Below are 57,671 nucleotides of genomic sequence, written 5' to 3'. Positions count from 1 at the left end.
CTTATTCAAAGCCTTCACGGATTCCAGAATATGATTGCGTGACTGCGGATCAATGCCGACTGTGGGTTCATCCATAATAATCAAGCGCGGCCGGTGCATGATCGCACAGGCGATATTCAGCCGTCTTTTCATCCCTCCCGAGAAGGTGGACGGTTTATCCTTCGCCCGGTCGCTTAGGCCGGTGAACTCCAGCGCTTCCCACGTCCGCTCCTTCAGCAGCTGTCCGCGCAGCCCATAGAGTCTGCCGAAAAAGCTTACATTATCACTTGCCGTCATGTTCTCGTATAACGCCAGCTCCTGGGGCACAAGCCCGATACGTTTCTTCACCTCAAGCGGCCGCTCCCTTACGGACAGCCCGTCGATAATAATATCGCCGCTGTCGGCTTGAAGCAGCCCGCAGATCATGCTGATGGTCGTGCTTTTCCCGGCACCGTTCGGGCCGAGCAGGCCAAAGATTTCACCCTCCTGTATATTGAAATTCACGTGATCCACAATCAGCTTACCGTCATATCTCTTCACAACATCGCTAAGTACCGCAAGTACCATTGCTGCGCCCCCTTGTTCCTTCAATCTCATACTCTCATTGTACTGCAGGGCTGGGATAAGCGAAGGTACTAAAGGTCATGATCCGGAGGTGACGAAAGTCATCTCCTGAAGAGCAGCACTCTTATGCTAAGATGGATATACCTGAGAAGAATGTCGACACGGATTAGGGATATTTTATTTAAAAGGATGAGCTTACTTGACCAGAGAACTGATACTGCTGCGCTACAGCCTGCTTATAATCCCGGCGATCCTCTCGATTCAAGTCTATGAATTCGCCGACTATGACGGGTTCACTCTGCATTTCATGCTGCTGATGCTGCTGGTCATACTGGGTGCAAGGCCATCCAGATCTCTCGCCACACTGACCGAAGGCATGGAACTGATCCTCACCGCCTGGCTTTGTTATGAATACGGTCCGCTGATGGTTTTTCCGGCCTTGTCTGCGGTGATCTCCTATACCCGGCGGCAGCCCAAGAATACGGCTCTTACCTTCTTCTGTATTCATCTGGCCCTGTTGAATGCCGCGCTGCTTCATACTGCTCCGGCAGTGCTCGTGTTCACGAATCTTACCTTTCTGCTGTGTGCCGGCTTGAATCTGCTGCTGCTCCGGGCAGGGCGCGTGCGTACCGATACCTTATTCCTCTATGATGAGCTGCGCAAAAAGCATTTCGAGCTGGAAGAGGCCCGCGCTAGGCTGCTCCAGTTCACCTCACACATAGAGGTGGCCGCGCAGGCCGATGAACGGGTGCGGATTGCCCGCCAGCTGCATGACGACATCGGTCACCGGCTGATCCGGGTCAAGATGATGACTGAAGCGGCCATTCACACCCTTCCTGCCGCACCGGAATCGGGACTGCAGATGATGAACCAGATCCGGGACCAGCTCTCGGGCAGTATGGACGATATGCGTACTGCGCTGAAGCGGATTAACCATACTCCCCAGCTTGAAGGGGCGCATGCGCTGGACCGGCTGCTGGAAGAGGTGGGCCGCGATACCGGGATTGCCACCACCTATACGGTGCAAGGGATTCCTTATCCGCTCTATCCGAGCCTGCAGGTTGTGCTGTACACCAATGCCCGGGAGGCCATCACCAATGCACTGCGGCACGGTCAAGCCAGCTCCGTATGGGTGGAGGTCACCTATACGGAGCATGAGGTGCGGATGGAGACCGGCAATAACGGGAAGCTGCCGGAAGCAGACCCGCTGGGCCGTCTGCCGGGCAGCAGCGGGATGGGCCTGACGGGCATGAGCGAGCGCTGCGCCATGTTGGGCGGAACGCTGGAGCTTCGGCTGCAGCCGCAGTTCACGGTTATTACCCGGCTGCCGGTGTATCGGCAGCCGGAGGAAGCGCCGCGCTGAATGGAGATATACTCAAAGATAAGAGGTGCCGAAGCATGATTAGAGTATTGATTGTTGACGACGATTCTTTTATCCGCGAGAGCCTGAAGGTCTTAATCGGGCTGGATGCCGGTATCGAGGTCGCGGGAACCGCAGGGGATGGCCGGGAGGCTCTCTCCTTGCTGGGGGAGCCCGGCGGAGCGGATGTTGTACTCATGGACATCCGTATGCCGGGCTGTGACGGAGTGGAAGGTACACGGCTGATCAAAGAAGCTTATCCATCCGTGGCTGTACTGATGCTGACCACCTTCGATGATGACGAGTATATTATTGAGGCTCTGCGCGCCGGAGCCAGCGGATATCTGCTCAAGAACATCCCGCCGGACCGGATCATTCAAGGCATCAAGACTGTACATGAGGGCAATATGCTCATTCATCCCGAGATCGCCCGCAAGCTGGCGGGCTTCCTCCAACCGTCGGCGCGTCAGGAAGCTCCAGTGGCTCAGCCATTTGCTTCCTATGGACTGACCAAGTCTGAGCAGGCAGTGGTCACCTCCATCGCAGAGGGACTCACCAACAAGGAAATCGCCGCCAAGCTGTTCCTGAGCGAAGGCACCGTCAAAAACTATATCACCGACATCCTCAGCAAGCTCGGCGTACGCGACCGGACACAGATTGCGATTCTGTACCTGAAGAGTACGCAGGGGAATCATTAAGCCACGGAAATGCTATCTCTCGCCAATTCTGAGCGTTTCCTCTCACGGACCTCTTGTCTGGAGCCGCATTGTTACACATTTTACAGGATTCCTCTATAAATGTTACTGGCTATGGTACATTGTTGCATCATTTGCAGGAATTCCGGTGCTTAGTGCGATTCACCCCGTCCAAATGTGGTCGGTTTTTCGATTACATTCCAGGTACCTCACACCACTCCCTTAACAACTATAAATATAAGAGGCCCGTTCCACCTGAACTTAGTTCAGAAAGAACGGGCCTCTTTAACCTTCCGCGCCAGCAGTCACTGGGGAAACCAATTACGTTGGTAATCTACAGTCAGACACCTTCAGACACCAGCAGATTCCTGCTTGGCCTCTGCCGGCGGCGTCTTCTTCGCCCGGCCTAGCCGATCCGCCTGCACTCCCCGCTGCCGGATGCCTGTGCGCATCCCGATGATGCTGAAGATGCTGGACGGCTTCATCTCTGCGGTGATACCCCCGTCCGGGTCCGGCACCAGAATGATGCCGAGCTGATGATGGTCCCCGGCATAGATCGCACGCTGCAGATATTTGCTCTCGCCTTCGCGGTTCTGCACCTCCAGCTTGCAGAACGCGGGGTTCATGCGCAGCGCCTCATGCAGCTGCGCCGCGCTGGTCAACAGGACCCCGTTGACCTTCAGCAGGATCTCGCCGGGCAGGATGCCCAGTTCCTGCGCGGGGCTGCCCTGCAGCACGGCCAGCACCTTACGGCCGGCCGGGGGATGCACGAAGACGGGGCTAAGGCTGCGCTCCTCCAGAGCGCTGTACCAGCTTAACCCTTCGTGCAGCAGAATGGCCGCGAGCGCCGCGACAACCGTCAGCGGGCTCCATAGGTCCGCAAGCAGGCTGAGGCCGAGCAGGACGGCGCTGTAGATCAGCAGCCGTCCGAACGTCCGGGCCGCCTTGCGTCCGGGCAGCATGCCCTGGGTCATCTCGCTGAAGCCGATGATGACCGGCAGCGAGACCAGGCCGAGGCCCCCGCCCAGCAGCGGATGCCACGGCAGTTCACCGATTCCGCTGCCCGCGGGAATCAGCACGAACAGCGGCAGCGGCCAGAAGGCCTGCAGCTGGTAGCCGCCCACCACCTTGCCGCGCTTGCCGGCAAGGAACAGCGGCGTCGCCAGCCGGGGCCCCTGCCAGCGAGCCAGCAGCGCCTCGGCCACGTGAAGCAGCGCGGCCAGCGCCAGCAGTGCGGGGATATCCATCTCCCTCACGGCACCGGCAACCGTTCCGGCGGCTCCGCTCTGCAGCGTCTCCGGGAAGAACGACAGTACAAACTGCACAATTCCAAGCGCGCCTATGGCATACGCAAAGCATAAGTAACGCACCCGAAACAGCATTAAGACAAGGCTGACCACCCAGATACAGGCTACAGCCGTATAGGTCACCGAGACTCCCAGTGCAACTGCGGAAAGGGAGACAAGCAGCCCCATGAGGCCGCCAGTCCAGACGGTCCGCCAGGTTTCCGGTCCCCAGCTATGCAGCTTCACATGAATAAGCTTCCGCTCGAGGGCTACCTGTCTGCGGTAATATAGGGCAATAAATAGAATAGCGATATAGTAATAGGGCTGAATCAGCAGATGTAGGACTGCTGTACCTAAGCTGGTCAGCAGCTCCAGAAGTACATTCAACGGTTCGCACACTCCTTTTCATAGCCTAGAGGATAATTATAGCGCGAAGCATATACATTCTTATCTTTTAAAAGAAAAAAGAAGGCTGAAATCAGCCTTCTTACTTTTTCGACGCTGCAGCCTTGATTTCCTTCTGAATCTCTTCGATCCCCTTATTCCGCTGATTGTCATTCACCGGATCTTGGATGACCTTGATCAGCGCCAGTTCCAGCGCTTCCGCGGTCTTGGCGTCAATCGAGCCTGTCGACTTCAGCTTGGCTGCGCTCTGGAATTTCTTGACCGCTTCTTTGGTCCCGGCATCGAAGTAGCCGTCCTTGCGGCCCGGCTTGTAGCCTAGTCCATCCAGCATAGTCTGCGCACTTTTGACATCTGCACTGTTCATATTATATTGCAGCGTAACGCTCTTGTTAATCGGCGCCACCGAGAAGTAATCCGGTTGGGCTACGGCGATATCGGGCTTAATGCCCTTGCCGTGAATCCAGGTGCCGTCAGGCGTCAGCCACTTGGCAATCGTAATCTTCAGCAGGCTTCCGTCACCGAGTTGCTCCTCGAAGCTGGTCTGTACGGTTCCCTTGCCGAATGAATTCTCTCCGATCAGCTTGGCTCCGGCCGATTGCTGCAGGGCTCCGGCCATGATCTCCGAAGCGCTCGCGCTGCCTTTATTCATCAGCACGACTACCGGATACTTCTTGCTCGACCCCTTCGAGGTGCTGATCTCGCGCCGCTTGTTCTTATCCTCCACCTGCACGATGGCTTTGCCGGACGGTACGAACTGCTCGACCATCTCAATGACGACCGGCAGCACACCGCCCGGGTCATTGCGGACATCAATAACAAGTCCCTTCATGCCTTGCTTCTCCAGCTTCGTCAATTCTTCCTTGAACCGCTCCGAGGTGTTCTGTGAGAACTGCGTAACCTCGATCACACCAACATGCTCCTTCTCCATCTTCGCATAGACCGTCTCCAGTCTGACATCATCACGGGTGATGGCGAATTGCAGCGGCTCTGCTGTTCCGGTCCGCTGAACCTTCAGGGTCGCCTTGCTGCCCTTGGGACCGCGGATTTTGGCTACAGCTGCATTCAGCTCCAGCCCTTCCAGCGATTCACCGTTCACGGAGAGGATCACATCCTTGGCTTGTATGCCCGCCTTCTCTGCAGGTGAGCCCTTGATCGGGGAGACAACAACGACCTTGCCGTTGTCAGAGGAGACTTCAGCGCCAATCCCCGAGAAGGAGCCTTCGATGCTCTCCTCGAACCGCTGTGCCGTCTCCTTGCCCATGTAGTTGGAATACGGGTCGCCCAGTGCTTCCATCATTCCGTTGACCGCACCGTCAATCAGCTTCTCCCGGTCGACCTTCTCATAATAATTGCTCTCGATCAGGCTAAGAGCGGTACCCAGCTTCTTCGATTCCTTCTCCTGTAGTCCGGCAGTCTGCAGGACCGTCGCCAGCCCTTCACCTGCGGCTTGTCCGAATACCTGCACATAACCGGTCACGCCCAGGGTCAGCAGACTGCCGCACAGCAGTGCCGCGACGATCATAAAGGCCGCAGTGCTTTTCTTTAACATGATGTTCCCACCGTCCCTTCTTGTCCATCTTAACACCAGCATGGGCCCGTTCCATGAGAAACGGCATCTCTTCCAGTATATGCCGCAGCACGAAAATATATTTATCAGTTCAGCAAAAATTGGATTTTTCAGGCTCAGTCTGCTTACAGATAAGGCATAGGATTCACCGCTGTCCCATTGATCCGCACTTCAAAATGCAGATGCGGGCCGGTCGAACGTCCGGTAGACCCGGATTCGGCAATCTTCTGCCCGCGCTCCACCCGTTGTCCCTGGCTCACCTTGATACCGCCCTCGCGGATATGTCCGTACAGCGTCCATACCCCGCCGCCATGATCGATAATGACACAATAACCATAACCGCTGTACCACTGCGCAACCAGCACTGTACCGGAATCCGCTGCGTGAATACTCGTACCCTGCGGCACGGCAAAGTCCACACCGGTATGCAGCTTGCCGACTTCATGCGTCACCGGATGGGTCCGGTAGCCAAAAGGAGAGGAGATCCGCGCGTAGCCCACCGGCCGCAGATAAGGACCATCTCCACCGGAATATTCCTCTACGCTCGCAAAGGAGGAGCTGTCGCCGCCGGAAGACTTCGCGGCTTTCGCCTTCTCCGCCGCCTTGGCTGCGGCTAACGCCGCCCGGCGCTGCGCCTCAGCCTTCGCTGCAGCCGCTCTGCGCGCCGCTTCCTCCGCCTTAATCTTGTCCTTCTGCGCTTCCAGCACGGAGCGGCTGCTGGCCAGTTCTACCAGCTTGGCATCCTGTTCAGCAGAGATAACCTCCGAATTCTGAATCTCCTCATCATAATAAGCGATAAGCTCCTGCTTCTCCGCTTCCTTCTCCTTCAGCATACTGCGCTGGGCTTCCAGGTCGGTATACAGCTGCTTCGCCGTGGCATATTGCCCTTCCAGCTCCTGCTTCTTGGCAATCACCGTCTGCTTGTCCAGCTTATGCTGCACCAGCAGATCCTGATCCTGATCCACGATCATCTTCAGGGAATCGGCCCGGTCCAGGAAGTCGGAGAAGCTGGTCGAGGACAGCAGCACATCCAGATAGGAGACTGCGCCATCCGTGTACATCAGACGGACGCGGGATTCCAGCAGTTTTTCGCGGGAGGCAACGCGCGCCTCCGCCTCATCCAGCTCTGTTGCCGTCACGGTAAGCGACTTCTCCGTGCTGGCAATTTTGCCGGATATTGTGGTCATCTCGCCCTTCACCTGTGTAATCTGCCCCAGTACGTAGTCCAGGTTCAGCGTGGTCTTATTCCTATAATGCTTAGCCTCCTGGTTACGGGAGTCCGCCTTATCCTGCGCCGCCTTGGCCGCCTGGACCTCCTGCTGCAGCTGCTTCAGCTGCTTATCGATTTCGGCAACACTTGTTTTCTTCGCATATCCGTCAGAGGGCCCGAACATTGTGACAGCCAGCAATATTACGGCCATTCCGGCAGCAATCTTCTTCAACTTGCACTCTCCGTCCTTTGTTCAAATATAAGAATCATACAGGTTATACCTTCAAGAACTTGCGGATCGACACCGTGCTGCCCCATACGCCAATCAGTACCCCGAGGCCCACCAGCAGCCCGCATAGCAGCAACCAGATATTCTCAAATGGAATGAGTTGCAGCCCCAGCATCGGATCTCCCTTCACGGAAGACACCAGACTGCTATAACCGGCGTAGAGGGCACCCGAGGTTACCACTGAACCAATCAATCCAATCAGAGCACCTTCGATAAAGAAGGGCCAGCGGATGAAATAATTCGTAGCGCCCACGAGCTTCATAATGCCGATTTCCTTGCGGCGGGCCAGAATCGTTACCCGGATGGTATTCGAGATCAGGAACATCGACATCAGCGCCAGTCCCGCTACAAAAATAAACCCGATATTCCGTACCGCCTTGGTCACCTTGAATAAAGTCTCCACAGAGCCTTTACCGTAGTTCACCTTGTAGATTGGCTGCTCTTCATGCGTCTTGTTCAGTGCTTCTATCTTCTCCGCTACAAACGGAACTGTGGTCGGCTCAATGACTTCAACGAGCAGCTTGTCCGGCAGCGGATTATTGTCTTCATCGAATCCTTCCAGGAGCTCAGCGGCATCCGGCCCCATATCTTCACGGAATTCCTTCAAGCCCTGTTCTTTGGAGACGAACTCCACCTTGCTGACTTCCGGCATATTGCCGATTTCGTTTTCCAGCTTCTCCCGCATCTTCTGGTCCGTATTCAGCGTCAGATGCACATTGATCTGCACCTGGCTGTCTGCTTTGTCCGCAATTTGATTGACGTTGAGCACCAGCAGGATGAACACTCCGAGTACGAAGAGAGAGACAACGATGGAAGTGATGGACGCCACCGACATCCAGCCGTTGCGGAATACGTTTTTGAAGCCTTCCCGCAAATGCCGCAAGAAGGTTTTAAAACTCATAACCGTATTCCCCTCTCAATTGGTCTCTGACGATCGTTCCATTCTCAATCGCAAGCACCCGTTTGCGCATTTTGTTCACAATATCCCGGTTGTGGGTCGCCATAACGATCGTGGTGCCGCGAAAATTAATCTCATCCAGCAGCTGCATAATGCCCCATGAGGTCTCCGGGTCCAGATTGCCGGTAGGCTCGTCCGCAATAATAACGGCAGGGTTGTTGACAATAGCTCTGGCAATCGCGATCCGCTGCTGCTCTCCCCCTGAGAGCTGTGAGGGCTCACGCCCCGCCTTGCTGCGCAGTCCCACCAGATCGAGCACTTCATTCACACGCTTCTTGATAATCTTCTTCGGTGCCTCAATAACATCCATCGCAAAAGCCACATTCTCATACGCCGTCATCTTCGGCAGCAGCCGGAAATCCTGAAAGACCACACCGATATTGCGGCGCACATAAGGGATCTTACGGGGCTTCAGCTTGCCGATATTGAACCCGCCTACGGAGATCTGTCCTTTGGTTGGCGTTTCTTCTCTATAAATTAATTTCATGAACGTTGATTTACCTGCGCCGGACGGTCCGACAATGTAGACGAACTCATTGCGGTCGATTTTGACGGATATTCCTTGCAATGCATGGGTCCCGTTAGCATAGGTCTTCCATACATCCTGCATCTCAATCATTTTCTCACTTCCCGATTCTGACATCTTCCGCCGGGCTACTGGGCCGGGGGAGCTTCCATAAACTGCATGATTATCGCAGGCGTATCTATTGTAACAAATCCATAACCCCTTGAGTACCCGAAAGTTTTACCGAATCCTTACATATACATAAAAACATCAGGTTTTGCCCCATAGAAGGAGAGATTACTTATGAAAAAAATACACGCCGCTCTCATCGCGGGTTTCGGTCTGATGCTGGCCGGTTCGCTGGCTGCCGGAGGGCTTCATCTATACGGCAGCCAGCCTACCCTGCCCGCAAATACCGCTATCGCAGGCTGGGAGATTGGCGGAATGAACATCGCTGATGTAGCAGCCGGAATGGATGCAAGACTTCAGGCGCTGGAAGCTACTCCACTCATGCTGAAGGCAAAAAATAACGCCGGACGCAAGGTTACCCTTAAGCAGGCAGGTGTGACCTATGAAGCCGGGGATTTCCTCAAGGCGCTGAAAACGCTGACGGACGGCACGCTGATGGAGCGGGTACAAGCCCGGCGCAGCTGGTCCGGCAGCTGGAATATGGAGATTCAGCTGCAGACTGCGCAGCTCAGGAGTCTCTTGAATCCCGAGTGGGAAAAAGAATCCTTCGGCGTTCCGGTCGATGCGGTCCGGCAGATCACCGGAGATGACCGGGTCGTATATACGCCAGGCACATCCTCCTACGAGGTGGACTGGCAGGCGCTGGAGCTTGCGGTGCAGGCGGCAGTGCCCACCCGGTTAGCCGCTGACGGCACACTTCAGGATCAGCAAATTCAGCTGGAGGTTCCCCTTGCTGTCAAGCAGCCGAAGATCACGCTACAGGCGCTTAAGGATCAGGGCATCGACCGCAAAATCGTCCAGTTCAGCACCTCCCTCGGGGCCAGCGGCCCCGGGCGCAGCTTCAATGTAGAGGCCGCCGCCAAAGCCGTGAACGGCACGGTGCTGCCGCCGAATGCGGTTTTTGATTACGGAAAAGCGATCCAGAAGGCCCAGACCGAATACGGCTTCCGCGAAGCCCCGGTCATCGTGAACGGCAAGCTCCAGCCCGGTACCGGCGGGGGGATCTGCCAGGTCTCCAGCACCCTGTATAATGCCGCGCTGCGCTCTGGGCTGGAGATCGTAGAACGGCGCAACCACTCGCTTCCGGTCAGCTATCTACCGAAGGGGCAGGACGCCACTTTTGCCGAGGGGTATATCAATTTTCGCTTCCGCAACAACACCGGCAAATATCTGATCATCAAGTCCGAAGTCCAGGGGCGCACGCTGACCATCAAGCTGTTCGGCACGTTCCCGAAGAACGTCACCTATTCCATTGAATCCAGAACCGTCGAGGTGCTGCCCCCCACGGATAAATATGTGAGCGATAATTCGCTCCCCAAGGGCGGAACCCGGGTACTGCTTGCCGGAAAAACCGGCTATGTAGTTGAAACTTTCATTACCCGCCATGTGGATGGTACAGCGGTAGAGAGAAATCTGCTCTCCCGCGATACCTATTACGCCCAGAAACGTGTCATCGCCATCAACCGCGGCGGGATGAGCAAATCCGATCAACCTGAATCCCCGCGCAGACAGCTGGTCGAGGACGGAGTGAAGGCTCGGTAACGTCCGGTTCCCTGAAATGTATGAGCAAACAGAAACGGCTGTGCCCGCCTTGTGACAAGGTCGGCACAGCCGTTATTTTATGAAGCGCTAGACTGAGCCTGAAGCCGCTGCTTAGAAAAGAGTATCCGGCGACATGTCAATTCTCCAGTAGCCGCTCACCTTCTTCAGCTTCACTGTTACTACTTCGGAAGACCCGTTCGCTCCTTCCGCAGGTACAGTCAGCTCGAACACTGCCGCCTGTGCAGTCTTGGAGACCATCCGTGCAGTTGCTCTGGTGAAATCCAGCGAGTTGCCCAGATCGGAATTGACCTGTGCCATGCGGCCCTCATGCTCCAGGAACTGTGTCTGTGCATAGAAGGCGGCCGCATTATGCGTGAACCCCTTCTTGATATAGCTCATCAGCTGCTGCTTCGAGCTCAGATCGCTCGACAGATAGCGGTACTCCTGTGCTTTATAAGTGAACAACTCCGGGCTGAATACATTGCCTCCCCGGCTGGCATACGTATATAGCTTCTTGGCATGAACCACCAAGGGAACAACGCTCCGTTCAGTGAGATTGTTAATGGTAGCCGGCCCTTCCTTGCCCGGTGCAGACGCCGCAACCGTCCTTACGCCCTCAATACTTGCCACCGGTGAAGCCGCAAGCGCTCCGCCCCCTGCAGAGACAAGACCCAGTGATAATGCCAGTGAACCGATCATCCATTTTTTGTTCATCATGAACGCCTCCTCATATTCCTGTGTGGTAGTCCGAAGCCTGCCCCAGACTAAGCTGCTGCGATAAGTACTCTATACCTTACAATAGCCCGTAACCTGTAATACCCAAACCACCCCGGGGTATAAACGGGTAATGGGGGGAAAGCGTAAAAAAACTCTGCCTTCCGTGTAAATGGAGGGGCAGAGTTGGGGGGAGCGGGATAGGGTACAGCTTAATTACCAGACTTAGGTGCTGTCGCTTCAAAGTACGCGGTAAAAGACACATTAGCCGTTAGGATACTGCCTGGTTTCATCCGAGTAGGAAATTCGTAGGGTTGCTGGAAGGAGAAGGAATCTACGGTGAGCATTCTTGGTATAGCGTTCAACTGTTTTAGCCACTCATGAATCTCGCCATAGCCACCTTCTACGATAGCTGTCATTTTAATTTCCTGCAATCCTGTTACGGATGCTGATAATCCAGTCCATGTACCTGCTGTACTTGAATCCTGTAAGGAGAAGCCAATATCCTTCAATCTCGCATGCGAGCTGTCGCCAATGCTTTTGAGGTCATTAATCAAAGATTCGCTGCCATCACCAAGCGGAATCGCTGTCAGCTCCGTTTCTTCGTCTGGAGTAATGTTGCCGCCGGAGCTTTTGAGTTCATTGATCTTATTCTCCAAAATTGACTTTTCCCGCTCCAACTGGGTGAGCTGTGTATTCTGCGCCGACACATCACTGTTTACCGGACGAATAGCCAGCATATAGAAAATAAAAAGGAGCAGGAATAAAATCAAAATACCCATGACGATCTGTGAGCGGTATTTATTGATCTGTTCCACTGTTGTCCGAGTCTCCTTCCGTGACAGTCTGCGCATCTGCCGTTTGCTGCTCCGCAGCAGCAGGGGCCATCCCGACTCTGAACACTGCGGTGTACTTCATCAGATTGGATACACCGCCAGTCGTTATATCTGATGCTCCTTCCGACAATTTCTCAATAACCGCCTTCCGGGAGAATGACATCTCCCGCAGCGCTGATAAATAAGTTCCGCTATGCTCCATAGCTGTAAAATTCACAGTCAGCAGTAAGTCACCATGAAAAGCATAGCTGATCTCACGAATAACTGCAGCATAGGGAAGCTTCGCTTTCAGCTCATCGAGTACAGCGGCAGCATCCGCTCTGCTTGTGGACAGTGCTTCAATAATGGCAGTACGGTCAAGATTCCCGCTTCCAGTCCCACCCTTATTCAGACCGGTCAGTTCCAATTGCAGTATAGTATTTCGTTCCTGGATATTCTGAATTTGTATGCTCTGGTCCACGTAGTCGTTATGTACAGAAGCGTACAAAATCCCAGTTCCCACCGCAGCAAGCAACCATACTGCGGCAAGCGTTATGGCGACATACGGGAACACGATCGTCTCACGATCCTCGCGGGGCAACAGGTTGATACTGCGAATTTCAGGAGTGTGAAGTGCCGTTCCAGCAGCTACCCGATAATCGTTCAGGCTGAAATCCGGCTTGGCGCCTTCTGCGAACTGATCTACGGCAATGGGGGCTATGGCCAGCTCCGGCAAAGCGCCTAGCAACTCTTGCTGCAGCTGTCTTCGCATTTCGGGGGAACCTGTGATCAGCAACTCGGTAATCCTGGTAGTCCCATCATGCAAGCTGTACTGGTAAAAGCTCAACATCCGGGAAATTTCTGCTGTAATCTCCACTATCTGCTCCGATGACAAATAATCCTGTGAGGTTGCTGCAACCTCTGCTTCTGCCAGGAACGGTTGATCTTCAATAAAGTTCAACGGTTGCTGATGTGCCAGATCGATCAAATTTATAGTCCGCATAAACACCGGATTACCGTTGCGGAACATATAGATATCAAGCAGGGACTGCTCCAAATGGATCAGCATCGTCTCATTAAATGCATGCCCATAGCCTGCCACAATACTACGTGCAAGAGCTGTTGCCGATACCTCAACGCTTTTGATTTTTAAGCCGGCAGCTTCCAGTACATCCACGTAATCCTGGACGACCTTGCGCGGTGCAGCCAAAATAATCAGTTGGCTCTCATCTGTATCCTGTCCGGTAATCACGTAATCGTATACCGGGTTCTCAAACGGCAAATGTAGTCCGGTTTCAACCTCCAGCTTAACCAATTGTTCAATCTGCTTTTCGTTGGTGCTGGGAATCGTCATTTTTCGGATGATCATTTGTGAAGGAGGAATGGACAGACTAACCTTGCTTCCACGGAGCCCTTTGGTTTTGACCCATTGTTTTAACCGGTCGAGAAGGGCCTCACTATCAGCTACCTGGTTCTCCACAATCATTCCCGGCAACAGGGGGATAAAAGATTTTTTATGGATTTGTTTTGTTTTATTATTTTTAAAGCTGATATAACGAACTCCAGTCTGCTCGATAGAAATACCGGCGGCCTTGTTACCTATTCCAAACATGCTATAAAGTTCCTCCTAACGGATGAGCGCGAGATAACCGCTGATAAGATGTGAACCGTAAGAGAAAGCAATCAGTGAACCTGCAGCCAGCCAAGGTCCAAACGGGACCGGCTGCTTGCGTTGTATCTTGCCCAGCAATATTAATGTACCGCCCACCACAGTACCCAGCGCACAGGCGATCAGGAAAGCTAGAATTACATTGGGGAAGCCGACCACCCAGCCCAGCAGCGCAAACAGTTTCACGTCTCCCATACCCATACCCCCGAACAGGGCCAGCAGCAGTACAATAACACCACCAACAGCTCCACCCAGCAAGTGGGACCACAGCGGACCCTCTGAACAAGAGATCACCAGTACCAACAGCAGCGGCAGGAAAAACAACAAAACCTTGTTCGGGATCAGCATGTATCTCAGATCAGCCACCGTTACAATCACCGCGAGGCTGACGAGCACGAACCCGATAGCCCCTTTGCCAGTCAGGCCAAACTGCACATACACCCACAGAAACAAGAGCCCTGTTGCCGCTTCTCCCAACACATACAGCGGCGAAACCCTCGCCCCGCAGTGACGGCACCTGCCACTGGACAGCAGGTAGCTCAGCACCGGCATCAGGTCTCGTGCAGTAAGACTTGTCCCACAGCTTGTACAATGCGACGGCGGCCGCAGCAGCGACTCCCCCGCAGGCACCCTCAATGCCACTACATTATAGAATGAGCCCAGAATCAGGCCGATAAGCATGATGTATACTGCTATGAAGATTGTCATGAATCATCGATTCCTGTCTGGTGGATTTTAAAAAAGGAATCGGGAATTCCGATTCCTTAGGGGGGAATAATCTATATACGACTATATTATTTTTTTGATGTAAGTATTTGAGTTGCAGTAAACGTAACTGCAGGGCTACCTGTTGTACCAGCATGAGATGAAGTAGTTATTGAAACGCCTGTAAGCGCGCCATTAGTATAAGTAACCGCCCCACCTGTAATAGATTCTTTATTGCTTGGCAAATATATTGGATTTTCCAAGTATCCGGCATGAACTAAATCATTCGTTTTATCAGTATCACCATCATTGATAGTTACAGTTTCAAAAACACCATTTTTTTCAGCAGTAATATACAGTCTACTAGCATCATAAATTTGACGTGCTGTAGCGAGATCAGAATCCTCTTTTGATTTATTGATTATATTCCCAATCAAAGGAACCGCAATAACCGCAATAATCCCCAAAATCACAATAACCGCCAACAACTCAATCAACGTAAACCCTTTTTCCTCTTTAACCGCCTTGCCCAATCTCTTCCGAATCGCTTGTGCCAACATACCATTTCCCCCTTATAAATATATTAAATAATATGACCGATACTCCGTTATTCCTTAATCACTTGCATCCTTACTACTGCCATCGAAATGTACTTATCTTATCCCAGCTAGTTGAGGAGTCTGCTTACGCTTCCCCCGGTCCACCCGCTTAGCTTCACCCCTCTCAATCTATGCAAGGAGCACATGGCTCACATATTGCCGTAAAGACTGAACATCGGCAGCATAATCGCTGCGACAATTACGCCTACTACTCCAGCCAAGAAGGCAATCAGCAGCGGCTCGAGCAGGGACTTCAGACGGTCGACGGTATTCTCTACATCCATTTCGTAGAAATCCGCTACCTTAGATAACATCTGATCGAGCGCACCGGTCTCTTCCCCGATGGCGATCATCTGTGTAACCAGCGGCGGGAATACCCAGGCTTTCTTCAGCGGCTCCGAGAGCGGCTTGCCCTGTCTTAAGGAGTCCCCGGCACTGCGGATATAACCGCCGATCACCTTATTCCCAGCCACTTCTTCCAAGATGGACAGTGCCTGAAGAATCGGCACCGAGCTGGCATAGAGTGAAGCAAAAGTACGTGTGAACTGGGCAATCGAACCCTTTTGATTCAGCTTGCCAAACACCGGAACCTTAAGCTTGGCGTAATCAAGTGCATATGCGCCTTTTTCTGTTCGCTTGGCTATCTGAAAACCTGTCACAAGCAAGATAATGGCGAAGAACCAGATGTACCATTGCCCCTGTATACTCTTGCTGAGCGCGAGCACCATCTTAGTGATAGCCGGAAGCTCGGCATTCATCGATTCAAACATGGTTACAAACTGCGGCACAATCGCCCACAACAGGTATACAACTGCCGCAATAGCCATAACAGCAACTGTGACTGGATAGGTCAGCGCTGACTTGATTTTCTCAGTAGTGGTATGCCGTTTCTCAAAATATACAGCTAGCCGCTCAAGCGTCCCTTCCAGATCACCGGATTCTTCGCCGGCGCGGATCATGCTGACGAACAGCGGAGGAAATATCTTCTTATGCTCCTGAATCGACTGGGACAGCGAAATCCCGCGCAGCAGGCTGGAGTTGACATCATGAAGCGCTTTGCGCAGTGCTTTGCTCTCTGTCTGCTCTGCGAGAATACGGGTGGCATCTACAATGGATACTCCAGCCCGCATCAGTGTTGCAAATTGGCGGCAGTAAATGATGAAGTGGATCGTCTTCACCGGATTGCCGATATAGATCTCCGTCGACAGGAATGATGTTCTCTGCTCGGAGAGCGAGAACACTGTGAGCCCCCGCTTGCGCAGCTCGTCCATCGCCGTTGCCTTGTCTGAAGCCGTCAATTTCCCCTTGAGCTGCTTTCCGGCATTGGTTCTAACCTGATATTCAAACTGAGCCATCAGCTACTCACCTCCGCGAGATAACCTTTGACAGCCTCAGGCTGAATCAACCCCAGCTGCAATTGTTCACGGATGTTCATCTCCAGCGTATGCATACCGAGGGCGCGGCTGGTTTGCATCACATTCTTGAGCTGATGGGTTTTATCGGTCCGGATAAGATTGGCCACCGCCGGTGTATTAATCAGCAATTCAGTTGAACTCAGACGCCCTTTCCCTCCAGCTCGTGGAAACAAACGTTGGGAGAGCACAGCCAAGAGTACGGAGGCCAGCTGTGAGCGGATCTGTCCTTGCTGATGACCCGGAAACGTGTCGATAATCCGGTCTATCGTCTGCGGCGCATCGGTTGTATGCAGAGTGGCCATCACAAGATGACCTGTCTCTGCTGCGGTAACGGCAGCCGAGATAGTCTCCAGATCCCGCATTTCACCTACCAGAATTACATCCGGATCTTGGCGGAGAGCTGCCCTAAGCCCGCTGGCGAAGCTTCCTGTATCGCTGCCCACCTCACGCTGATCGATCAGGCAGGTTCCGTGCGTATGCAGAAATTCGATCGGATCTTCAAGCGTAACAATATGTTTACTGGCTGTCCGGTTAATGTAGTTCAACATCGCCGCCAGTGTGGATGATTTCCCGCTACCGGTCGGTCCCGTCACCAGAATCAGACCTTGGGGTTTCATTGCCAGACTGGACAGTACCGGAGGCAGCGACAGCTGTTCCAGGCTTGGAATCTCAACGGGAATAGCCCGAGCCGCAATGCTCACTTCGCCACGCTGCCGGTACACGTTCACGCGGTATCTTACTCCACTGTCCAAGGGGTACGAGAAATCAAGTTCCCCGATATTGCGGAACTCTACACTTCTCTCACTGCCAAGCAGCATATCTGCCATATAGACTGCTTCTCCTGGGCTAATCTTCTCACCTTCCAACGGTTGAAGTCTCCCGTCAATCCGCATAACCGGCGGAGAACCTACCGAAATGTGCAAGTCTGAGGCCTTCGATGCAAAAGTCTTATACAGCAATTGAACAATATCCCATGAACAAGCTTGCACTCTCGTCTCCCCCTAAAATTCAATGCAAAACTGTCTCGCGCATGACTTCCTGCAAGGTGGTTATTCCTTTGGAGACTTTCAGGAACCCATCCTCCATTAACTGCACCATGCCTTGCGATTTCCCTGCTGCACGCAGTTCTTCAATCGATGCCGATTCAGTAATGAGCTGACGCAGACGGTCATTGATTGTCAGCACCTCGTGGATCGCGATCCGGCCTCTATAGCCTGTATTATTGCAGCTGCCACAGCCCCTGCCATGATAAATCACATGCTCTGGCAGTCCGTGCCTGCGCAGCATAATTGATTCCTGTTCGGTTGGCTTATGGTCCTCACGGCAATCCGGACAGATCTTGCGCACCAGCCGTTGTGCTACTACTCCAAGCAAAGAAGAAGCTATTAAGTAGGGCTCAACACCCATATCGCGCAGCCGTGAAATCGTACTGATTGCATCATTGGTATGCAGTGTTGACAGTACCAAATGTCCTGTAAGCGAGGCGCGAACTGCAATTTCTGCAGTATCTGTATCCCGTATTTCCCCTACCATCACAATGTTGGGGTCCTGACGGAGAATCGAACGCAGACCCGCCGCGAAGGTCAACCCGATGGCCGGATTAACATGCACCTGATTAACCCCTTCGAGCTGATACTCCACCGGATCTTCGATGGTTATAATATTGGCACTCTCAGTGTTTAACTGATTAAGCGCCGCATATAAGGTTGTTGTTTTACCGCTGCCCGTAGGTCCTGTGATCAGAAGGATACCATAAGGCTTGCTGATCATCTCTTGAAAAGCTGCAGCGTTCCCGTCACTGAAACCAAGGCTGTCCACCGACTTCACTCCGGTACTTAAGTCCAGTAGCCGGAGAACGATCTTCTCTCCATGCATGGTTGGCAGGGAGGATACGCGGATATCGACCATTTTGTAATCAAACTGCATCTTGATACGGCCATCCTGCGGCAGACGCCGCTCAGCAATATTCAGCTTTGCCATTATCTTGAGTCTTGCCGTAATGTACCCCTGCATCTGCTTTGGTATAATTCGCTCTGTACGCAGTGTTCCGTCGATCCGGTAACGGATTGACAAGTTATTTTCACCGGGATCTACATGGATGTCCGATGCCCTCAGTGAAACAGCCTGTTGAATCATCTGGTTCACAAGTCTAACTATTGGCGAATCTTCGTCTGTAATCTCGGTTTCTTCAATCTCTTCCTGTGTAGGCAGCTCTACCATCATCTGGCTCATGGAGTCCCGCATGCCATAGTGGCGGGCGATGGCCCGCGTCAGCTCGTCCCTGCTGGAAATTGCGGGTTCAATACGAAATCCAGTGCTCATGCGCAGATCCTCAATTGCAAAATAATCCAGCGGATCAGCCATCGCCACCATCAGTTTGCTGCCTTCTTTCATGAACGGAAGCACTTGATAACGCTTTGCCATGCTCTCGGGAATAATCTGTGTAATTGCAGGGTCAATCTGATATTTGAACAGACTGACGTGTGGAATCCCAAGCTGAAATTCCAGTACTTCTATCAGTTGCTGCTCGGTGATATAGCCCTGGGTAATCAGCAGATCTCCCAGCTTGCGCTTGGATTTACGTTGCTCCACGAGCGCCTCTTCAAGCTGTTCCTGCGAGATAATTCCGTTGTCTACGAGCAGATCTCCCAGCCTCTTTTTCATGATGGCCATATCCGTTTCACTCCACAGCGCTTCAATTTTTTTCAATCCATTATTCCCTATATATCCCAGACGGTCCACTGGCTCAAACTTATGTATTCGTAATAACATTTCAAATTTAATAGTTATATAGACTCATGTTTTAGTAAAATATGCGCATCTTTTAATTGCCTATCTACTAAATATGTCCTAGAATGATATATAGCATAGATTGGTTATTTTTACAATGAAAACACCGCCAAGTCAACCCATAATTTAACATAATGCAATCTTTATTGACAGTTAAGCATACGATATATATCGGCCAGGGAGAGATGATGATGATGAAGCATGTTAAAGAGAGAAAACTTCTTTTTTTTCCAGCGCTTATATTAGTAACTTTACTGTTAATCTTGACTGCAAGACACCTGATGATAGATGTTTTTGCAGGAAATACAGAGTATAAACCCAGAATTCTGGAGATTACCGAGAGTGGAGCAAGTGACTTCAAAACCAGTGGAATTTCCTCCTCTGTTATGGATATAGACACGGTTAGTATGAAAAGATTTATAGCTCTCCATGATGATCTTGACGGTAAGTATGACGCTATATACATCGGTAAAGGGCTATATGATAAGAAAGGCATCCAAGACCCTTCTGTAATCACTGAAGCTTCAATGAATGACATCACTCAACTAAAAGCAAACGAAATTGTCGATGAATTTATTAACAAGGGACTCTATGTTTTTCTCCATAGCGCACCCTTCCTGAATCAAACTACTGCCCAACACGGTGTACTATACAACACCTTTAATATTTACCGGACCAAATCTCTTCTTAACAATGTTGTGTTTGTAAATGACAATGAACTGGCCAAACTTGCAGCAGAACTCTCAAGCAGCGAATCCAAGTATACATACAAACTCAAACAACGCCCCCACCTAACTATTTCTAACCGAACAGCTATTAAAGATTATGGACAGAATAGTCATCTGTACAAAGCAGGCGACACGCTTAGTTTTAATATTAATGTTGCAAACGTAGAAGATATTGCTGAGCATCCTGTATTTGTTAAACTGCTACTTAGTGAAGGAATCCACACATTTACGGAAGATACAGTAGTAGCCTCAATGACCGTCAATAAAAATTCAGATAATATCCTCAGTTATAAATTACCTGCCACTTATTCTGGATTGTTACATTGGAAGCTTGAAATTACCGAATCAAGTAGTGGACAGCAGTTGAAGGATTATGAGACCGGAGCTATACGATACCGTAAGAATTCAGCTGCTATCAGAGTCCTTCAGGTAGGGACCGGGATTACGCTGCCTGACTATCTCAAAAATTCAGAAGATTATCAACTGAGCATGACCTCTATGTCCGCAACTGAGTTTAACAACTATGTAAGCACTAAAGATACATCATCACCGAAATATGGTCTTAATAGTGTTTACGATGAATTGGTCGTTAATTTCTCTGACATTTACAAAACTAGCTCTCCGCTCACTAGTGCCGCTATTGCTGCTGTAAAAGAATATGCAGATACTAAGCAGGGAGTCATCTATCTTTTCGATACTACTTCCAGTAATTCGGATAACTGGACTCCGGAAACGCTTCAAACAATCGGGCAGCAGAATCCGGCACTTCTTGCCAGTCCTGGTGCAGCCAACCAATCTGCCAATATTATTGCAGTTAACGGTTTCTTACAGGCACAATATCCGTTCTATACAAGTGAAATAGATGGAGCCACCGGTATACTGTCATCTGTTTCCGATTTATCACTTTCTGGAAGCAAAAACTCGTCCTTCACACTAAATCTTGAAGATAACGATGTGATTCCTTGGTACAATTTCGCTGCAGACTCTCAGGACAAAGATGATAGCTATAATCATTATTTCGCTTACTCTAAAGGAAATTCCGTTTACCTGAGCAACGCTCAATTATTTACGGGAAGTACGCCAGATATCTGGAACAAACTGCTTGTTAATGCTATACACCATAACTATATTTCATCCAATCATGCTCCGGTTATTACAGTTGATGCACCTGCTAGCGAATTCCCAGCTTATCAGAAACAGTTTGTTCTTAAGTATTCTGCAAAAGATCCTGAACACTACGATACTAACTTAATTACTAGTGTGAAATTCAAGGTTAACGGTAGCTATCTAACAGATATTACGTTTGATGACACTGCAATCAAATCAGGAGACAGCATCTATCGTATTTTTCCTAATCCATTGCCTAGTGGGGGTACACTCCAAATAGAAATTAGCGCCATGGATGGAAGAGGCGCTGTTTCTACCAAGCTATTAGATGTATCTGTAACACAAACCCAGTTATCAACAGCAAATCTGGATATCAGAAAAAGGATCAGCTCAAGTAACATGACTGACGGGAAAATCGGAGTAAACGAGACTTTTTCTATGGAATACTCTGTACTCCCAGTCTCTATTAAACCTGCCAACTTAAGCGCAACAGATAGCATAGCTTCATCCCTTGAGGTCTCGGATGTAAAGTTCGAAGATATTTTGCCGCCTAATATTGCTATTGTAGATCCCTTACCTGATGGTGTAAGCAGCACAGGTACTGCCTCCAGCGGGATTACTATTTCCAAAAAATTAGGCAGCATCACTTACAAACCCGATCCAAATAATAATGGTTTTTTTGATCCTCAAACAACACCTATTGTAATTACAGTTAATCTTAAGGTCACTGCGGCCGGAAAGTATTCACTTGCCGAAACGAAATTAAACTTCGAGGATCTCCGTAGTGTTGTTACAGCCACTGCTACACCAACACCTACCGTAACTACAACTGCTACGGCAACTGCAACTGTCATACCAACGGTCGCACCAACTGTGACGCCAGCTCCTGCCGCTACGTTTAATCCATCAATATCTACAACTAATTCCCCATTTGGTGTTGCTGGTGATTATAATGTGTTCGTTCTACAAAATTTCACCTTCTCTAATGATGGCATCAAGGGTAACGTTGCTGCAGGTGGAGATGTTAATCTTACTGAGAGTATAAATATTAATACAGAGAATGGAACGAGCGTCCCTTATGCGATAGTAGCGGGTGGGAATTATAATTCACCAAGCAATCAGGGCGGAGTAAGCGGCCGTGTGCTTCATGGCGGTCCTGTTCCAGATAAGGATACTAGTACAATTACCAGAGGTACGTTGATTGATTTCAGTTCAACAGCTACTTATCTTACGAAGATCTCAAAACATCTGGCAACTCAATTCAAAACAGATGATTACAAACTTTGGCCTTGGAATACTTTGGATCTGATTGGAACTAATGGCACTTTAAACGTGTTTACACTTCCTGCAAATGTGATAGACAATGCCAATCCAGTTAATATAAAAGTGCCTAATAATTCATCAGTGCTAATTAATGTATTGGGTACTTCTTCAACTCTCAAAGGAAATACATCTATTTCTGGAGTAGATGAAAACAACATTGTCTATAACTTTCCTGAGGCAACTACTCTCACCCTTTCCAGCGGTCCAATTAAGGGAACGGTACTAGCTCCATTAGCTGATATTACGGGCACTTCTGGTACTTTCCAGGGCCAGATAATCGGAAAATCCTTTACTGGCAGAATAACGATAGGGAAATATACGTATGTCGGTGCGCTTCCTACGCCTTCTGCAGCTCCAACAGCCACACCAATACCAACACCTTCACCAACTGCTACACCAACACCTTCGCCTACGCCAGTTCCTACACCGATACCGCGCGTATTCGTAAGTTTCCCTTCAATTCATTTGGAGGCTGTAACGAAAGTGTCTGCTATTGAGCTGGATTCAGACGATACCACTATCTATTTAGGTGAATCCCGTAAGCTGACTGCTACAGTTACTCCTACAGATGCTACGAATCAAAGACTGGAATGGGATTCTGATAGCCCAGGTACAGTGAGTGTAGATTTAAATAATGGTGTAGTTAGTGGATTGGCTTTAGGATCAGCTAATATTACGGTAAAGGCAACGGATACAACTACCAGTAATCGCCCTTCCAAAAAGATTAAGGTTACTGTTATAAATCGACCTGTTATAGATAATTCTGTACCTACTACACCTACCATACCTACTTTGGAGCTTATAGGTGGCGACAATCCAGTGATTATTGGAGATAGGGTTTCACTTGAAGCTATCTATTCACCTGCCAATGATCCCAAGATCGGCTATAGATGGGATCATTCTGGAGGAGAACTCGAAGCTGGAAATGACGAACTGCATAAGACTTATATTCCTCAGCAAAGTGGTGCCTTCACTATTAAGGTAGAAGCATTTAGACTTGAAGATGGTGTAACTATCCTTACAGCAACAAAAGATATCAAAGTTACCAATCCTGCGACTTCTATTGAAATTAAGGGAGAAACAGAAATCTTAACAGGTACAGCAATATATTTGAATCTTGCTATTTTCCCGAATGATGCTGATCCCCTAAAGATCAATGACTGGGAGATCATTGCTGGAAATGAATATGCTACATTAACCAAAGTAAGTGCTACTAAATATATACTCAAAGCTAACATGCAATCCGGATCATCAGTAACCGTAAGAGCTACGGCGGGTAGCTTAAGCGACGAACATATTATTAATATTATTGGACTTGAATCCCTAAGCTTTAACACGACAGATGAGGTTACAATTCTAGTAGGACAATCGGAACAATTACTCCCGCGTCTATATACCCATCCTAGTTCAATAAAAATAAATGATATTGCAAACAATCTAGCATGGAGTAATGAGAATAATGATATCTTGAGTTTGAATCCTAACACTGGACAAATCAGAGGACTATCACCAGGTAATTCTGTGGTCACAGTCAACTATAAGGGAAGCTCGATTTCAGCTCAAATTCGTATCAAAGTTGTTGAAGAGACTGGCGATCGATATTAATTCATTTTACAGCATAGCGAAAGGACCTTCCTGTTAAAGGGAGGTCCTTTCGCTATGCTAATATATACCTTCTATGGTTGAGCTGTAATCGGAATCATTTTCAATGCTCCCTTTGTGACATTGACTTGATTCACACGAGGAAGTCCAGCCTTTTGCGCTTCGTATACAGATTTATCGTATTTGATTTGCAAGCGTCTATAGTCTCCACCCTTAAATAGAAGCGGGGTTGCACTACTCGGATAAGAGGGCTGAAACACTTCTCCTACCACTGCATTAATAGTCAAATCTCCTTTGGAAAAGACTCCCCCGTTAATACTTAATGTAGTTCCTACACCATACAATACAGCTTGCCCTTCTGTATACAAGAATGCATCCATTCGTTCAGGAGCCTGACTGCTGAATTTATCAACCCGGTTTACAAGCATATCTTTTCTGGAGATCAACACCAGTTGCTTGCCTGCGAGCCCATGAATGATAGCATCGTCAATAGTAGCCTTTCCCAGCACAAACATTGTACAGTCAAAATTAACCTTCCCTTTAATAATTACGTCTCCTGTGACTAGGATATTTCCCGATACATTTATTGTGTCTACTCTTGTTTCGTTATTAATAATTAAATCCCCTTTAATAATCAGCCACTGTGAGCTTTCCTTGGCTGTTTCTGAAAACTGTATACCTTTATACTCAATCCCATTTACAACCAAATTGTCTTCCATTACCGCATTGGATGTGAGTAATGTTAGTTCAGCTAAGTTATCGGTATACACCTTCAATGCACTTTCGTATTCGCCACTTTTCCTCTCAAATTCAGGATCTTCCGGATCAGGCGGACCAATTGGATGCGATTCATTGTGCAACCTCTCGAACGTATTTGGATAAGTAAAGATAGTGTTGGGATCACGTTCTATAAAATATTTTTTCAGCATCTCTCTATTAGTCTCATTAGTAGCTTCCGCCAATTTATCTTTAAATGATTCCTCGACATCAATTTGCACAAACTTTTGCTGCTTTTTTATTTTAATATTATCCAGCGGTACTATCGGGTCAGTTGAACTAGAGTTCAATTCTAATCCCAAAACCTCCTTCAAATTTTTGTTAATAATATTGTCTTCTGTGGATATAGTATCTCCTTCTACTTCAGATGAAGATCCGGCTGTACTGGTACTATAATTTATTGGATTATAATCTCCACTGCCAGCTGCATATTCAATACTGTTTAATGATTGAACATAGATATCTCCATAGTCGTCCCCTTTCGCTATTTGCGATACTATGGGATAAACAGTCTCACTCTCTCGGGTAGTGCTGCCCATGAACTTGTAATAGGCCAAATCCCTTAACTTGAGTTTACCACCGGCATATAAGTTTCCTTGTATTAATGGAGCCCCATTAATAATTACATCCCCTTCCGAGCCTAATGCGTACTTCAAAAAGTCAGGATTGGCATCAATAATCAACTGCTGCTGTAGTTGTCTTTTTACCCCGTTTACCCTGGCTATGGCTGTTAAGGTTAAATTATATTTCAAGGTTGTAGCTGCTTCTTCAGGATTATCAAAAGTTATCTTAGTAATTGTACCTTCAGCATTCTCAAAGTCTGTCTGTACAGACGCCTGAGTGGCCAAAAGCTCATTGATGTTATTAAGTATCGTATCTTTCAAATCATCCGGGCTTAACTTCTTACCATTAAGTCCAGACGTAATATACGCAGTTGCTTCTTCCAAAGATTTTTCTGTTAAATGTAGGGTCTGTACATCACTTTCTCTTGTCTCAGCTCTCTGGCCTCCTCCAACTGCTGCACCAAGCACCGTTAAGCCCAGAATCGTTAATAACAAGACGATGAACATCACGAGAACTAGTGCTGAACCACACTCCCTTTGAAGACGAACCAATATTCTATTCCGGTGTGGAAATTCAGACATTAATATACGCCTCCTAAAATCCGAATTGACTCTCAAGCTCCATCTTATAATCTCTGCCCTCAAATTTTTGTACCAGAACAAGGTTGATCTCAATAAGTCCAGTATCGCAAGATACGTTATTTCTGCATAATTCCGATGAGCTTTTAAACTTGATTGTTGATCCGCTTAAATCTGAGATTGTAGCAGTAATTGAATCCTCCGAAGCAACAGCACTACTATCGCCGATAACCAGCTTCCCATCCTTTATAAATATTTTTTGAATAAGAGTTGTTCCATTCGAGCTTGAAAAAATCTCCACACCACTACCGTTAGATATATTACCAACCTTATCTGGACCAGATGTATATAGTTTAGTAATGATTGCAGACATAATAACATCCGCTTCATCTCGCAATGAATTTTCAATTGTAATTTTATGATAGCTGCGGAACCCAAACATTGTTATTCCGGAAATAATTCCAACTATCATCGCAAATAATGTAATAGCAGCTATCAATTCAATCAACGTCAATCCCTGCTCTTTGCGGAGAAGATTAGCGAATCTCTTCATCTGTTATATATCCCTCCACAACGGTCTGGGCGGAGTTTCCGCCATTCTTCTCAGGACTTCTAACAGTGATAAGCACAGGAATAAGATAATCGGCCGACCTTTGCTTGATCATATCCTCAGATATTTTCATCTGATTATAAATTTCCGCCTGGTAAGAAATGTTAATCATATAGGTTATACCATTAATGCTGGGATTGAGCACTTTCTGCAATACTGCATCGTCCTTTACCAGACTGCTATAGTTACAAGGCACATCAATGCAAACATCTGCAAAGCCTATATTACCCTTCGCTTTCAAATAAGGTTCCCATTCATCAAAATCCTGCTTCTCCGCATAAAACAGCGCATTCCGTGCCAGATTGACCATGATAGTCTTGTTCTGGTTGGCTTTGGCGTAGGACATGGCATTGATAAAATAAGACGTAAGCACCAGGGAGACTATCGATAAAATAATAATCGCCGCAAGCACCTCAATAAGTGTAAATCCTTGCTCTTGCTTAGGACCCGCTTTCATCCTATTCTCCCGCCCCTCGCCCTGAAGATCTTTCGTGTTTGCACATCCCGATTCTTTCTACCTACTTCCATTATATTCTTTCTCCTCCGGCAGCAGCAATGCTTGCGGACAATTAATCTGAAGAAATCTACAGTTTATATCAGGCAGGGGCTGTGCTATCATGTGGGCAGAAAGGGGATACGTAAATGGCTTTGATTGAATGTAAATTTTATTCGGAGGTGCTGGGGCTCAGTACTTCGATGACTGTCATTCTGCCGCAGCAGACCACTACGCAGATCGGAATGAGCAATGTCTCCAAAGGGACCCTGCACCCCACCCTGTACCTGCTGCACGGACTGTCTGACGATGATTCGATCTGGCTGCGCCGGACCTCAATAGAGCGTTATGTAGCGGAACTGGGCATCGCTGTTGTTATGCCACAGGTCCACCGCAGCTTCTACACGGATATGGAGGCGGGCGGCAAGTACTGGACATTCATCAGTGAGGAGTTGCCGGCGCTGGCCCGTTCCTTCTTCCCATTGTCGGCCAAGCGCGAGGATAACTTCGTGGCGGGATTGTCGATGGGCGGATACGGGGCGATGAAGCTGGGACTGCGCAAGCCGAAGGAGTGGGCCGCTGCTGCAAGTCTGTCGGGAGCGCTTGATATGGCACATAATTTCTTGAACTTTGAAGATCCATCGCAGAAGACCAAGGATTATTTGCAGATTTTTGGGGACAAGGACATTGCGGGCACTCCGGAGGATCTGCTCTGGCTGCTTGAGGAAGTGAACCGCTCCAAAGGGCCGAAGCCGCTGCTCTATCAGTGCTGTGGAACCGAAGATTTCCTCTATGAGGACAATCTGGTCTTCCGTGAGGCCTGCTCCAAGACCAAGCTGTCTCTGACCTACGAGGAAGGGCCGGGCGAGCATGAGTGGGGATACTGGGATGCCAAGATCCGCGATGTGCTGAAGTGGCTGCCGCTAAGCAAGTAGGATCCTCCAGATTGTAAGCGGATACGGATCATTTCCGTAAGCTTCTACCTAGGGTGCGGAGAATATAACATTACCTCTCGAAAAAAAGACTGTCCTACCGCATCTAACCGATGCTGAGTAGAGACAGTCTTTCGTTTAAAATATAAGAATTTATATGTTGCACACGATAACTTATCCTTCTATTTCTCGCTGAAACGGTACCGTCCTTTAAAAGGACGGCAATGCCGTTTCCACTTGTCCTCTAGTTTCGCCTTCAGGCTCTACCAGGCTTACTCCGCAGCATGTCCATGCTGCTTCACCCATTCACCCGCAGCCGTCAGGTCCGCTTCGGCCCGCCCGATGGCGGCCTGTACCTGAACCGTGGCGGTACCGCCGTAGACATTACGCGCGTTCACCACGGCCTCCGGTTGGAGCACCGCATAGATCTGGTCGTCGAACAGCGGCGAGAACTGCTTGAATTCGTCCAGCGTCAGATCCAGCAGGAACTTGCCCTCGTTGATGCAATACAGGACGGTCTTGCCGATCACCTCATGCGCCTGACGGAACGGCAGACCTTTGCCTACCAGGAAGTCGGCGATATCGGTTGCGTTGGAGAAGTCGGTATTCACCGCTTCGCGCATCCGCGCCTTGTTCACCGTCATGGTGGAGATCATCGGTGCGAACAGCTGCAAGGCCCCTGTAAGGGTAGCAACGGTATCGAACATGCCTTCCTTATCTTCCTGCATGTCCTTGTTATAGGCCAGCGGCAGCGACTTCAGCACGGTCAGGAGTCCGATCAGGTTGCCGTAGACACGGCCGGTTTTGCCGCGTACCAGTTCTGGTACATCCGGGTTCTTCTTCTGCGGCATGATGCTGCTGCCGGTGCAGAAAGCATCGTCCAGCTCCACGAAGCTGAATTCGGTGCTGCTCCAGAGTACCAGCTCTTCGCTGAGCCGGGACAGGTGAGTCATCACCAGCGATGCATTCGCCAGGAACTCCACGATGAAGTCGCGGTCACTGACCGCATCCAGACTGTTCTCATAGACACTATCGAAACCAAGTTGCTCAGCTACGAAGTGGCGGTCAATTGGGAATGTCGTTCCCGCCAGCGCCCCGGCACCCAGCGGCAGCACGTTGATCCGCTTGTAACTGTCCGTCAGACGCTCCGCATCACGGCGGAACATCGACACGTAAGCCAGCAGATGATGCGCGAACAGAATCGGCTGTGCCCGCTGCAGATGGGTATATCCTGGAACGATGGTCTCCAGGTTATCCTTGGCCTGCCCGATCAGTGCACCCTGCAGCTCATGCAGCAGCGCTACCAGCTCCACCACGCGATTACGCAGGTAGAGGTGCATATCTGTAGCCACCTGATCGTTGCGGCTGCGTCCGGTGTGCAGCTTGCCGCCGACCGGGCCGATCTCTTCGATCAGGTTCTTTTCAATATTCATATGGATATCTTCGTCAGCAACCGAGAACACAATCTCCCCCGCACGGACCTTGTCCAGTACCTTCGCGAGCCCGTTCTTGATCGTCTCGACATCCTCAAGCGGCAGAATTCCGCATTTGCCCAGCATCGTGACATGCGCCAGACTGCCCTGCACATCCTCTTCCGCCAGCACTTTATCGAACTCGATAGAAGCCGTATATTCCTCTACCAGCTTGTTCGTCCCTTTGGTAAAACGTCCGCCCCACAGCTTACTCACCTGTTGTTCCTCCTTGATAGACGTTAGAAGGGCCGCCCCTGTCCAGTTGGGAGGAACGGCCTTCTTGTGTCCGCTTTTATATAGTGCTACTTATTGGATTCTGCTACGCCCGCCGATACCTTCAGACGCAAGGCATTCAGCCGGATGAAGCCGGTCGCATCGCCCTGGTCATAGGCCTGGGTAGGATCTGCCTCCATGGTGGCGATATCCGGGTTGTACAGGCTGACCGGACTCTTGACTCCGGCGCCGATGATGTTCCCCTTGTAGAGCTTCACGCGTACCGTACCGGTCACGTTCTTCTGGCTCTCCTTCACCAGGGCCTGCATCGCAATCCGCTCCGGTGCGAACCAGAAGCCGTTATACACCAGCGTGCTGTAACGGGTGATCAGGCTGTCACGCAGGTTCATCACTTCACGGTCCATGGTGATGGACTCCATTTTGCGGTGAGCGGTGAACAGAATCGTTCCGCCCGGAGTCTCATACACGCCACGGCTCTTCATGCCGACAAAACGGTTCTCGACCATATCCACGCGTCCAATCCCATGCTTGCCGCCCAGCTCATTGAGCTTCTCCATGACTTGCAGCGGGGATAACGCTTCGCCGTTCAGCGCTACGCAGTCCCCCTTGAGAAAGTCCAGCTCCAGGTACTCGGCTTCATCCGGAGCATCTTCTGGGGCATTGGAGAGCAGGAACATTTCCTTGTTCTCCGGTGCGCTTGGATCGAACCACGGATCTTCCAGCACGCCGCTCTCATAGCTGATATGCAGCAGATTGCGGTCCATCGAATACGGCTTGGCCGCAGAGGCTTGTACCGGAATACCATTGGCTTCGGCGTAAGCGATCATCTCGGCCCGGCCCGGGAACTGGTTGCGGAACTCTTCCAGACGCCAAGGCGCGATCACCTTAATGCTCGGCGATAATGCAGCAGCGTTCAGCTCGAAGCGTACCTGGTCATTCCCTTTACCTGTAGCTCCATGGGCAATGGCTGTTGCGCCTTCGGCGATGGCGATATCGACCATGCGCTTGGCGATCAGCGGACGGGCAATGCTCGTGCCCAGCAGATATTGACCTTCGTACAGTGCGCCCGACTGGAACATCGGGTAGATGAAGTCATTCGCGAACTCGTCGCGCAGATCATCGATGTAGACTTTGGATGCGCCGGTGGCGAGTGCTTTTTCCTCCAGGCCGTCCAATTCTTCCTTTTGACCAATATCCGCTGTAAAAGCAATAATCTCCGCATCATACGTTTCTTTCAGCCACTTCAGAATGACTGAGGTATCCAGCCCGCCGGAATAGGCGAGTACAATTTTTTCTTTTGGCATGGGGTGTTTAGCTTCCTTTCGGTGTGGAGGGTGATAAGATCAACTTCAAGCTTTGCGTATAGACATCCGGTGCTTGGACGCAGCTGCATGAAATGTTTGGACTTCCGGCCGCTGTTGTCTACAGATTTCTTGATTTATACCGCTGTTCGCGGTTGAAATCCGTAGACAAAGGCGGACGCTGGCGCTCCTACAATCCAAACTTTCACTTCGCTGCAATGCACCGGAAATCCAACGCTCTGTACCTAAGTTCATCTTATATATGTGTTGTGTATATATTTAAAATTACTTTAACCCAGCGCCTTGCTAGGGGTAGCGGTGTCCTGATTAAGGTGCGATCGGACTTAATTGCAAACTGTACAACTAAATGGGCTGGTATAACGCAAAGTATGCGTTTAGCTGTAGTTCGTGCAATTAAAATGCCTCTATACCTGAATTCTCACCCATTCGGGCAAATTTAGTTGTACAGACTACAGTTAGAGGAGGAAATCCTTGCTTCTCACTGTTTTTAATTGCATGGAATACACTTATCTCTAAATGTTCGCTAAAATTGACACTTCACTTCATACATTAGCGCCCACGCTACATCTAACCCATCAAAGCCGCCATAAGCGCCTTCTGAGCATGCAGGCGGTTCTCCGCCTGATCGAAGATCACAGAGTTCGGACCGTCGATGACGCCGGTGCTGACCTCTTCCTCCCGGTGGGCCGGCAGGCAGTGCAGGAACAGATAATCGCTCTTCGCACCTTTCACCAACTCTTCGTTGACCTGATAGTCCTTGAACGCTGCTTCACGCGCCAGCTGCTCGGCCTCGAAGCCCATGCTCGCCCAGACATCCGTATAGATCACATCTGCGTCCTGGACCGCCTCCTGCGGGCTGCGGGTCACAGTGATGACCGAGCCTGTCTCCTTGGCGATCTCACGCGCCTCGGCCACGACAGCCTCGTCCGGCTCGTAGCCTTCCGGTCCAGCGATAGAGACATGCACACCCAGCTTGGCTCCGCCGATCAGCAGAGAATGGGCCATATTGTTGCCGTCGCCGATGTACGCCAGCTTCAGGCCTTTCAGCTTACCCTTGTGCTCGTATACAGTCTGATAGTCTGCCAGCACCTGGCAGGGATGCGCAAGATCGCTGAGGCCGTTGATTACAGGCACTGAGGCATACCGGGCCAAATCTTCCAATTTATCATGGCCGAACGTTCGGATCATGATACCATCCAGATAACGCGACATGACCTGGGCCGTATCACCAACCGTCTCGCCGCGGCCCAGCTGAATATCATTTTTGCTGAGGAACAGTGCATGTCCGCCCAGCTGATACATCCCCACTTCGAACGACACCCGGGTACGGGTAGAGGATTTCTCGAAAATAAGCCCGATCGTCTTCCCCAGCAGCGGCTGGTAGACCTCACCGTTCTTAGCTTTTCGCTTCAGCTCAATCGCGAGGTCAATCAAATACGTGATTTCCTCCGGGCTGTAATCATTCAGCTCCAGCAAATCACGGCCTTTGAGCTGTGCGGCAATCGTATCTGTTACGCCTGGTGTACCGTGACTCATCAATTTGCCTCCCCGTTTACTTTGTTAGCATAAGTATGAATTAGTTCCGATAGGATGTCTACCGCCTGATCAATCTCGGCCTTGCTGACATACAGATTAGGCAGCAGCCGGATCACATCCGGGCCAGCCTGAACGAACAGTAGCCCGCGCTCCTGTCCGGCAAGTACAATCTCGGCTACCGGCTCTTGGCACTCGATGCCGATCAGCAGGCCTTTGCCGCGAATCTCCTTCACGAAGGAGGTGTCTGCAAGCTTCTCTCTCAGTTGTCCGGTTAAGTACTCGCCCATCTCCGCCGCCCGCTCGGGCAGCTTGTCTTCGAGCATGGTCTCAATGGTCGCTTCCATCACCGCTGCCGCCAGCGGGGTGCCGCCGAAGGTACTGGCGTGGCTGCCCGGGCTGAAGGCCTCGCGCAGATAACCTTTGCCGAGCATCACACCGGCCGGAAAGCCGCTCGCTACCCCTTTGGCTAAGGTGAAAATATCCGGCTCAATGCCGTAATGCTGATGAGCAAACAGCTTGCCTGTACGGCCCATGCCGGTCTGCACTTCGTCCACGATCAGCAGCAGCCCGTGCTCCTTGCACAGCGTAACAACAGCATCCAGGAACTCCTGCTGTACCTCAAGCACACCGCCCTCAGCCAGCACCATCTCCAGCATGATCGCTGCCGTATGCCCGGTAATGGCGCCCTTCAGCGCCTCCAGATCATGCAGCGGCACTGTCTTGAAGCCCGCCGGAAGCGGCAGGAAGCCTTCCTTGACCTTTGCCTGCCCAGTGGCTGTCAGTGTAGCCAGCGTACGTCCATGGAAGGACTGCTCGAACGTAATGACCTCGTAGCGGTCTGCACCCTGCACCTTCTGATGATACCGGCGCGCCAGCTTGATGGCCGCTTCATTCGCTTCCGCTCCGCTGTTGCAGAAGAAGACCTGATCCGCACAGCTATTCTCTGTCAGCAGCGCAGCTACCCGGTCCTGGCCCGGAATGTGGAACAGGTTCGAGACATGCCACAGCGTATCAATCTGCTCCTTCAGCTTCGCACCGACCTTCTCCGGCGCATGGCCCAGACTCGTTACCGCAAGTCCGCACATGAAGTCCAGGTACTTGTTACCCTGCTCATCCCATACCCAGCTGCCTTTGCCTTTGACCAGACTAATATCATATCTGCTATACGACGGGAATACCGCACTCAGCTTGGCAGGAGCGGCCCCCTGTCCGTTCGTTCCTGCTGAACGCTCCTGCGGCGCCCCTGTCAAAGAATTCTTGTCCGTTTGCGTAAGCTCACTCATTCTTAGTCACTCTCCCACCATGCTGCTGCGGCTTCCCGTCAGCGCGTCTAATATACTGTTATTCTTCCAGCCTATCTATGCTCTTACAATCCGCGTGCCCAGCGCTTCGCCCTTCAGCACCCGGCTGAGGACACGCGGCTCTTTGCCGTCTACAATAATAACCTCCGACACCTGACCCTGGATGCAGTCCATCGCGGCACGCACCTTGGGAATCATTCCGCCGTAGATTTCACCATTCTCAATCAGTGCTTCGATCTGCGCCACCGTTACGGACGGAAGCACGACCTTCTCCCCGTCCACCGTCCGCATAATGCCCGGCACATCCGTAACCACGATCATGCTCGGTGACCCTATATAAGAAGCCACCGCTCCGGCGGCGGTATCCGCATTGATGTTGTACCGCTGGCCATCGCCATCTACGCCCACTGGTGCAATAACCGGAATATAGCCCATCGCCAGGATACCCGTCACAATCTCTGCCTGGACTCCGCTTACCTCTCCCACCAGACCAACTTCATGATGATTGGCCACCGGACGCGCTGTAATCAGGTTACCGTCTACACCCGATACTCCGAGCGCCTGTCCCCCGCTGGCCTGAATACGCCGGACAATCGCCTTGTTGATGCTGCCGGACAGGGTCATCTCAACCACATCCAGCACCTCTTCCGTCGTTACCCGTAGGCCGTTCACGAACCGGCTCTCAATGCCGAGCTTCTCCAGATTGCCGGAGATTGCCGGGCCGCCGCCATGCACGATTACAGGCTGAATCCCGCCAACCTGAAGCTCCCGCAAATCCTCGAAGAACGAATCCGGCAGCGCCGCCAGCGTACTCCCCCCGCATTTCATTACGAACAACCCGGCAACCCCCGCCTGTGCCTGAGGCTCTATCGGTTCTACTGTCATCTCCTTGCCCCCTCTGTACAAGCTTCTACACGCCTCTGCACAGGTTACGTGCGGTAAGCCGCATTAATCCGCACATAATCATAAGTCAGGTCACAGCCCCAGGCTGTAGCCTGCCCGCTGCCGTCTGACAAGGTTACCGTGATCAGCACGGTATCGCTTTTTTGCAGATAATGCAGTGCCAGCTCCTCATCAAAAGCCACCGGACGCGACCCGCGCAGCACCTCGATCTCACCCAGCTTAATATCTACCCGCTCCGGCGATACCGGAACGCCCGCGCGCCCTACGGCCGCGATAATCCGCCCCCAGTTGGCATCCGCGCCGAAGATCGCCGACTTCACCAGGCTTGAGCCGACCACGGTCTTGGCAATCGCCGCCGCAGCCTCATCATGCACCGCCCCGCTCACCTGCACCTCAATCAGCTTCGTGGCCCCTTCACCGTCACGGGCAATTGCCATGGCCAGACTCTGGCACACATGGGTGAACGCCGCTGCAAAAGCCTCCCAGTCCGCATGCAGACGTGTCAGCTTCTCATTGCCGGCAAGTCCGCTGGCCATCGTGACCAGCATATCATTCGTACTGGTGTCACCATCGACAGTAATCATATTAAAAGTAGAATTAGTAGCTGTGCGCAGCAGGCTGAGCAAATCCTCCCCGTCAATGAGCACATCAGTGGTCATGAAGCCCAGCATCGTCGCCATGTTCGGGTGAATCATCCCGGAACCCTTCGCTGCTCCGGCAATAAGAACCTCTGTACCACCTACCGTTACTTTTACACAGCTTTCTTTTTTGACCAGATCAGTGGTTAGAATCGCCTGGCTGAATTCCTCCGCACCGGCAGCGCCAGCGTCCATCTTCTCCGGCAATCCGGCAATCCCGCTGCGCACACAGTCCATCTTCAGCAGTTCCCCGATCACGCCTGTGGAGGCGACAGCGACATCCAGCTCATTCACGCCCAAATAACGGGCAGCAGCCGCACGCATCTCATAGGCATCCGCCTCGCCCTGGTCCCCTGTACAAGCATTGGCATTGCCGCTGTTCACGATAACCGCCTGCAGTGTCCCATCCGCCAGACTCTCCCGCGTAACCTTCAGCGGAGCCGCCTGAAACACATTGGTCGTATACACCGCAGCCGCCGTTGCTGGCACCTCACAGAGAATCGCGGCAAGGTCATTGCGCTCTGTTTTTTTGAGACCGCAGTGCAGGCCGCCAGAAGTGAAGCCCTTAGGTGCAGTGATGCTACCGCCTTCTACGACGGTATATAGTGGTTTCTCACTCATGATATTGTTTGACCGCTTGCGCTTATGGATACACTGGTGTGTAACCAAGCCCGCGGGTTTCCTCCCATCCCATCATCAAATTGAGGTTCTGAATCGCTTGCCCTGCGGCGCCCTTAACAATATTGTCGATAACCGACACAATGGTAACCCGTCCGGTACGCGCGTCTGTGGCGAAGCCGATATCGCAATAATTCGATCCGCTGACTTCCTTCGTCGCCGGAACCACTCCGGGCTCACGCACCCGCACATATGGCCTGCCTGCATAATAGTTACGGTATAATTCCACCAGATCCTGCTCGCTGTGGTCACCATTCAGTCCGGCATACATCGTAGTCATAATCCCCCGTGTCATCGGGACCAGATGCGTAGTGAACGTTACCGTGACCTTTTCCCCAGCAATATCTGTAAGCACCTGCTCGATTTCCGGGATATGTTGATGTTTGTTCATTTTGTAGGCTTTGAAGTTCTCATTGATCTCGGCAAAATGCACCATCAGGCTCGTTCCCCGCCCTGCCCCGGACACCCCGGACTTCGCATCAATAATGATGCTGTCCGGCTTAATCCAGCCTGCGGCCAGCGCCGGCACCAGTCCCAGCAGCGCAGCTGTCGGGAAACATCCGGGATTCGAGATAAAATCAACGCCGGCTGCATGTTCACCATATACCTCACATAACCCGTATACCGCCTGCTTAAGATAAGCTTCCGGTGGAGCCGGGTGCTTATACCACTGCTCGTACTCCGCGCCATCCTTCAATCGGAAGTCCCCGGACAGATCGACAACCTTCAGTCCCGCCTCAAGCAGCCCGGGCACCAGCTTCGCGCTCACTCCCGAAGGGGTAGCAGTGAATACAACATCCGCTCGGCTCGCAATCTCTGCTGCATCAACACCGTCCAGCTTACGCTGCACCACTCCCGTTAAATGCGGAAAACCTTCCTCAATCGGCGTACCCGCACTCGAAGAGGAAATCACTGAAGTAATCTCTATATCAGGGTGGCCCTGCAGCAGCCTGATCAGCTCCACGCCCCCATAACCTGTTGATCCGACAATTGCCGCTCTCAGCTTGCCTGTCACTGTCATCCCCGCTTCCCGTTTCTCATTTCTATCATTATCGCCTGACTTGAACCGTTCTGCAAATATGTATTATTATACGACCGAATTAATATAAATACAACACGTTGCGTTAAGTTTATACATTCTTATATTTGCAAAAAGAAAAAGCGCAGAGCCCCTAAGGGAGCCTACGCTTCTCTTTTGAAACCTTCGCCCAGCACTTCGTGAGCCTCTGTAATAATCACAAACGCGCCCGGGTCCACCGAGCGGACAATCGCCTTCAGCCTGGTAATTTCATTCTGGCCTACTACGACCATCAGCACCGTACGGTTGTCACCGGTATAGCCGCCTTGCGCATTCAGCTTAGTCAGCCCGCGGTCCAGATCATTCAGAATCGCCTGCGAGATGTCCTCGGTCTGATCCGAGATGATATACGCCACCTTCGTGGTGCTGAAGCCCACCTCCAGCGCGTTAATCACCCTGCCGGTGACGAACAGCCCGATCAGTGCATACATCGCCTGCTCCATCCCCAGCACAAAGGCCGCCAAGGTAATCACCGTACCATCCAGCAGCACGACAGACAGCGAGAAGCTGAAGCCGGTAAGCTTTTGAATAATCTGTGCCGCAATGGTCAGTCCGCCTGTAGAGCCGCGCCCCCGGAAGACGAGTCCCAGGCCTAGACCCACACCAATTCCTCCATAGATAGAGGCCAGGAGCGGATTCGTGGTCGGCACAGGTCCGTCCTTCGTCAGGAAAATAAACAGCGGCAGCACAAAGCTGCCCAGCAGAGAGCGGATGCCATACTGTTTGCCGAGGAAGATCACGCCGAGAATGAAGAGCGGAATATTAAGCGCCCACTGGGTAAAAGCAGGCTCTGCCCCAAACCAGGCCTCAGCCAGTACCGACAGCCCCGACACCCCGCCGGAAGCAATCCGGTTCGGGAGGAAGAACAGGTTGAACGCCAGCCCTGTGATCAGCGAGCCGATCAGAATTAGCGCAATATCCACGGTATGGCGCAGCGGCCCGTTCAGGGGGATCAGCGGAGGTTTGTTGCGTGAATTGATTTTTTGCATCGTTATGGCCTGCTCCTTTATGTTCAGAAAAAAATCCCTACACCTCCGAAGACGCGTAGGAATAGGGTTACGTTTATTCAGCTTCCGTCTTGATCTGGCTGCGCAGATACCCGTCAATGAACCCGTCCAGATCGCCGTCCATTACTGCTCCAACGTTGCCTGTCTCTACAGAGGTACGGTGATCCTTCACCATGCTGTACGGATGGAACACATAGGAACGAATCTGGCTGCCCCAGGCAATCTCGGATTGTTCTCCGCGGATCTCGTCCAGATGTGCCTGCTGCTCCTGAATTTTGCGCTCATAGAGCTTGGAACGCAGCATCTTCATCGCCTGTTCCCGGTTCTTGATCTGCGAACGCTCATTCTGACAGGTGACCACCACGCCGGTTGGCATATGTGTAATGCGCACTGCCGAATCGGTAGTATTGATGTGCTGACCGCCCGCGCCGCTGGCCCGGTACGTATCAATCTTCAGGTCTTCCGTACGGATATCCACCTCGACGTCGTCTGCAATCTCCGGTACCACATCGCAGGACACGAAGGAGGTATGCCGTCTGCCTGAGGAGTCAAAAGGCGAAATGCGCACCAGCCGGTGCACGCCCTTCTCTGCCTTGAGGTACCCATATACATTGTGACCCTTAATTAACAAAGTTACACTCTTGATTCCCGCTTCATCGCCCGGCAGATAATCCAGCACGTCTACCTTGAAGCCCCGCTTCTCCGCCCAGCGTGTGTACATGCGCAGCAACATCTGGCCCCAGTCTTGGGACTCGGTACCGCCTGCACCCGGATGCAGCTCCAGAATGGCATTCAGCTTATCGTAAGGCTGATTGAGCAGCAGCTGCAGCTCAAACTCATCCACTCGGGCGCTTATGCTGCGGATCGTTCCGGCTGTCTCTTCAGCCAGTTCGTCGTCGCCTTCCTCATCGGCCAGCTCCGCCATCATAGCAGCATCGTCATAGTCCTGCTGAAGCTTCTCGAATTGGTCAACCACCGACTTCACGGCATTCATCTCGCCAATCACGCTCTGCGCCTGATCAGAATCATCCCAGAACCCGGGTGCCGCCATCTTCTCTTCAAAGTTCGCTATAATCTCCAGCTTCAGGTCTAAGTCAAAGTGACCCCCTAAGGTTGGTTAATTTCTTACCCATTTCACGCAGGTCCTGCTTCACATTAGGATCGATCAATTGGATCACATCACCTTTCATAATTGAATATTGCGCCGGGACTGCCGGTTTGGGCTTACCGGTATGGACGGACATCTATGCTGCTGTCACTTCGCTTCAGCTGCTACATGGCCAGGTGTACGCCGTAACTGCGGGAATGTTTGGACTTCCGGCCGCTGTTAGGATTGAATTTCCTCATTTAAACTGCTCATCGCAGTAGAAATTCAATCCTAAAGGCGGACGCTAACGCTCCTCCAGTTCCAAACTTCCCCTCCGTCACTTCCACCTCAGCCATACAACATCTGGACGCTCCGGTCTGCTGCACAGCTGTGCGTCCCAGATCACTTCAAGCCCAAAAAAGCAGCCGGGCCGCAAACGGGGAGTCCCCCGGGCCCAGCCGCTTTTTATTTTCATTATAAACCCCAGTGCCTGTGAACAACACCACAAGTGCATTCGGTGAAAGGTATTCGCAGCTTAATGCCTGCTCATTATTTCACCAGACAGTGAATCCACGAGCATGAAGATTTATTATATCTTACGCCTGGCCGTGGCAGTTCTTATATTTCTTGCCGCTGCCGCATGGGCATGGATCGTTACGGCCGACAGTGGATTCCACATGCACCGGACGGTTCTCAGCAGGCTCTGCGTTGGTGGAGATCTTGTCTTCCTCCACTACTGATTGCCGCTCCTGATTCGTCTCAATGTGCGCCTTCATAATGTAGGTCGCCACTTCCTCCTGAATGTTCGCTGTCATGGCGTTGAACATCTCGAAGCCCTCGAATTGATATTCGCGCAGCGGATCGGTACCGCCGTAAGCACGGAGGTGAATCCCCTGACGAAGCTGATCCATAGCATCGATATGATCCATCCATTTGCTGTCTACGGAGCGAAGCACAATAACCTTCTCGAATTCACGTACCAGCTCCGAGCCAAGTCGCTCTTCACGGGCAGCGTATTTCTCAAGGACACGGGCGAAGATGAATTCGATGATTTCTTCCACTTCTTTGCCCCACAGATCATCGCGTGTCAGCTCATCTTCTTCAAGAAGCTTGCTGTTCACATAATCCGCGACCTCTTGCAGCTCCCAGTTCTCCGGGATATCGTCACTACAGTGGGCATTCACAATACGGTCGATAACCGGCTTGATCATTTCCACTACGATGTCTTTGATATTATCCGACTCCAGAATTTCACGGCGCTGCTTGTAGATAATCTCACGCTGCTGGTTCATGACGTCATCGTATTGCAATACGACTTTGCGGATGTCGAAGTTATTGCCTTCTACCCGCTTCTGCGCAGATTCAACAGCCTTGGTAATCATACGGCTCTCAATCGGCTGATCTTCCTCGAATCCCAGACGGTCCATCATGTTCAGCACGTTGTCCGCACCGAAGCGCTTCATCAGCTCATCCCCAAGGGACAGGTAGAACTGTGTCGAACCCGGATCGCCCTGGCGTCCGGCACGGCCGCGAAGCTGGTTGTCAATCCGGCGCGATTCATGGCGCTCTGTACCAATAATATGCAGACCGCCCACATCGGTTACCCCTTCGCCCAGTACGATATCCGTACCGCGTCCAGCCATGTTCGTGGCAATCGTTACCGTTCCCGGCTGACCGGCATAAGAGATAATTTCGGCTTCGGCCGCATGGTGCTTCGCATTCAGTACCTGGTGTCTGACACCCTTACGCTTCAGCATTTCCGATACGCGTTCAGAGTTCTCAATTGATACCGTACCTACCAGTACCGGCTGATTCTTCTTGTGGCGTTCTACAATTTCAGCAACGACTGCATTGAACTTGCCGTTCTCGCTTTTGTAGACTACATCAGGCATGTCGATTCGTTGATTCGGCTTATTCGTAGGAACCTGAAGAACCTCAAGACCATAGATCTTCTTGAACTCCTCTTCCTCCGTCTTCGCCGTACCCGTCATGCCGCCCAGCTTGCGGTACATCCGGAAGTAGTTCTGGAAGGTGATAGTAGCCAGCGTCATGCTCTCATTCTGAACTTCAATCTCTTCCTTGGCTTCAATCGCCTGGTGCAGCCCGTCGCTGTAACGGCGGCCCTGCATCAGACGCCCTGTGAACTCATCGACGATCATAACCTCGTCTTCATTAACCACATAATCGACATCCCGGCGCATAATAGCGTTCGCCTTCAAGGCCTGTACAATATGATGGTTCAAGGTAACATGGCTGTGGTCATACAGATTCTCTATCCCAAAAGCACGCTCAGCCGTAGCCACGCCCTTCTCGGTGAGGGCAACGGACTTCACCTTGATATCCACGGTGTAATCCTCTTCAGCGACCAGCTTCTTCACAAAACGGTCTGCTGCGTAATACAGCTCCGTCGATTTCTCAGCTTGGCCAGAGATAATGAGAGGTGTCCGCGCTTCATCAACAAGGATGGAATCGACTTCGTCAATAATACAGAAGTAGAGCGGGCGCTGGACCATCTGTTCCTTATAGAGCACCATGTTGTCGCGCAAATAGTCGAACCCGAATTCATTATTCGTTCCGTACGTAATATCGCAGGCATATGCTGCTTGTTTATCATTATGGTCCATGCCGTTCAGGTTGACCCCAACGCTCATGCCCAGAAAGTTATAGATTTGTCCCATTTGCGCACTGTCGCGCTGAGCCAGATAATCATTTACGGTTACGACATGCACGCCTTTACTCAGCAGCGCATTCAAATACACCGGCAGAGTCCCAACCAGCGTCTTGCCTTCCCCGGTCTTCATCTCGGAGATCCGGCCTTCATGAAGCGCCATACCCCCAACCAGCTGAACGTCAAAATGCCGCATGCCCAGCGTCCGTTTGGAAGCTTCGCGTACGGTAGCAAAAGCCTCGGGAAGAATCGCTTCCAGGGTCTCACCTTTCTCAATACGGGCGCGGAATTCCGCTGTCTTTGCCTGCAGCTCTTCATCCGTAAGCGATACGAAATCCGGCTCCAGACCATTAATAATTTCGACCGTCTTCATGAGACGTTTGACATCCCGTTCATTAGTGTCGCCAAATATTTTCTTAACAAGTCCTAGCATGGTTAACCCCTTTCATGCAACACAGATGGTGGAACCGAGCCCATCCTCATAGATTGAAAGGGCCATATATGATTTCGATTCCGCTGCTTCATAAATTGTAACAGTTTGTAAGAGAAGCCGCAATACAAGCCGTCCTAACCTTATTCTGTATAATCCCCTTAGATGAGGACAGATGATGGCATTTTACCGAAACTTCTATATATACGCACAAGAGCCCTATTCGCTTCAGGCGAATAGGGACTCGTCTAATTGTCCACGTTAGGCTGAACCGAAGCCTTCCTTATTCCAACAATTCCCGGTCCGCAGGTTAGTTCTGCTCGATCAGACCGTACTTGCCGTCATCGCGTTTGTAAACCACGCTAACTTCGGAAGTGTCAATGTTGGAGAACACGAAGAACGTATGTCCAATCATGTTCATTTGCAGAATCGCTTCTTCCACATCCATAGGCTTCAAGGTGAACCGTTTGTTCCGCACAACCTCAAGATCATCATAATCCTGTTCCTGCTCTTCAACAGCTACGGCGCTGGCCGAACCTTCAACGAACAAGGTCTTCAGGCTGCCTTCCTGGCGGAACTTGCGATTAAGCTTAGTCTTGTGCTTGCGGATCTGACGTTCCAGCTTGTCCACTACGGCATCGATGGATGCATACATATCATCGCTGCGGTCTTCCGCACGAAGCGTCACACCAGCTAGAGGAATTGTCACTTCCACCGTATGAAGGCCGCGAACGACGCCAAGCGTCACATATCCTTCAGAGGTAGGGGGTGCTTCGAAATACTTCTCAAGTCTGCTGAGCTTCTTATCAACATAGTCTCTCAAAGCGTCGGTCACTTCAATTTGTTGACCTCGAATGCTGAATTTCATAAGGCACTCCTCCTTTGTTTACTTTTTCATTATAGCAAATTGTCAGGGCTAAGTAAAAAACAAATCATGACAGACTTTACATTCATCTAACAATAGATGTAACAGACCTGTCTTAACAACAAACGGCCCGGCTCGAGCATAAAGTCGCCCTCGCCGGACCGAATACTGTTGCTGTATTATTCCACTATAAAACCTGGATTATGAATGATTGCATTCATCAAGCTTACTTATTTAGTGTGAATCCGCAAAAGTTCTACAGGTGACAGGCTGCCATTAGAGTCAGTGATAAAGAAGACTTTATACGCTGTATTGGCAGTAAGTCCAGTCAGGTTAATGTTGTGTTTCACAACTGGACTACCTGTAAGAGTTCCAGTCCAAGGTGCTGTTAATGTAACACCTGCACTGTTCTTCCCTTGGGAAATCTGTAATGCGGTTGGATCAGCATCTGCTGCATTAACCACCACATATTTCAGAGGAATTACCGGAGTCGGAGTACCCGCCTTCCCGTAAGCAACGTATACTTCCGCAGATACTGTTGTTACGTTGGTGATTCCAACTTGAGAAACTGACCAGTTGCTGCCTGCTGCTGTTTTCAATTGAAGCGGTGTTACGCCGGACCAGTTACCAGAAGCGTCCGTCAGGGCAACGTATACGGTATAATCCGTTCCTGCATTCAGACCATACACAGAGAAAGCAACAGTAGTGTTGCCGGTTGTAGCGATTTTCCCGGAATGAACGCCTGTTGTTGTAGCATTAATCAGTCCGTCTTTCACTTGCGCTGCAGTTGGTGCAGTTACGTTCACGCTGTATGGAGCAACTACATAATACACGGCTCCTGTAACAGTAGGCGTAACATATACATCAGCGGTAACGGAACCTACATGACCGTAAGTCACGTTGCTTACAGATGGCAAGGTCACGTTACCGCCTCCGCCAGTGCCGCCACCACTACCACCGGGTACCGGAGTAGCTGTTGGGCTGGTAGTTGGTACAGTTGTTGCAGATGGAGCCGGCGTTGCTGTTGGTGCTGGTGTAGGCATTACTCCGCCCGTAGCCGGCTTATGCACAACCGAGTTGCTTATAATTCCGACCGCTTCGGCACGGGTAAGAGATTTCTTCGGACCGAAGGTGCCGTCAGGATAACCGTTGATGATCTTCTTGTCTGCCGCTGAGGCTACTGCCACCTTGGCCCAAGCTGCGATCTGAGCATTATCCTTGAACTTAAGCGGAGTAGAGCTTGTACTCAGCTTAAGCAGCTTGGCAGCAATAACTGCTGCTTCCTGGCGGGTGAGCGGGTTGTTGGCCCGGAAGGTATTATTCTCATACCCGCCAATGTAGCCGGCCTTCACAGCCTTGGCTACTTCGCTGTAGACCCAGTTGGATTTCTTCACATCGGTGAAGCTAAGGGTAGCCGATTCGGTGAACCCGAACAGACGATTAATCAGTGCCACATATTCACCACGGGTAATTGCCTTATTCGGCTTAACCGTTCCGTCTGGATAACCACCCAGGTATCCTTTATCCAGCCAGCTCTGCAGTTGTTTCTGCGCCCAGTGTCCTTGAATATCCTTGGGAGCCGGCGCTGCCGACACACTTCCCAAAGAACCGATCAGCATTGAAATACCGAGTACTCCGGCCGTAAGGCCACGCCACATTTTCTTCATTCGTTTGTTCATCCTCCTGTGAGTTTGATGGGCATAGGCTTCACTGCATGACTTCTTACCAAAAGATCTTTCGGAAGCATACGCCTAAGCAATAATGAGAGTGCAGACTAGGCAACAAAAAAAGCCCAACGTTCACTATTACCCATAATCTGGAGGATGTTAACATTTTTCTGTAACTAATTTTTACAAAGTGTCCAATTTCGGACTCTATTCGACTCGGAATATAGGCTATTTATTTGAAATATGTTAAATTCCCGCGTTATATCAACGCCCCCGGCATCATACACATCATGTCCCCAAAAGACAAGAACAATGATTTGTAGAACCACAATAAAAAAGACCCAAGGGAATATCCCTAGGGTCTAACGCTAGCGCTGTCTCAATTGCTAACCATCTACCATATATGTAGGTCGGCTTCGCCGGATGATTATAATTTGATGACGTTAGCTGCTTGTGGTCCGCGTGCGCCTTCAACGATATCGAACTCTACGGATTGGCCTTCATCCAAAGTCTTGAAACCGTCAGTTTGAATCGCGGAGAAGTGTACGAATACGTCGCCACCATCGGCAGTTTCGATGAAACCATAACCTTTTTCTGCGTTAAACCATTTAACTTTACCTTCCATTGACTAAACATTCCCTTCGTCATCAGATGAACGTGAGTCTTGCTCACAATTCGACTATACCACCGCAGCTTCTCCATTGTCAATTGGAATAGTAAATGATTACTTTCAATATTTTACCAGAGTTCAATTGACATCAGAAATGGATATCATTCGGTAATATAAGTTACAAAAAAAAAGGAGCAGACGCTTGTAAATACCCGTCCACTCCCCTATTGAAACAGGAGAAAATCTATTATTCTATCTTTATTTTTTACGGTCCATCAGAATGCTGTCTGGGGTGTATGCAGTCTCGTAAGCGTTGCGTTGGGCTTTGGCTTGATTGCGTTTTTGGAGGAAGTCTAGGGCTTCCAAACGATGGGCGTTCATCCGGGCCATGATGGCCGGGTCATGCTCCAGGATTCGACGCAATACATCCTTTTGTGCAGGTGACGTAGTACTAATTACGACCTCTTCTGTTATGGAATCGACAAGCTTCTGCCGCTCCTCGACGAAGTCTTCAAGCTCCTCATAGGTTGCGTCTTGAAGCCCATCCATCATCTCTTGAGTCAGCAGATCCAAGTTACGGACAAGTTCATCCATTCGCAATCTCAGTCTGGCTAGCAGCCAGCTTGGAGGCCTGGAGCCAGGTCTCGCGGAGGTCGACAAGGTAGCCAATGGCTTCTTGAGCCTTATCCACACTTTTATGAATATTGGCTTCTACCAACAAGTGATTTGTATATTCGTAGAGGGAGTATAAGTTTTTTGAAACCTCATATTTGAAATCGAGCGTACTCATTAATTCACTTAAGATCGTTTGGGCCTTGCCAAAATTCAAATTACTCTTCTCTAAATCCTGTTTATTTAAGCCTTCAATAGCTGTCTTAGCAAATCGAATAGCTCCATCATAAAGCATCATTACCAGTTGTGCAGGAGTAGAAGTCTGTACCGAGGACTGACGATATTTATCATACGGAGAAGAAAGCATCAATTATTCACCTCTATAAATTTATTTTGCAAAATAACTAGATAAACTGGATGACTGAGAGTTATATTTGTTCATAGCTGTTTCCATAGCTGTGAACTTTTTATAATAATTTGTTTCCATAGTTGTTAACCTAGACTGCATTGCAGAAATCCGAGTGTTATAATCAGTCAAACGTTTCCCCATGAAACTATCTGTCTTATAGGCTAGTGACAAATCAGAGGAAAACTTCGAAGTACCTGCTTTGGTTACAATCTTGTCGAGAGTCTTATCAACTGAAGTAATGAGTTGATTGAAAACTCCATCCGTTCCGGATGTACCTTGAAACAACGATGAAATTTTTTGCGGACTATCAATGAGAGCCTGTTTTAATTTAGACTCATTAATATAAAGTTTACCATTCTCATAATATTGGCCTGTAGTTATACCGATGGAGCTAAGATCTCCTAATCTCTTTGTCATTTCTGACCGCATTGAGGCAATTGTAGATTTTAAAATTTCATCATTTCTTAGTAAACCACTTTTCGCCTTCTTCTCCCATAATTCAATATCATTATCAGTCATTGCCTGTTTCTGTTCATCAGTAAGAGGCGTAAAATCCTTATATCTTTCTTCAGCAACCTTAGTTTGAAGGGTATTTAATAAGTCATTGTAATCCTTTATAAAGCTCGTAATGGTTCCTAACGCCTTAGTTGAATCGGACTGTGTTGAAACAGTTACGGACTCTGAAGCAGATGTTGTCGAAAGTAATGTAATACTCACACCATTTAACTTGAAGTTGTTGCTATCAAAATTTAGAGTTTTTGAAATATTAGTATTAATATCTACAACGGATATTTCTGCCTGTTGAAAGGCAATTGGAGTATAGGATGAGCTATTCGACCCAAAAAGGGTCAACAGACTGCTTGAATTCGATATAGCTAATTTCCCTTCTGCACCAAAGGTTTTTGAAGCTAGCGAAAACTTGCCTGAGACCTCATCAAAGGTAGCTGTAACATTGGCTTTGCTATCAGTATTAATTTTTGATATAACTTCAGCTATACTCAAGTCCTTATCAAAACTTAAACTGCTTCCGTTAATGGTAATTTTATATGCTTGATCTGTAGTGGAAGCACCTACTAGCGCACTTAACTTAGAAGAGGAAGTAGTTCTGGAGGTACCTGTATTCGGTAATACGTTTGATTGCCATGATACTGGTTTTGCAAGACTAGAAATTGACATTTTCATAGGAATGCCATTAGCATCTGACGTCGCTTCTGCTTTAAGAGAAGCAACACTTCCAGTCACTACCGCCGTTTGAGTATTTAATTGAGAGGAGTTATTATAAATTTTCAGCTTTGAATTACTAAAATCTATAAGTTTGCTGTTAATTTCGCGATAATTGTCCCTTTGCCATTGCATGATCTGTTTCTCTTGAGTTAATTTATCTAAGGGAATACGTTTAGCATTCACCATTTGTTTGACTAAAGAATCTACATCAAGGCCTGAAACCATTCCACTTATACGGTTTACCATTTTTTCCCTCTTTTCTATACCTTTTCATCAACCATAATACCTGCGATTTCCATCATATTAGCAACAAGATCTAGTGTCTTTTCCGGAGGGATTTCTCTAATTAAGTCACCGGTTTCCTTATTCAGCACTTTTACCATAATAGCCTTAGTTTGTTTATGGACACTAACCTCAAATGTAGTAGTAGGTCCTTGAAGAGCTTTGAGCGCACGCTCAAGAGCTTTAACAACTTGTTCATCCCCACTGGAAATATTAATTCCCTTACGCTCTAGTTCTTTAATCTCAATACCGCTTCGTACCCTTCCTGTATTGTCATCACTTTCTACTTTTGCATCAACTTTAGAAAGGTTATTTGACATGCTCCCTTTATTCCCATTACTAATATAATTCGTTGGACTAGTACTGCGGATTTCCATACAGAACCTCCTTTAGATTTGCTTTATAATCTATTTATCGGTAAATCTATTCAGTTGATTAATACAAATGTTTAGAATATCCAATTTGCATATGAAAAGCCTACTTAGTACAGTGACCAATTATCTCCTACAATTCCGCATAAAAAAAAGACCCTAGATATACTAGGGTCTCCTTGAAAGACATTAAGATTAACGGAGCAATTGAAGGACGCCTTGTGGTTGTTGATTAGCTTGGGCAAGCATAGCTTGTGCAGCTTGGGCAAGGATATTATTCTTCGTTTGTTCCATCATTTCTTTCGCCATATCCACGTCACGTACACGGGATTCAGCAGCAGTAAGGTTCTCGGAAGAAGTGTTCAAATTGTTGATTGTGTGCTCCAAACGGTTTTGGAAAGCACCAAGTTTTGAACGTTCATTCGAAACATTCTTAATCGCATCATCAAATACTGTAATTGCTGTTTTAGCACCATTTTGAGTTGAAACGTCTTGATAGTTAGAACCTATTTTGATGTTAAGCGCTTGAGCATCCATTTTGGAGATGTCAACCTTAATGTCTTGGTTGGCATTTGCTCCAATTTGGAATTTAAGTGCCGTATCATCTTTAGCAGCTATTGCATTTTTAGCAGCTACTGTATTAACAGTTAGTGTAAATGCTGTAAGAGCAGCAGCAGTTCCTTTTTCAATTGTGATACCCGCTGCATCTGTTTTATTACCAAGAACAATATTTGCACCAGGAGCATAACCAGTTCTATCAACAGTAGTAACTGCAGTTCCATTTGCTGGTGTAAACGTATCGCTAATAGTCAAATCAGTGGCACTTGCATTAGTAGAAGCAGCTGTTGTTGTCCCAGCTGTATTAGTTCCGCCAAAGAGCACAGCTGAAAGATTACCTGTTGAGGTTGTACTATCAAGGTTCAACTCAGTTCCAGCAACCGTTTTTGAAGTAAAGGTTAAATAACCATCCTTATTAATAGAAGCTGTTGCCCCAGTTGAAGCAGTACCCGCAGCATTAACAGCAGCAATCAAATCTTGAACTGTACTATCTGCAGTTAGACCATTAATAGCAACTGTTGCAGCGTTATCACCTACTGCTAGACCCGTTACATTGGTAACGCCTAAGGAAGCCAAGGTTTGACCTGCAGAAACCTTAACAGATGAGGTTAATTCACCAGCAACACCAACTGATGCAGTGATAGAGTGTGTTCCAACTTGACCATTTGCTGCTGCTCCAGATACACCGGCAACTACTGTAGCTGCAACGTTACTTGTAGCTAATGCAGCTTTTCCTGCAACACTAGAAGCTTGTCCAGTTACGGCAGCAGACAAATCACCGTTTAATAGTGTTTTTGTGTTAAATTCAGTAGTCTTTGCAATTCTATCTATTTCTTCGGTCAACTGGTTTACTTCTTTTTGAATTTGCCCACGGTCATCTAAGGAGTTAGTATCAGAAGCTGACTGAACAGCAAGTTCACGCATACGCTGCAGAATACTGTGGGTTTCATTAAGTGCACCCTCAGCTGTTTGAATCAGCGAGATTCCATCCTGCGAATTCTTCGAGGCCATATCTAATCCGCGAATTTGACCGCGCATTTTTTCGGAGATTGCCAGACCAGCAGCATCATCACCTGCACGGTTGATGCGAAGACCTGAAGACAATTTCTCGATATTCTTGCTAGTGTTAGACGTATTGGTGGACAATTGACGGTGAGTATTCAGTGCTGTTACGTTGTGATTAATAATCATTGTGTATTTCCTCCCTGAAATTAAGTTGTTCCACATCCATGTGGTAAACGCTGCCGTTAAGGTCGGCCGCCCCTCCGGATTCAGCGTCTTATATATATATCGACTTGTCCCGTAATTTGTTTATAGCAATTTATATGAATTAACAGATTTATTTTTGTGTGCGTAACCGCTCCATCAGAGCATTAAGATTGCCTGGGGTTGGCGAAGCAGATTCCTCATTGGCTTCTTTTATTGATAGGTACACTTCTTCCCTGAAGATATCTACATGTTTCGGAGCTTTAATACCTACCTTTATAATGTCTCCTTCAACACTCAGAATAGTAATCTCAATATTATCCTGGATAATAATCGACTCGCCTTTTTTGCGGGTAAGAACGAGCATATTATTCACCACCTTTTTCAAAATGATCATGAGGAGCAATCCATAAGTTATGTCTTGTTTGATAGTTCGAGTTGTGAAGTACAACCTGCTTCCCTGAGCGTATAATCGGATTAAGAACAATAGGGGCAAGTAAATTAACAGTTGAATGCTCCAACTCTTCTTTAATTGTAACCATACAACGAATTTTGACATCATCTATAATCTCTAATTCTTCTTTATCCGCTTGCGGAAGCTCAAATTCATAGGTCGGATAGAAAACAAAAGGGTCACATAATAAAAATGATATACTGTCATTTTGAAGAGATTGTAAATAGCTGAACGGTCCGTCATCTACCGTAATCAATGCAAAATCAATATCTTCTTCAAAACCCGGAACGCCTTTAGAAAAATGATATATTTGTTCTTCTGTGATATCCAGTGTTCCCCAAGTCAAAGTTTCTATAATCATTCTACGAACACTCCTTATTCATAAATAGTCTAATAAAAAAGCCATAGATATTTGGTTATATCAACCGAATCTATAGCTTGTAACAATATTTACATTTGAATATCTATCTCCGGCGGTACAAAGCTTATGGATGGTCTCTGTCTTAAGTAAATATCTAACTTAGGTGGTGTAAAGTTAATTTGAGGGGCATGCGCCTCTGCTTGAATACTCACTTCAGATTTACGATATTCAATTTCAGGAGGAACTAACTCGACATTTATATGCACGTTATCAACTGATGCAGGTCCACGAATCTCCGGGTAGGACACCGGTTGCCAATCTTCACCGTAAATCTCTGCTATACTATTTCCCGATTTATGAAAGTTAGCCGCGCGTTCCCCTTGCTCCATTCGTTTGGCAATGCCTTGAAGCCATAGCTGCTCAATACCTGAATAGATACGCTGATTCATCTCACGGTACGTTCCACCTGTATATGCGGCTCTGGCCTGAGTCTGATCAATCGTCATCTCAGCTGGAGACTGACGAATTTCTAATTGCCCAGGAGTTGTATTTATTTGCAGATCCGCTTTAGGCTGGACTATTGATAGGCTCCCGGCAGTAGTCTCGATCCCGATTAAAGCCGTTGTTTGCCGAATTTGAACTATCGGTATCATCTGGACCTCTCCTTATCTAATGAAATCAACAAGGGTGGACTGGATGATCTTAGAGCCTACAGAAAGAGAGGCATTATAAATGTTCTCTTGGATTTTGGACTGCATTAACATCTCTGCATAATCCCCATCTTCAGTCGTCGACTGTAAGTCTGTCAAGTTCACTTCCATATCACTTAGTCTATTCTTCATTAACTCAATACGGTTGGTTTTTGCTCCGACATCTGCTTGGACAGTTAACATTTTATTAATACGACTATCTATATTTCCTAACTGACTTGAAATTTCAGCGGTATCACTAACAGCTAGAGCAGCCGAGATCTTATCGATAACAGCAAATATATTATCTGCTTCGTCTCCACCAAATACATCATTACCTGTAATATTGATCGGAAGCTGAACACTTTCACCTACGGTATAATTCAGGACGCCTTTATCCGTAATTATAGAAGCAGCCCCGGAAGTATCAGGGGTTCCATCAGCTCCAGTAGCAAATTGATAAGGTTTTACATCGTATTGCTGTCCATTAAAAATATATTTCCCCTTGAACTGGCTGTTGGAAATATCAATAAGCTGTTCCTTAAGCTGTTTCACTTCTGCATTAATACTATTCATAGCCTCTTGAGGGTTAGAACCACTTGCACCCTTTACGGACAGCTCACGAAGTCGCTGAATGACGTCACCTGCCTGTGTCAACACAGTATCATTATATTCCATCCAAGATGTAGCATCATCTACATTCTCTCGATATTGTTCATTCGCGGACAAGTCTGCACGGTACCGCAGTGAGTAAGTAATCCCTACCGGATCATCGGAGGGTTTATTGATCTTGCGGCCAGTTGCTAGCTGTAGTTGTGTATCGTTCATCGTACGAGCGTTTCGATTGAGATTAAGCAAGAGCTGTGAATTCATCATATTAGAGGTTACACGTAACATCGCTTAAATCCCCCTTTCTTATCTGCCTACGGTGCCGGTAGAGTTAATCAATTTATCGAGCATTTCGTCATAAGTCGTCATAAAACGCGCAGCAGCGCTATACGCATGTTGGAATACCAGCATATTGGACATTTCTTCATCCAGCGAGACACCGCTGACCGATTGACGGCGGGCATTTACCTGTTCTACCAGGTAGTTAGAATTTTCTGTCTGGCGGGTAGCCTCTTGGGATTGAATCCCGAGTTGCCCAACCATCGATTTATAGAAAGAACCTGCTGTCGCCTTGATTCCAGTAGTTGGTGATGTAAAAGAACCCGATTGTTGATTGGCTAACAAAAGCGCCAGAGTATTATTTCCTTTGACAACTGCTTCTGAAGTTCCTGTTCCAGTAGTTCGGAGAGATGTAGCTAATAAATTGGTGTCCGTGGCAATTTCCGAATTGAATGTGATATTTCCAGCCGTGATAGCACTTCCGTCACCAGTGATTGTAAAGAGCGGCTTACCGGGATTGAGCGTGCCATCCATGGTATAACCAAGCTGATGAAGACCGTTCAAGCCTTTGACTGTTGTCTTAACATCGGCGCTCAAGGTCGCTCCTTTAGGGAGTGCAGATCCTGCTGCAATAGTAGTAGCTGTTCCATCTGCTTGAGTAATCGTGGCATCACTTGTAAGAATCGTACCCTCCGGAAGAATTGAACCTTTCGGAAGAGTGATCTCCATTGCTCCTGTAGCAATCGTATTCGCTATGTTATCAAGCTGTTTCTTATAATCCGCAACATACTTCTGACTGGAAGTGATCATACCATGTACTTCTCCAGTCTTAAGATCGCCCGAAGCAAAAGCAGTGTTAAGGAATGCACTGTCCACAGTCGCAGTGACAGCGAGTCCTTGTACAAGCTGTTGACTGCCAAGCGAAATGTTATAGCCGTATTCGCTATCTACTACAGTGACATTAGCAATCTTGGAGAGTTTGTCCGTCAGCAGGTCACGTTGATCCCGCAAGTCATTCGCTTTGTCGCCCATGCTCTCAATCTTGAAAATAGATGAATTCAAATCTGCAATGGAAGTTAAATATCCCTGTATCTCCGTGCCTTTGACTGCCACATTGGAGGCTAGATCCGTATCAAGGTTACTAAGCTGTCTACTCATATAATTAAGTGCATCGGTCATAGCCTGCGCAGTCTGGACCACGATCTTACGGGAAGTGCTGTCCTCCGGATTTTTGCTGAGATCCGACCAAGACTTCCAAAAGTTATCGAGCACTGTACTAATGCCTGTGTCCGATGGTTCTTGGAAGATCGATTCAAGCTTATCCAGTGTATCCGATTGGATGGTCCAACTCCCCAAAGCTGAATTCTCGCCCCGGTATTGGGTATCCAGAAAAGTCTCACGAATCCGGTCAATAGAGCCAAACTCTACCCCTGTACCCAATTGTCCAGGAACTGTAGATTTATTAAGTCCGTAGGCTTCAATAGGGATTGAAGCTGTCATATTCACACGCTGGCGGGTATATCCCTCCGTGTTGGCGTTGGCAATGTTGTGGCCGGTGGTGTTGAGCGCCGCGGTCTGGGTAAACAGGCTTCGTCTTGCGGTCTCGATGGAGTGGAATGTAGATGTCATACTGCGTGTTCCTCCCTTGTGATTGCTGCGGTGGGCGCAGCTCAGCGGATAACCTGATTATCCACGGGCATCAAAAAGACCCGGCCGAGTTACACTGCTGCCCTTGTCGGACGGATGATGGTACGTCATTTCCTGATTTGGTCTTCCGACAAGCAAATCCAGGGAATAATCTATAAAGGTAAGCGACTGCTCAATCAGCTTCTGATTCAGCTCATTGGCCTTTTTTAATTGCTGCAATGTGCCGGAAAGCTTCTGCTGAATATGCAGCAGGCGTGATTTGTCTTCGGGATCAAATACAAGGCGGGACAGCTCGGTAAGATTCAGATTCAGATTGGAACGGATTCCAACCCCCTGCAAAAACTCGAAGGCCGCTTCTGCACGCCGTTCTTCCAGCTGTCCAATCACCTTCATCAGCTTGGACTCACGGTTCAGGATATCAATGAGACCCTCTACCTTATTGTCCATAATGGTCTGTTTCTTGACTGCGGCCAGATCCAGCATCTGCACATGCGCCTCGTCCAGCCGCTCAAGCAATTCTAATAATGTTGTAAGTGCCATGGGTGTGTTCACCTAATTCTCGGAGGATTGCTTAAAGTAGGGGGCGAGTGTCTCAGCGAGCTTGGCTGCGTCAACCTGGTAGGTACCTGCGGATACTTGCTGTTTCAGGCTCTCGATCTTGTTCGCACGTTCAGTGTCAATCTTCCCGCTCTTCTGTGCCTGAAGCAGCTTAATGGCTTCATCCGAAATCGATACCTCATCCTTGCGTGTACTTTTCTTCATCTGTTCCTGCCTTTGCGATTCCGCACTTCGTTGGTATGGATTAATCGCATTGATTCGTCCGGCATCGTTAATTTTCATAACTTCACCTTCCTTCTGTAATAAAAAAGCCGATAATCTTTACTAAGTTTATCGGCCCCTGTTGAAACATTCTTTATAGCTGCAAGCGTTTTTTTGCAGAATTGTTTAGTTGCGGAACTTGTCTACCGCGCGGTAAGCGCCATCTGGAGCCTTCTTGGAAGCACTCGAGTCTGCACTTTCCTTGGCCGCATTGGCAAGGTCCTTGGTCAAACGGCTGCGGCAGCTGTCGCACATATGCCCGTCCCGGATCAGGGTTCCGCATACCTCGCAAGGATACATCATATTGGGTGCATTGGCTATGGAAATCCGGCCCTCCCGGATAAAACGCGTGATTTCCTTGATGGAAATATCGGTAGCATCGGACAGTTCCTGTATGTTGGTGCCTCTATTTTTACGCAAATATTCTACACAGATTTCATACTCATGCTCTAACTCTTTGATGCAGGGCTGGCACAGGTTCATCAGGTTCTTGACATATAACCGGCCGCATCTCGGACAATTGTCTACATTCATTTCTACCGCGGCTCCCTTCTATCATTCTGCACAACTCATGAATCGCTTATGCTACTAAGATTACATGATCACCGAAGATCCGTCTATGTTTAGTATCGGTCAGGGAAGCGGTTTTATTGAATTCCGGTGCGGCAGCTGCTGCTAGGAACGCGCCCAGGTCAGAGAGTATATCTCAGCAGTGCAATCCAGACTGCGGCAGAGCTGCTGAAGCGCCCCGGCGCAGGCACGAATCGTACTCCCCGTAGTGTAGATATCATCGACAATAATGATTCGCAGGGGACGCTGTTCAAGCTGATGCGTCGCACGGGAATGCAGGTGTTCAGTCAGACTTTGCAGAACCACCGGATCTGTATTTCCGGCAAAAGCATGCTTCATATCGGTCAGCCGCTCCCTTCTGCTTTTGAAGCTCTGCTTGGCGGTGTGATGAGTGCGGACCAGCAGCGGAAGCTGGGGGACTCCTCTACGTATAGACACCACTTCAGCCAGCCGCTCCGCCTGATTGAAGCCCCGCTCAGACAGACGGACAGCGCTCACAGGTACAGGGATCAGCAGGTCGGCTTGCCACAGGTTGGAACGCATGCGAAGCTTTGAATGCCATAAAGGGGATGGTTTGCTAAAAAAGTTACTCTCTAGCGCTCCATTCAGTTGTTGTCCACTCTGTTCGTGTTGCAGAAGCGCGTATGCCCTGTCCAGCATCAGACCGAGCAGGGGTGCGAGCCGCTCATTCCCCCGGTATTTATACTGGCCTAGTATTTCTCGCATCTCACTGGTGTAAGCTACTGCACTCCGGTTGCACCGGATCGGTAAGGGCCCATGGCTGCGGCTGCAATCGGGGCAGCCCACATGACGCCCGCAGATCTGGCACCGGGGAACGCGAATCCATGGAATGCCGCTCTGGCAATGTACGCAGATTCCGGGCCATTCGGGGGAAGGACGGCCTCTGTGGCCGCAGAACAGACATTCCGGCTGCGAAGGCGCAATTAGGGAGCGGGCTTGCTTCATCCATGACGTCAGGGAACGCATTGTAATCCTCCTTCTAAATGAGGGTATGGAGTCTAGAGTACAGAGCATATCGAATTCAAAATTAGGAGACTGTTAAGACTCGAGGTATCCCTGTCTGCGGGCAATTGTATTCATACTGCGGATCTGTGATATGGCGGCGCGCTGCGAGCGGGTCCACTCTGCGGAAGCGAAGATGACGTTGCCTGCCGGATCATCCTTGGAGCGTCCCGCCCGGCCCGCCATCTGCACCAGGGCTGCTTCATCAAAGAGTCCGCTGTCCGCATCCAGAATAAACACATCACTATGCGGTACCGTGACCCCACGCTCCAGTATCGTTGTCGTTACCAGCAGGGAAATAGTACAATCCCTGAACTTCAGCACCTTCTCTGCCCTGTCCGGGTCTTGAGAGGAGGTTCCCTCTATAGAAATCCCGGGGAACATCCGCCGCAGCAGCTGCAGCAGTCCCTCAATGTGGGCAATCCGGGAGACGAAGAGGAAAATCTGCGCCTTACGGTCAAGGGACCGCTGCAGCGCTGAACGCAGTCCTGCCGGAATTCTGCCCTGCTTCAGGCAGCGATGAAGCGGCGGTATCCGGATATGGCGCGGTACCGGCAAGGGATGGCCGTGAAAGCGGACCGGCACCCTTGCATGCGGCAATCTCCCGGAGCGGGCAAGGCGCTGCAGCTCTGCAGGCGGCGTAGCGGAGAGAAGGATGAATCGTCCGCCGGGCTTGCAGACCTGCCTTGCAGCATAGTCCAGCATAGGATCGTTGTGATAGGGAAACGCATCGATCTCATCGATGATGACCAGATCGAAGGCCTGACCAAACCGCAGCAGCTGGTGCGTGGTCGCCAGGGTGATCCGGCTGCGGCGCAAGCGGTCCTCGCTGCCTCCGTACAGCACGGCGGGGGCATCCGCCGGGAAGGCTCTGGCCAGGCGCGGCGCAAGCTCCAGCACGACGTCACGCCGCGGCGTGGCGATCAGCGCCCGGCCTCCGGCCGCGAGCGCCGCGTCCAGGAGCGGGAAAGTGATCTCCGTCTTTCCCGCTCCCGTCACTGCCCAGAGCAGGAACCGCTCTGGGCCCGGCCCGGCGGAGCGCCTGCGCGGCTCCGCCAGGAACCCCAGCGCAGCGGCGGCGGCGGCCGCCTG

At 49.6% G+C, this 57,671-nt stretch carries 50 protein-coding genes (1 of these 50 running past the window's edge); 5 read left to right on the top strand and 45 right to left on the bottom strand.

Going from position 1 to position 57,671, the window contains the following annotated elements:
- Positions 1-546: the 5' portion of an ABC transporter ATP-binding protein gene (locus tag C162_RS12260; protein ID WP_036694718.1), read on the bottom strand. It extends 390 nt beyond the left edge of the window; the window shows 546 of its 936 coding nt (coding positions 1-546); the start codon lies at positions 544-546; its stop codon lies off the left edge, out of view.
- 196 nt (positions 547-742) lie between these two features.
- Here C162_RS12260 and C162_RS12255 point away from each other — a divergent pair, with 196 nt between their 5' ends.
- The gene (locus C162_RS12255) at positions 743-1,906 is read left to right on the top strand and encodes a sensor histidine kinase (RefSeq protein ID WP_051493422.1); all 1,164 of its coding nucleotides are present in this window, start codon (positions 743-745) and stop codon (positions 1,904-1,906) included.
- 35 nt (positions 1,907-1,941) lie between these two features.
- On the top strand, positions 1,942-2,601 hold the full coding sequence (locus C162_RS12250) for a response regulator transcription factor (protein ID WP_036694717.1): 660 nt from the start codon (positions 1,942-1,944) through the stop codon (positions 2,599-2,601).
- Between the two features lie 347 nt (positions 2,602-2,948).
- On the opposite strand, the gene C162_RS12245 is transcribed toward C162_RS12250, so the two are convergent.
- The 5 genes from C162_RS12245 to ftsE form a co-directional block, all read right to left on the bottom strand.
- Positions 2,949-4,271, bottom strand: a complete 1,323-nt coding sequence (locus C162_RS12245) for a PDZ domain-containing protein (RefSeq protein WP_036694716.1) — start codon at positions 4,269-4,271, stop codon at positions 2,949-2,951.
- Between the two features lie 100 nt (positions 4,272-4,371).
- Entirely contained in the window at positions 4,372-5,838 is a 1,467-nt protein-coding gene (locus tag C162_RS12240; protein ID WP_036694715.1) for a S41 family peptidase, read from the bottom strand.
- Positions 5,839-5,981: 143 nt separating this feature from the next.
- Positions 5,982-7,298: a murein hydrolase activator EnvC family protein gene (locus tag C162_RS12235; protein WP_036694714.1), complete on the bottom strand. Its 1,317-nt coding sequence runs from the start codon at positions 7,296-7,298 to the stop codon at positions 5,982-5,984.
- A 43-nt stretch (positions 7,299-7,341) separates the two neighbouring features.
- Complete coding sequence (gene ftsX, locus C162_RS12230; protein ID WP_036694712.1) at positions 7,342-8,256, bottom strand: permease-like cell division protein FtsX; 915 nt, start codon at positions 8,254-8,256, stop codon at positions 7,342-7,344.
- Positions 8,246-8,932 carry a cell division ATP-binding protein FtsE gene (gene ftsE, locus C162_RS12225; protein ID WP_036694710.1) on the bottom strand — a complete coding sequence of 229 codons (687 nt, stop codon included), beginning with the start codon at positions 8,930-8,932 and terminating at the stop codon, positions 8,246-8,248. The genes ftsX and ftsE overlap by 11 nt, the downstream gene beginning before the upstream one ends.
- A gap of 189 nt (positions 8,933-9,121) precedes the next feature.
- On the opposite strand from ftsE, the gene C162_RS12220 reads away from it, so the two are divergent.
- The gene (locus tag C162_RS12220; RefSeq protein ID WP_036694708.1) at positions 9,122-10,549 is read left to right on the top strand and encodes a VanW family protein; all 1,428 of its coding nucleotides are present in this window, start codon (positions 9,122-9,124) and stop codon (positions 10,547-10,549) included.
- Between the two features lie 111 nt (positions 10,550-10,660).
- On the opposite strand, the gene C162_RS34335 is transcribed toward C162_RS12220, so the two are convergent.
- From C162_RS34335 to C162_RS12180, 8 genes are all read right to left on the bottom strand, one after another.
- Positions 10,661-11,266 carry a DL-endopeptidase inhibitor IseA family protein gene (locus C162_RS34335; protein ID WP_084648908.1) on the bottom strand — a complete coding sequence of 202 codons (606 nt, stop codon included), beginning with the start codon at positions 11,264-11,266 and terminating at the stop codon, positions 10,661-10,663.
- A 209-nt stretch (positions 11,267-11,475) separates the two neighbouring features.
- Complete coding sequence (locus C162_RS12210; RefSeq protein WP_036694706.1) at positions 11,476-12,081, bottom strand: hypothetical protein; 606 nt, start codon at positions 12,079-12,081, stop codon at positions 11,476-11,478.
- A complete protein-coding gene (pilM, locus tag C162_RS12205; protein WP_036694705.1) occupies positions 12,065-13,690 on the bottom strand; it encodes a pilus assembly protein PilM in 1,626 nt (541 codons plus the stop codon). Before pilM ends, C162_RS12210 begins: the two co-directional genes overlap by 17 nt.
- A gap of 15 nt (positions 13,691-13,705) precedes the next feature.
- Entirely contained in the window at positions 13,706-14,455 is a 750-nt protein-coding gene (locus tag C162_RS12200) for a prepilin peptidase (protein ID WP_036694704.1), read from the bottom strand.
- An 86-nt stretch (positions 14,456-14,541) separates the two neighbouring features.
- Positions 14,542-15,012: a type II secretion system protein gene (locus C162_RS12195; RefSeq protein ID WP_051493420.1), complete on the bottom strand. Its 471-nt coding sequence runs from the start codon at positions 15,010-15,012 to the stop codon at positions 14,542-14,544.
- Positions 15,013-15,200: 188 nt separating this feature from the next.
- Positions 15,201-16,406, bottom strand: a complete 1,206-nt coding sequence (locus C162_RS12190; RefSeq protein ID WP_036694703.1) for a type II secretion system F family protein — start codon at positions 16,404-16,406, stop codon at positions 15,201-15,203.
- A complete protein-coding gene (locus C162_RS12185; RefSeq protein WP_084648907.1) occupies positions 16,406-17,455 on the bottom strand; it encodes a type IV pilus twitching motility protein PilT in 1,050 nt (349 codons plus the stop codon). The genes C162_RS12190 and C162_RS12185 overlap by 1 nt, the downstream gene beginning before the upstream one ends.
- Before the next feature lie 19 nt (positions 17,456-17,474).
- Positions 17,475-19,139, bottom strand: coding sequence for a GspE/PulE family protein (locus C162_RS12180; RefSeq protein WP_036694701.1), 1,665 nt, complete (start codon positions 19,137-19,139; stop codon positions 17,475-17,477).
- 308 nt (positions 19,140-19,447) lie between these two features.
- Between C162_RS12180 and C162_RS12175 the strand changes: the two genes are divergently transcribed.
- Positions 19,448-24,019, top strand: coding sequence for a DUF5057 domain-containing protein (locus C162_RS12175; protein ID WP_036694699.1), 4,572 nt, complete (start codon positions 19,448-19,450; stop codon positions 24,017-24,019).
- Between the two features lie 71 nt (positions 24,020-24,090).
- Here C162_RS12175 and C162_RS12170 read toward each other — a convergent pair whose 3' ends face one another.
- The 3 genes from C162_RS12170 to C162_RS12160 are packed head-to-tail and all read right to left on the bottom strand — an operon-like array spanning position 24,091 to position 27,002.
- On the bottom strand, positions 24,091-25,938 hold the full coding sequence (locus C162_RS12170) for a hypothetical protein (RefSeq protein ID WP_036694698.1): 1,848 nt from the start codon (positions 25,936-25,938) through the stop codon (positions 24,091-24,093).
- 13 nt (positions 25,939-25,951) lie between these two features.
- Entirely contained in the window at positions 25,952-26,488 is a 537-nt protein-coding gene (locus C162_RS34330; RefSeq protein WP_051493419.1) for a prepilin-type N-terminal cleavage/methylation domain-containing protein, read from the bottom strand.
- Complete coding sequence (locus C162_RS12160; RefSeq protein WP_036694697.1) at positions 26,472-27,002, bottom strand: type IV pilus modification PilV family protein; 531 nt, start codon at positions 27,000-27,002, stop codon at positions 26,472-26,474. The genes C162_RS34330 and C162_RS12160 overlap by 17 nt, the downstream gene beginning before the upstream one ends.
- A 185-nt stretch (positions 27,003-27,187) precedes the next feature.
- Between C162_RS12160 and C162_RS12155 the strand changes: the two genes are divergently transcribed.
- The gene (locus C162_RS12155; protein ID WP_036694696.1) at positions 27,188-27,973 is read left to right on the top strand and encodes an alpha/beta hydrolase; all 786 of its coding nucleotides are present in this window, start codon (positions 27,188-27,190) and stop codon (positions 27,971-27,973) included.
- Between the two features lie 269 nt (positions 27,974-28,242).
- Here C162_RS12155 and argH read toward each other — a convergent pair whose 3' ends face one another.
- From argH to C162_RS12015, 28 genes are all read right to left on the bottom strand, one after another.
- Positions 28,243-29,658: an argininosuccinate lyase gene (gene argH / locus C162_RS12150; protein WP_036694695.1), complete on the bottom strand. Its 1,416-nt coding sequence runs from the start codon at positions 29,656-29,658 to the stop codon at positions 28,243-28,245.
- 86 nt (positions 29,659-29,744) lie between these two features.
- Entirely contained in the window at positions 29,745-30,980 is a 1,236-nt protein-coding gene (locus C162_RS12145) for an argininosuccinate synthase (RefSeq protein WP_036694693.1), read from the bottom strand.
- A 585-nt stretch (positions 30,981-31,565) separates the two neighbouring features.
- On the bottom strand, positions 31,566-32,534 hold the full coding sequence (argF, locus tag C162_RS12140; protein ID WP_036694692.1) for an ornithine carbamoyltransferase: 969 nt from the start codon (positions 32,532-32,534) through the stop codon (positions 31,566-31,568).
- Positions 32,534-33,817, bottom strand: coding sequence for an aspartate aminotransferase family protein (locus C162_RS12135; protein ID WP_036694690.1), 1,284 nt, complete (start codon positions 33,815-33,817; stop codon positions 32,534-32,536). Before C162_RS12135 ends, argF begins: the two co-directional genes overlap by 1 nt.
- Before the next feature lie 75 nt (positions 33,818-33,892).
- Positions 33,893-34,720, bottom strand: a complete 828-nt coding sequence (gene argB / locus C162_RS12130; RefSeq protein WP_036694689.1) for an acetylglutamate kinase — start codon at positions 34,718-34,720, stop codon at positions 33,893-33,895.
- Between the two features lie 44 nt (positions 34,721-34,764).
- Entirely contained in the window at positions 34,765-35,997 is a 1,233-nt protein-coding gene (argJ, locus tag C162_RS12125) for a bifunctional ornithine acetyltransferase/N-acetylglutamate synthase (RefSeq protein WP_036694785.1), read from the bottom strand.
- A gap of 22 nt (positions 35,998-36,019) precedes the next feature.
- Entirely contained in the window at positions 36,020-37,075 is a 1,056-nt protein-coding gene (argC, locus tag C162_RS12120) for an N-acetyl-gamma-glutamyl-phosphate reductase (protein WP_036694688.1), read from the bottom strand.
- A 161-nt stretch (positions 37,076-37,236) separates the two neighbouring features.
- The gene (locus C162_RS12115) at positions 37,237-38,121 is read right to left on the bottom strand and encodes a YitT family protein (protein ID WP_036694686.1); all 885 of its coding nucleotides are present in this window, start codon (positions 38,119-38,121) and stop codon (positions 37,237-37,239) included.
- A gap of 73 nt (positions 38,122-38,194) precedes the next feature.
- Positions 38,195-39,329 (bottom strand): peptide chain release factor 2 gene (gene prfB, locus C162_RS12110; protein WP_156949616.1). Its coding sequence is split into 2 segments (ribosomal slippage): positions 38,195-39,235 and positions 39,237-39,329, totalling 1,134 coding nucleotides; the frame shifts between segments, so codons are not numbered across the junction.
- 493 nt (positions 39,330-39,822) lie between these two features.
- Positions 39,823-42,327, bottom strand: a complete 2,505-nt coding sequence (gene secA, locus C162_RS12105) for a preprotein translocase subunit SecA (protein ID WP_036694684.1) — start codon at positions 42,325-42,327, stop codon at positions 39,823-39,825.
- Positions 42,328-42,634: 307 nt separating this feature from the next.
- Complete coding sequence (gene hpf, locus C162_RS12100) at positions 42,635-43,192, bottom strand: ribosome hibernation-promoting factor, HPF/YfiA family (protein WP_036694683.1); 558 nt, start codon at positions 43,190-43,192, stop codon at positions 42,635-42,637.
- Between the two features lie 227 nt (positions 43,193-43,419).
- Positions 43,420-44,856: an S-layer homology domain-containing protein gene (locus C162_RS34325; protein WP_051493418.1), complete on the bottom strand. Its 1,437-nt coding sequence runs from the start codon at positions 44,854-44,856 to the stop codon at positions 43,420-43,422.
- 427 nt (positions 44,857-45,283) lie between these two features.
- On the bottom strand, positions 45,284-45,481 hold the full coding sequence (locus C162_RS12090) for a cold shock domain-containing protein (RefSeq protein ID WP_019915069.1): 198 nt from the start codon (positions 45,479-45,481) through the stop codon (positions 45,284-45,286).
- Positions 45,482-45,724: 243 nt separating this feature from the next.
- The gene (locus C162_RS12085; RefSeq protein ID WP_036694681.1) at positions 45,725-46,060 is read right to left on the bottom strand and encodes a flagellar protein FliT; all 336 of its coding nucleotides are present in this window, start codon (positions 46,058-46,060) and stop codon (positions 45,725-45,727) included.
- Entirely contained in the window at positions 46,053-46,445 is a 393-nt protein-coding gene (gene fliS / locus C162_RS12080; protein WP_036694680.1) for a flagellar export chaperone FliS, read from the bottom strand. The genes C162_RS12085 and fliS overlap by 8 nt, the downstream gene beginning before the upstream one ends.
- Positions 46,446-46,466: 21 nt before the next feature.
- Positions 46,467-47,957 carry a flagellar filament capping protein FliD gene (gene fliD, locus C162_RS12075; RefSeq protein ID WP_036694679.1) on the bottom strand — a complete coding sequence of 497 codons (1,491 nt, stop codon included), beginning with the start codon at positions 47,955-47,957 and terminating at the stop codon, positions 46,467-46,469.
- A gap of 14 nt (positions 47,958-47,971) precedes the next feature.
- Positions 47,972-48,370 carry a flagellar protein FlaG gene (locus C162_RS12070; protein ID WP_036694678.1) on the bottom strand — a complete coding sequence of 133 codons (399 nt, stop codon included), beginning with the start codon at positions 48,368-48,370 and terminating at the stop codon, positions 47,972-47,974.
- A gap of 189 nt (positions 48,371-48,559) precedes the next feature.
- Positions 48,560-50,113 (bottom strand): flagellin N-terminal helical domain-containing protein, encoded by a 1,554-nt coding sequence (locus C162_RS12065; protein ID WP_036694677.1) that lies wholly within the window; start codon positions 50,111-50,113, stop codon positions 48,560-48,562.
- 148 nt (positions 50,114-50,261) lie between these two features.
- Positions 50,262-50,495, bottom strand: a complete 234-nt coding sequence (gene csrA / locus C162_RS12060; protein ID WP_036694676.1) for a carbon storage regulator CsrA — start codon at positions 50,493-50,495, stop codon at positions 50,262-50,264.
- Position 50,496: 1 nt separating this feature from the next.
- Positions 50,497-50,943, bottom strand: a complete 447-nt coding sequence (gene fliW / locus C162_RS12055) for a flagellar assembly protein FliW (RefSeq protein WP_036694675.1) — start codon at positions 50,941-50,943, stop codon at positions 50,497-50,499.
- A gap of 89 nt (positions 50,944-51,032) precedes the next feature.
- The gene (locus C162_RS12050) at positions 51,033-51,596 is read right to left on the bottom strand and encodes a DUF6470 family protein (RefSeq protein WP_036694673.1); all 564 of its coding nucleotides are present in this window, start codon (positions 51,594-51,596) and stop codon (positions 51,033-51,035) included.
- 12 nt (positions 51,597-51,608) lie between these two features.
- Complete coding sequence (gene flgL, locus C162_RS12045) at positions 51,609-52,529, bottom strand: flagellar hook-associated protein FlgL (RefSeq protein WP_036694672.1); 921 nt, start codon at positions 52,527-52,529, stop codon at positions 51,609-51,611.
- 18 nt (positions 52,530-52,547) lie between these two features.
- On the bottom strand, positions 52,548-54,149 hold the full coding sequence (gene flgK, locus C162_RS12040; RefSeq protein ID WP_036694671.1) for a flagellar hook-associated protein FlgK: 1,602 nt from the start codon (positions 54,147-54,149) through the stop codon (positions 52,548-52,550).
- Between the two features lie 57 nt (positions 54,150-54,206).
- Positions 54,207-54,707 (bottom strand): flagellar protein FlgN, encoded by a 501-nt coding sequence (locus C162_RS12035; RefSeq protein ID WP_036694669.1) that lies wholly within the window; start codon positions 54,705-54,707, stop codon positions 54,207-54,209.
- A gap of 12 nt (positions 54,708-54,719) precedes the next feature.
- A complete protein-coding gene (gene flgM / locus C162_RS12030; protein ID WP_036694667.1) occupies positions 54,720-55,007 on the bottom strand; it encodes a flagellar biosynthesis anti-sigma factor FlgM in 288 nt (95 codons plus the stop codon).
- Positions 55,008-55,112: 105 nt separating this feature from the next.
- A complete protein-coding gene (locus C162_RS12025; protein ID WP_036694666.1) occupies positions 55,113-55,520 on the bottom strand; it encodes a TIGR03826 family flagellar region protein in 408 nt (135 codons plus the stop codon).
- A 141-nt stretch (positions 55,521-55,661) separates the two neighbouring features.
- Positions 55,662-56,543, bottom strand: coding sequence for a ComF family protein (locus C162_RS35365; protein WP_235218409.1), 882 nt, complete (start codon positions 56,541-56,543; stop codon positions 55,662-55,664).
- A 72-nt stretch (positions 56,544-56,615) separates the two neighbouring features.
- Positions 56,616-57,671: helicase-related protein (locus C162_RS12015; RefSeq protein ID WP_156949615.1), on the bottom strand; the 1,056-nt coding region annotated here is incomplete at its 5' end.

This window comes from Paenibacillus sp. FSL R7-269 (assembly GCF_000517865.1).
In the GTDB taxonomy this organism is placed as follows: Bacteria; Bacillota; Bacilli; order Paenibacillales; family Paenibacillaceae; genus Paenibacillus_AQ.
Note: the sequence above shows the minus strand (reverse complement) of the source record. Positions and strands in the feature narration are given on the sequence as shown.

Excerpts from the sequence above, each read along its gene's own strand:
- C162_RS12160 (WP_036694697.1), bottom strand. The coding sequence starts at position 27,002 with ATGAAAGCGGGTCCTAAGCAAGAGCAAGGATTTACACTTATTGAGGTG.
- secA (WP_036694684.1), bottom strand. The coding sequence starts at position 42,327 with ATGCTAGGACTTGTTAAGAAAATATTTGGCGACACTAATGAACGGGAT.
- fliW (WP_036694675.1), bottom strand. The coding sequence starts at position 50,943 with ATGATTATAGAAACTTTGACTTGGGGAACACTGGATATCACAGAAGAA.
- flgL (WP_036694672.1), bottom strand. The coding sequence starts at position 52,529 with ATGTTACGTGTAACCTCTAATATGATGAATTCACAGCTCTTGCTTAAT.
- pilM (WP_036694705.1), bottom strand. The coding sequence starts at position 13,690 with ATGTTTGGAATAGGTAACAAGGCCGCCGGTATTTCTATCGAGCAGACT.
- C162_RS34335 (WP_084648908.1), bottom strand. The coding sequence starts at position 11,266 with ATGATGAACAAAAAATGGATGATCGGTTCACTGGCATTATCACTGGGT.
- C162_RS12240 (WP_036694715.1), bottom strand. The coding sequence starts at position 5,838 with ATGTTAAAGAAAAGCACTGCGGCCTTTATGATCGTCGCGGCACTGCTG.
- C162_RS12195 (WP_051493420.1), bottom strand. The coding sequence starts at position 15,012 with ATGTTGGCACAAGCGATTCGGAAGAGATTGGGCAAGGCGGTTAAAGAG.
- C162_RS12170 (WP_036694698.1), bottom strand. The coding sequence starts at position 25,938 with ATGTCTGAATTTCCACACCGGAATAGAATATTGGTTCGTCTTCAAAGG.
- C162_RS12145 (WP_036694693.1), bottom strand. The coding sequence starts at position 30,980 with ATGCCAAAAGAAAAAATTGTACTCGCCTATTCCGGCGGGCTGGATACC.
- argB (WP_036694689.1), bottom strand. The coding sequence starts at position 34,720 with ATGACAGTAGAACCGATAGAGCCTCAGGCACAGGCGGGGGTTGCCGGG.
- ftsX (WP_036694712.1), bottom strand. The coding sequence starts at position 8,256 with ATGAGTTTTAAAACCTTCTTGCGGCATTTGCGGGAAGGCTTCAAAAAC.
- C162_RS12035 (WP_036694669.1), bottom strand. The coding sequence starts at position 54,707 with ATGGCACTTACAACATTATTAGAATTGCTTGAGCGGCTGGACGAGGCG.
- C162_RS12200 (WP_036694704.1), bottom strand. The coding sequence starts at position 14,455 with ATGACAATCTTCATAGCAGTATACATCATGCTTATCGGCCTGATTCTG.
- csrA (WP_036694676.1), bottom strand. The coding sequence starts at position 50,495 with ATGCTCGTTCTTACCCGCAAAAAAGGCGAGTCGATTATTATCCAGGAT.
- fliS (WP_036694680.1), bottom strand. The coding sequence starts at position 46,445 with ATGCTTTCTTCTCCGTATGATAAATATCGTCAGTCCTCGGTACAGACT.
- C162_RS12115 (WP_036694686.1), bottom strand. The coding sequence starts at position 38,121 with ATGCAAAAAATCAATTCACGCAACAAACCTCCGCTGATCCCCCTGAAC.
- C162_RS34325 (WP_051493418.1), bottom strand. The coding sequence starts at position 44,856 with ATGAAGAAAATGTGGCGTGGCCTTACGGCCGGAGTACTCGGTATTTCA.
- argJ (WP_036694785.1), bottom strand. The coding sequence starts at position 35,997 with ATGAGTGAGAAACCACTATATACCGTCGTAGAAGGCGGTAGCATCACT.
- C162_RS12220 (WP_036694708.1), top strand. The coding sequence starts at position 9,122 with ATGAAAAAAATACACGCCGCTCTCATCGCGGGTTTCGGTCTGATGCTG.
- argF (WP_036694692.1), bottom strand. The coding sequence starts at position 32,534 with ATGAGTCACGGTACACCAGGCGTAACAGATACGATTGCCGCACAGCTC.
- C162_RS34330 (WP_051493419.1), bottom strand. The coding sequence starts at position 26,488 with ATGAAGAGATTCGCTAATCTTCTCCGCAAAGAGCAGGGATTGACGTTG.
- flgK (WP_036694671.1), bottom strand. The coding sequence starts at position 54,149 with ATGACATCTACATTCCACTCCATCGAGACCGCAAGACGAAGCCTGTTT.
- fliD (WP_036694679.1), bottom strand. The coding sequence starts at position 47,957 with ATGGTAAACCGTATAAGTGGAATGGTTTCAGGCCTTGATGTAGATTCT.
- C162_RS12175 (WP_036694699.1), top strand. The coding sequence starts at position 19,448 with ATGATGAAGCATGTTAAAGAGAGAAAACTTCTTTTTTTTCCAGCGCTT.
- C162_RS12070 (WP_036694678.1), bottom strand. The coding sequence starts at position 48,370 with ATGGAAATCCGCAGTACTAGTCCAACGAATTATATTAGTAATGGGAAT.
- flgM (WP_036694667.1), bottom strand. The coding sequence starts at position 55,007 with ATGAAAATTAACGATGCCGGACGAATCAATGCGATTAATCCATACCAA.
- C162_RS12085 (WP_036694681.1), bottom strand. The coding sequence starts at position 46,060 with ATGGATGAACTTGTCCGTAACTTGGATCTGCTGACTCAAGAGATGATG.
- C162_RS12050 (WP_036694673.1), bottom strand. The coding sequence starts at position 51,596 with ATGATACCGATAGTTCAAATTCGGCAAACAACGGCTTTAATCGGGATC.
- C162_RS35365 (WP_235218409.1), bottom strand. The coding sequence starts at position 56,543 with ATGCGTTCCCTGACGTCATGGATGAAGCAAGCCCGCTCCCTAATTGCG.
- C162_RS12065 (WP_036694677.1), bottom strand. The coding sequence starts at position 50,113 with ATGATTATTAATCACAACGTAACAGCACTGAATACTCACCGTCAATTG.
- ftsE (WP_036694710.1), bottom strand. The coding sequence starts at position 8,932 with ATGATTGAGATGCAGGATGTATGGAAGACCTATGCTAACGGGACCCAT.
- C162_RS12180 (WP_036694701.1), bottom strand. The coding sequence starts at position 19,139 with ATGGCCATCATGAAAAAGAGGCTGGGAGATCTGCTCGTAGACAACGGA.
- C162_RS12135 (WP_036694690.1), bottom strand. The coding sequence starts at position 33,817 with ATGAGTGAGCTTACGCAAACGGACAAGAATTCTTTGACAGGGGCGCCG.
- argC (WP_036694688.1), bottom strand. The coding sequence starts at position 37,075 with ATGACAGTGACAGGCAAGCTGAGAGCGGCAATTGTCGGATCAACAGGT.
- C162_RS12090 (WP_019915069.1), bottom strand. The coding sequence starts at position 45,481 with ATGGAAGGTAAAGTTAAATGGTTTAACGCAGAAAAAGGTTATGGTTTC.
- hpf (WP_036694683.1), bottom strand. The coding sequence starts at position 43,192 with ATGAAATTCAGCATTCGAGGTCAACAAATTGAAGTGACCGACGCTTTG.
- C162_RS12250 (WP_036694717.1), top strand. The coding sequence starts at position 1,942 with ATGATTAGAGTATTGATTGTTGACGACGATTCTTTTATCCGCGAGAGC.
- C162_RS12025 (WP_036694666.1), bottom strand. The coding sequence starts at position 55,520 with ATGAATGTAGACAATTGTCCGAGATGCGGCCGGTTATATGTCAAGAAC.
- C162_RS12155 (WP_036694696.1), top strand. The coding sequence starts at position 27,188 with ATGGCTTTGATTGAATGTAAATTTTATTCGGAGGTGCTGGGGCTCAGT.
- C162_RS12190 (WP_036694703.1), bottom strand. The coding sequence starts at position 16,406 with ATGGCTCAGTTTGAATATCAGGTTAGAACCAATGCCGGAAAGCAGCTC.